Origin of the sequence: Mesorhizobium sp. WSM3224 (assembly GCF_000427725.1) — a bacterium.
Lineage (GTDB): Bacteria > Pseudomonadota > Alphaproteobacteria > Rhizobiales > Rhizobiaceae > Mesorhizobium.
Genome location: NZ_ATYO01000001.1, coordinates 284,108 through 339,034 on the forward strand (window position 1 = coordinate 284,108; position 54,927 = coordinate 339,034).

The 54,927-nt window shown below is 64.4% G+C and carries 58 protein-coding genes (2 of these 58 only partly in view); 31 read left to right on the forward strand and 27 right to left on the reverse strand.

Annotation, left to right across the window (positions count from 1 at the left end; translation table 11 throughout):
- The 4 genes from YU3_RS0101335 to YU3_RS0101350 all read right to left on the reverse strand — a co-directional run.
- Window positions 1-90 carry the beginning of a mandelate racemase/muconate lactonizing enzyme family protein gene (locus tag YU3_RS0101335; protein WP_027164538.1) on the reverse strand. The gene continues 1,095 nt to the left of window position 1, outside the view, so only the first 90 of its 1,185 coding nucleotides appear in the window; its start codon is at window positions 88-90; its stop codon lies off the left edge, out of view.
- Entirely contained in the window at window positions 87-1,196 is a 1,110-nt protein-coding gene (locus tag YU3_RS0101340; RefSeq protein ID WP_027164539.1) for a mandelate racemase/muconate lactonizing enzyme family protein, read from the reverse strand. Before YU3_RS0101340 ends, YU3_RS0101335 begins: the two co-directional genes overlap by 4 nt.
- Before the next feature lie 24 nt (window positions 1,197-1,220).
- Window positions 1,221-1,910, reverse strand: a complete 690-nt coding sequence (locus YU3_RS0101345) for a GntR family transcriptional regulator (protein ID WP_027164540.1) — start codon at window positions 1,908-1,910, stop codon at window positions 1,221-1,223.
- Between the two features lie 209 nt (window positions 1,911-2,119).
- Window positions 2,120-2,911, reverse strand: coding sequence for a 2OG-Fe(II) oxygenase (locus tag YU3_RS0101350; RefSeq protein WP_245273391.1), 792 nt, complete (start codon window positions 2,909-2,911; stop codon window positions 2,120-2,122).
- A 101-nt stretch (window positions 2,912-3,012) separates the two neighbouring features.
- Here YU3_RS0101350 and YU3_RS35815 point away from each other — a divergent pair, with 101 nt between their 5' ends.
- The gene (locus tag YU3_RS35815) at window positions 3,013-3,948 is read left to right on the forward strand and encodes a LysR substrate-binding domain-containing protein (RefSeq protein WP_051333810.1); all 936 of its coding nucleotides are present in this window, start codon (window positions 3,013-3,015) and stop codon (window positions 3,946-3,948) included.
- A 72-nt stretch (window positions 3,949-4,020) separates the two neighbouring features.
- On the opposite strand, the gene YU3_RS0101360 is transcribed toward YU3_RS35815, so the two are convergent.
- Genes YU3_RS0101360 through YU3_RS0101370 form a run of 3 tightly spaced genes read right to left on the reverse strand, consistent with a single transcriptional unit; the run spans window position 4,021 to window position 8,617 of the window.
- Window positions 4,021-5,169 carry an efflux RND transporter periplasmic adaptor subunit gene (locus YU3_RS0101360; protein WP_027164542.1) on the reverse strand — a complete coding sequence of 383 codons (1,149 nt, stop codon included), beginning with the start codon at window positions 5,167-5,169 and terminating at the stop codon, window positions 4,021-4,023.
- A gap of 14 nt (window positions 5,170-5,183) precedes the next feature.
- Complete coding sequence (locus YU3_RS0101365; RefSeq protein WP_027164543.1) at window positions 5,184-8,384, reverse strand: multidrug efflux RND transporter permease subunit; 3,201 nt, start codon at window positions 8,382-8,384, stop codon at window positions 5,184-5,186.
- A complete protein-coding gene (locus YU3_RS0101370; protein WP_027164544.1) occupies window positions 8,378-8,617 on the reverse strand; it encodes a hypothetical protein in 240 nt (79 codons plus the stop codon). Before YU3_RS0101370 ends, YU3_RS0101365 begins: the two co-directional genes overlap by 7 nt.
- Before the next feature lie 247 nt (window positions 8,618-8,864).
- Here YU3_RS0101370 and YU3_RS0101375 point away from each other — a divergent pair, with 247 nt between their 5' ends.
- Window positions 8,865-9,446, forward strand: coding sequence for a TetR/AcrR family transcriptional regulator (locus YU3_RS0101375; protein ID WP_027164545.1), 582 nt, complete (start codon window positions 8,865-8,867; stop codon window positions 9,444-9,446).
- Between the two features lie 315 nt (window positions 9,447-9,761).
- Here YU3_RS0101375 and YU3_RS0101380 read toward each other — a convergent pair whose 3' ends face one another.
- The 5 genes from YU3_RS0101380 to YU3_RS0101400 form a co-directional block, all read right to left on the reverse strand.
- A complete protein-coding gene (locus tag YU3_RS0101380) occupies window positions 9,762-10,784 on the reverse strand; it encodes a LacI family DNA-binding transcriptional regulator (protein ID WP_027164546.1) in 1,023 nt (340 codons plus the stop codon).
- A 59-nt stretch (window positions 10,785-10,843) separates the two neighbouring features.
- Entirely contained in the window at window positions 10,844-11,638 is a 795-nt protein-coding gene (locus tag YU3_RS0101385; RefSeq protein WP_027164547.1) for an ATP-binding cassette domain-containing protein, read from the reverse strand.
- Between the two features lie 4 nt (window positions 11,639-11,642).
- Window positions 11,643-12,629, reverse strand: a complete 987-nt coding sequence (locus YU3_RS0101390; protein WP_027164548.1) for an ABC transporter permease — start codon at window positions 12,627-12,629, stop codon at window positions 11,643-11,645.
- 103 nt (window positions 12,630-12,732) lie between these two features.
- On the reverse strand, window positions 12,733-13,665 hold the full coding sequence (locus YU3_RS0101395; protein ID WP_027164549.1) for a substrate-binding domain-containing protein: 933 nt from the start codon (window positions 13,663-13,665) through the stop codon (window positions 12,733-12,735).
- Between the two features lie 298 nt (window positions 13,666-13,963).
- Entirely contained in the window at window positions 13,964-15,121 is a 1,158-nt protein-coding gene (locus tag YU3_RS0101400; RefSeq protein ID WP_027164550.1) for a fumarylacetoacetate hydrolase family protein, read from the reverse strand.
- A gap of 202 nt (window positions 15,122-15,323) precedes the next feature.
- Here YU3_RS0101400 and YU3_RS0101405 point away from each other — a divergent pair, with 202 nt between their 5' ends.
- The 6 genes from YU3_RS0101405 (at window position 15,324) to YU3_RS0101430 (ending at window position 21,411) form a co-directional block, all read left to right on the forward strand.
- Entirely contained in the window at window positions 15,324-16,607 is a 1,284-nt protein-coding gene (locus YU3_RS0101405) for an FAD-dependent oxidoreductase (protein ID WP_027164551.1), read from the forward strand.
- Between the two features lie 109 nt (window positions 16,608-16,716).
- Entirely contained in the window at window positions 16,717-17,604 is an 888-nt protein-coding gene (locus YU3_RS0101410) for an ABC transporter permease (protein ID WP_027164552.1), read from the forward strand.
- Window positions 17,601-18,422, forward strand: coding sequence for an ABC transporter permease (locus tag YU3_RS0101415; protein WP_027164553.1), 822 nt, complete (start codon window positions 17,601-17,603; stop codon window positions 18,420-18,422). Before YU3_RS0101410 ends, YU3_RS0101415 begins: the two co-directional genes overlap by 4 nt.
- A 29-nt stretch (window positions 18,423-18,451) precedes the next feature.
- Complete coding sequence (locus tag YU3_RS0101420) at window positions 18,452-19,522, forward strand: ABC transporter substrate-binding protein (RefSeq protein ID WP_027164554.1); 1,071 nt, start codon at window positions 18,452-18,454, stop codon at window positions 19,520-19,522.
- A gap of 205 nt (window positions 19,523-19,727) precedes the next feature.
- Window positions 19,728-20,336: a cupin domain-containing protein gene (locus YU3_RS0101425; protein ID WP_027164555.1), complete on the forward strand. Its 609-nt coding sequence runs from the start codon at window positions 19,728-19,730 to the stop codon at window positions 20,334-20,336.
- Complete coding sequence (locus YU3_RS0101430; RefSeq protein ID WP_027164556.1) at window positions 20,326-21,411, forward strand: ABC transporter ATP-binding protein; 1,086 nt, start codon at window positions 20,326-20,328, stop codon at window positions 21,409-21,411. The genes YU3_RS0101425 and YU3_RS0101430 overlap by 11 nt, the downstream gene beginning before the upstream one ends.
- Window positions 21,412-21,430: 19 nt before the next feature.
- Here the strand turns inward: YU3_RS0101430 and YU3_RS0101435 are convergent, their stop codons facing one another.
- Window positions 21,431-22,132 (reverse strand): GntR family transcriptional regulator, encoded by a 702-nt coding sequence (locus YU3_RS0101435; protein ID WP_027164557.1) that lies wholly within the window; start codon window positions 22,130-22,132, stop codon window positions 21,431-21,433.
- 232 nt (window positions 22,133-22,364) lie between these two features.
- On the opposite strand from YU3_RS0101435, the gene YU3_RS0101440 reads away from it, so the two are divergent.
- The 9 genes from YU3_RS0101440 (at window position 22,365) to YU3_RS0101480 (ending at window position 31,618) form a co-directional block, all read left to right on the forward strand.
- Window positions 22,365-23,405 (forward strand): ABC transporter substrate-binding protein, encoded by a 1,041-nt coding sequence (locus tag YU3_RS0101440; RefSeq protein WP_027164558.1) that lies wholly within the window; start codon window positions 22,365-22,367, stop codon window positions 23,403-23,405.
- 80 nt (window positions 23,406-23,485) lie between these two features.
- On the forward strand, window positions 23,486-24,568 hold the full coding sequence (locus YU3_RS0101445; RefSeq protein ID WP_027164559.1) for an ABC transporter ATP-binding protein: 1,083 nt from the start codon (window positions 23,486-23,488) through the stop codon (window positions 24,566-24,568).
- Window positions 24,565-25,488 (forward strand): ABC transporter permease, encoded by a 924-nt coding sequence (locus tag YU3_RS0101450; protein WP_027164560.1) that lies wholly within the window; start codon window positions 24,565-24,567, stop codon window positions 25,486-25,488. The genes YU3_RS0101445 and YU3_RS0101450 overlap by 4 nt, the downstream gene beginning before the upstream one ends.
- A complete protein-coding gene (locus YU3_RS0101455; RefSeq protein WP_027164561.1) occupies window positions 25,485-26,285 on the forward strand; it encodes an ABC transporter permease in 801 nt (266 codons plus the stop codon). Before YU3_RS0101450 ends, YU3_RS0101455 begins: the two co-directional genes overlap by 4 nt.
- 22 nt (window positions 26,286-26,307) lie before the next feature.
- Complete coding sequence (ggt, locus tag YU3_RS0101460) at window positions 26,308-27,894, forward strand: gamma-glutamyltransferase (protein ID WP_027164562.1); 1,587 nt, start codon at window positions 26,308-26,310, stop codon at window positions 27,892-27,894.
- A 45-nt stretch (window positions 27,895-27,939) separates the two neighbouring features.
- Window positions 27,940-29,469, forward strand: a complete 1,530-nt coding sequence (locus YU3_RS0101465; protein WP_027164563.1) for an acyl--CoA ligase — start codon at window positions 27,940-27,942, stop codon at window positions 29,467-29,469.
- Window positions 29,469-30,446, forward strand: a complete 978-nt coding sequence (locus YU3_RS0101470; RefSeq protein ID WP_027164564.1) for a 2-dehydropantoate 2-reductase — start codon at window positions 29,469-29,471, stop codon at window positions 30,444-30,446. Before YU3_RS0101465 ends, YU3_RS0101470 begins: the two co-directional genes overlap by 1 nt.
- 102 nt (window positions 30,447-30,548) lie before the next feature.
- A complete protein-coding gene (locus tag YU3_RS38995) occupies window positions 30,549-31,178 on the forward strand; it encodes a 2'-5' RNA ligase (protein ID WP_245273392.1) in 630 nt (209 codons plus the stop codon).
- Window positions 31,179-31,264: 86 nt separating this feature from the next.
- Window positions 31,265-31,618 carry a nuclear transport factor 2 family protein gene (locus tag YU3_RS0101480; protein WP_027164565.1) on the forward strand — a complete coding sequence of 118 codons (354 nt, stop codon included), beginning with the start codon at window positions 31,265-31,267 and terminating at the stop codon, window positions 31,616-31,618.
- 96 nt (window positions 31,619-31,714) lie between these two features.
- On the opposite strand, the gene YU3_RS0101485 is transcribed toward YU3_RS0101480, so the two are convergent.
- Window positions 31,715-32,194 carry an SRPBCC family protein gene (locus YU3_RS0101485; RefSeq protein ID WP_027164566.1) on the reverse strand — a complete coding sequence of 160 codons (480 nt, stop codon included), beginning with the start codon at window positions 32,192-32,194 and terminating at the stop codon, window positions 31,715-31,717.
- The gene (locus YU3_RS0101490) at window positions 32,191-32,544 is read right to left on the reverse strand and encodes a metalloregulator ArsR/SmtB family transcription factor (RefSeq protein ID WP_027164567.1); all 354 of its coding nucleotides are present in this window, start codon (window positions 32,542-32,544) and stop codon (window positions 32,191-32,193) included. The genes YU3_RS0101485 and YU3_RS0101490 overlap by 4 nt, the downstream gene beginning before the upstream one ends.
- A 155-nt stretch (window positions 32,545-32,699) precedes the next feature.
- On the opposite strand from YU3_RS0101490, the gene YU3_RS0101495 reads away from it, so the two are divergent.
- A complete protein-coding gene (locus tag YU3_RS0101495) occupies window positions 32,700-33,053 on the forward strand; it encodes an ArsC family reductase (protein WP_027164568.1) in 354 nt (117 codons plus the stop codon).
- Window positions 33,054-33,070: 17 nt separating this feature from the next.
- Here YU3_RS0101495 and YU3_RS0101500 read toward each other — a convergent pair whose 3' ends face one another.
- The 3 genes from YU3_RS0101500 to YU3_RS0101510 form a co-directional block, all read right to left on the reverse strand.
- Window positions 33,071-33,427 carry a DUF488 domain-containing protein gene (locus YU3_RS0101500; protein ID WP_027164569.1) on the reverse strand — a complete coding sequence of 119 codons (357 nt, stop codon included), beginning with the start codon at window positions 33,425-33,427 and terminating at the stop codon, window positions 33,071-33,073.
- A gap of 98 nt (window positions 33,428-33,525) precedes the next feature.
- Entirely contained in the window at window positions 33,526-34,782 is a 1,257-nt protein-coding gene (locus YU3_RS0101505) for an aminopeptidase (protein ID WP_027164570.1), read from the reverse strand.
- A 140-nt stretch (window positions 34,783-34,922) separates the two neighbouring features.
- Window positions 34,923-35,837, reverse strand: a complete 915-nt coding sequence (locus YU3_RS0101510) for a LysR substrate-binding domain-containing protein (protein WP_027164571.1) — start codon at window positions 35,835-35,837, stop codon at window positions 34,923-34,925.
- 97 nt (window positions 35,838-35,934) lie between these two features.
- On the opposite strand from YU3_RS0101510, the gene YU3_RS35825 reads away from it, so the two are divergent.
- The 3 genes from YU3_RS35825 (at window position 35,935) to sbmA (ending at window position 38,775) form a co-directional block, all read left to right on the forward strand.
- Window positions 35,935-36,135, forward strand: coding sequence for a hypothetical protein (locus YU3_RS35825; RefSeq protein ID WP_036257650.1), 201 nt, complete (start codon window positions 35,935-35,937; stop codon window positions 36,133-36,135).
- Window positions 36,136-36,217: 82 nt separating this feature from the next.
- The gene (locus YU3_RS0101520; protein WP_245273393.1) at window positions 36,218-37,375 is read left to right on the forward strand and encodes a YbfB/YjiJ family MFS transporter; all 1,158 of its coding nucleotides are present in this window, start codon (window positions 36,218-36,220) and stop codon (window positions 37,373-37,375) included.
- A 122-nt stretch (window positions 37,376-37,497) separates the two neighbouring features.
- Entirely contained in the window at window positions 37,498-38,775 is a 1,278-nt protein-coding gene (gene sbmA, locus YU3_RS0101525; RefSeq protein WP_027164573.1) for a peptide antibiotic transporter SbmA, read from the forward strand.
- A gap of 110 nt (window positions 38,776-38,885) precedes the next feature.
- On the opposite strand, the gene YU3_RS0101530 is transcribed toward sbmA, so the two are convergent.
- Window positions 38,886-39,896 (reverse strand): polysaccharide deacetylase family protein, encoded by a 1,011-nt coding sequence (locus YU3_RS0101530; RefSeq protein WP_156913280.1) that lies wholly within the window; start codon window positions 39,894-39,896, stop codon window positions 38,886-38,888.
- Between the two features lie 199 nt (window positions 39,897-40,095).
- Between YU3_RS0101530 and YU3_RS0101535 the strand changes: the two genes are divergently transcribed.
- A complete protein-coding gene (locus YU3_RS0101535) occupies window positions 40,096-40,761 on the forward strand; it encodes a tetratricopeptide repeat protein (protein WP_027164575.1) in 666 nt (221 codons plus the stop codon).
- Between the two features lie 6 nt (window positions 40,762-40,767).
- Window positions 40,768-42,198 (forward strand): ribosome biogenesis GTPase Der, encoded by a 1,431-nt coding sequence (der, locus tag YU3_RS0101540; RefSeq protein WP_027164576.1) that lies wholly within the window; start codon window positions 40,768-40,770, stop codon window positions 42,196-42,198.
- A 259-nt stretch (window positions 42,199-42,457) separates the two neighbouring features.
- Here the strand turns inward: der and YU3_RS0101545 are convergent, their stop codons facing one another.
- Entirely contained in the window at window positions 42,458-43,378 is a 921-nt protein-coding gene (locus YU3_RS0101545) for a LysR substrate-binding domain-containing protein (protein WP_027164577.1), read from the reverse strand.
- 115 nt (window positions 43,379-43,493) lie between these two features.
- On the opposite strand from YU3_RS0101545, the gene YU3_RS0101550 reads away from it, so the two are divergent.
- The 7 genes from YU3_RS0101550 (at window position 43,494) to YU3_RS0101580 (ending at window position 49,157) form a co-directional block, all read left to right on the forward strand.
- A complete protein-coding gene (locus YU3_RS0101550; RefSeq protein WP_027164578.1) occupies window positions 43,494-44,771 on the forward strand; it encodes an MFS transporter in 1,278 nt (425 codons plus the stop codon).
- A 246-nt stretch (window positions 44,772-45,017) separates the two neighbouring features.
- On the forward strand, window positions 45,018-46,202 hold the full coding sequence (locus tag YU3_RS0101555; RefSeq protein ID WP_027164579.1) for a cell wall hydrolase: 1,185 nt from the start codon (window positions 45,018-45,020) through the stop codon (window positions 46,200-46,202).
- A 288-nt stretch (window positions 46,203-46,490) separates the two neighbouring features.
- Window positions 46,491-46,883, forward strand: a complete 393-nt coding sequence (locus tag YU3_RS0101560; protein WP_027164580.1) for an AtpZ/AtpI family protein — start codon at window positions 46,491-46,493, stop codon at window positions 46,881-46,883.
- Between the two features lie 66 nt (window positions 46,884-46,949).
- Window positions 46,950-47,708, forward strand: a complete 759-nt coding sequence (locus YU3_RS0101565; protein WP_027164581.1) for a F0F1 ATP synthase subunit A — start codon at window positions 46,950-46,952, stop codon at window positions 47,706-47,708.
- A 78-nt stretch (window positions 47,709-47,786) separates the two neighbouring features.
- Window positions 47,787-48,011 carry a F0F1 ATP synthase subunit C gene (locus tag YU3_RS0101570; RefSeq protein WP_027164582.1) on the forward strand — a complete coding sequence of 75 codons (225 nt, stop codon included), beginning with the start codon at window positions 47,787-47,789 and terminating at the stop codon, window positions 48,009-48,011.
- Between the two features lie 61 nt (window positions 48,012-48,072).
- Window positions 48,073-48,654, forward strand: a complete 582-nt coding sequence (locus YU3_RS0101575) for a F0F1 ATP synthase subunit B (RefSeq protein ID WP_027164583.1) — start codon at window positions 48,073-48,075, stop codon at window positions 48,652-48,654.
- A gap of 11 nt (window positions 48,655-48,665) precedes the next feature.
- Window positions 48,666-49,157 carry a F0F1 ATP synthase subunit B gene (locus tag YU3_RS0101580; protein WP_027164584.1) on the forward strand — a complete coding sequence of 164 codons (492 nt, stop codon included), beginning with the start codon at window positions 48,666-48,668 and terminating at the stop codon, window positions 49,155-49,157.
- 125 nt (window positions 49,158-49,282) lie between these two features.
- Here the strand turns inward: YU3_RS0101580 and YU3_RS0101585 are convergent, their stop codons facing one another.
- Both YU3_RS0101585 and YU3_RS0101590 read right to left on the reverse strand, forming a co-directional pair.
- The gene (locus YU3_RS0101585) at window positions 49,283-49,981 is read right to left on the reverse strand and encodes a ribonuclease HII (protein WP_027164585.1); all 699 of its coding nucleotides are present in this window, start codon (window positions 49,979-49,981) and stop codon (window positions 49,283-49,285) included.
- 186 nt (window positions 49,982-50,167) lie between these two features.
- Window positions 50,168-51,322, reverse strand: a complete 1,155-nt coding sequence (locus YU3_RS0101590) for a PA0069 family radical SAM protein (RefSeq protein ID WP_027164586.1) — start codon at window positions 51,320-51,322, stop codon at window positions 50,168-50,170.
- Window positions 51,323-51,473: 151 nt separating this feature from the next.
- On the opposite strand from YU3_RS0101590, the gene YU3_RS0101595 reads away from it, so the two are divergent.
- Window positions 51,474-51,977: a glycosyltransferase gene (locus tag YU3_RS0101595; protein WP_027164587.1), complete on the forward strand. Its 504-nt coding sequence runs from the start codon at window positions 51,474-51,476 to the stop codon at window positions 51,975-51,977.
- Window positions 51,978-52,035: 58 nt separating this feature from the next.
- On the opposite strand, the gene YU3_RS0101600 is transcribed toward YU3_RS0101595, so the two are convergent.
- From YU3_RS0101600 to YU3_RS0101620, 5 genes are all read right to left on the reverse strand, one after another.
- The gene (locus YU3_RS0101600) at window positions 52,036-52,461 is read right to left on the reverse strand and encodes a hypothetical protein (RefSeq protein WP_036257653.1); all 426 of its coding nucleotides are present in this window, start codon (window positions 52,459-52,461) and stop codon (window positions 52,036-52,038) included.
- 127 nt (window positions 52,462-52,588) lie between these two features.
- Window positions 52,589-53,146 (reverse strand): molybdenum cofactor biosynthesis protein B, encoded by a 558-nt coding sequence (moaB, locus tag YU3_RS0101605; RefSeq protein WP_027164589.1) that lies wholly within the window; start codon window positions 53,144-53,146, stop codon window positions 52,589-52,591.
- Complete coding sequence (locus tag YU3_RS0101610) at window positions 53,133-54,032, reverse strand: 4-(cytidine 5'-diphospho)-2-C-methyl-D-erythritol kinase (RefSeq protein WP_027164590.1); 900 nt, start codon at window positions 54,030-54,032, stop codon at window positions 53,133-53,135. Before YU3_RS0101610 ends, moaB begins: the two co-directional genes overlap by 14 nt.
- 22 nt (window positions 54,033-54,054) lie before the next feature.
- Window positions 54,055-54,240, reverse strand: coding sequence for a membrane protein (locus YU3_RS0101615; RefSeq protein ID WP_027164591.1), 186 nt, complete (start codon window positions 54,238-54,240; stop codon window positions 54,055-54,057).
- A gap of 84 nt (window positions 54,241-54,324) precedes the next feature.
- Window positions 54,325-54,927, reverse strand: the 3' portion of a protein-coding gene (locus tag YU3_RS0101620; protein WP_027164592.1) for a S49 family peptidase. The gene runs 255 nt beyond the window's last position; 603 of the gene's 858 nt are visible here — the last part of the coding sequence; the start codon falls outside the window, past its right edge — the gene reads right to left on this strand; the stop codon is at window positions 54,325-54,327.

The following is a 54,927-nucleotide window of genomic DNA, read 5'->3' on the forward strand; positions in this document are numbered from 1 at the left end:
CGAGAAGCCGTCGAGCTCGCCGAAGACCCACACATAAGGAGCCTCCAGCCTGTAGTTGATCGGGGTTGCCTTGACGCGCCTGATCTTCATCTTGAGCCGATCTCGAAGAAGGGCTTGCCGAGCAGGCTCGGGTCCACGTCGATGCCGAGGCCCGGGCCGTCAGGAATGCCCAAGCGGCTGCCGGTCACCGGAGGCTTGTTGGTGGCCGTGCGCACCGTGACCCACTCGTGGAAGGCGATGGCATGCAGCCGGCGCTCCTCCGGCGTCGACAGCGACAGATGCGCCATGGCGGCGGTATCGATCTCGGCGCCGCCGGTGTCTTCCACCGTGATCATGAAGCCGAGATCGACGGCGACGTCGCGGATCAGCCGCGTCTGCGTCACGCCGCCGAGCCGCGAGATCTTCAGCGTCAGCCCGTCGGCGGCGCCGCGGCGGTGGATTTCCAGCATCTCGCCCAGCGAGGTGACGGATTCGTCCAGCACCATCGGCTTGTCGAGCATGCGGCGCACCGACATGTTCTCCTCGATCGTCGTGCAGGGCTGCTCGAACGTGTAGTCGATGCCGCGGGTGGCATCGGCGAACTGGCGCGCCTGGTAAGGTGTCCAGCCGGCATTGGCGTCGCAGAAGATCACCGTGTCTTTCGGCACGGCCGAGGCTACCGCCGTGACCCGCTCGATGTCTTCTCGCACATTGCCGCCGACCTTGACCTGCAGCCGGTGGTAGCCTTCGGCGACGATACGTTTGGCAAGTGCGGCCATCTGGTCGATGGTGCCATGGGTGACGACCCGGTAAAGCTCCGCAGTCTCGCTTTCGCGGCCGCCGAGCATGGTCACCAGCGGCGCGTCGGCCGCGCGCGCGGCGAGATCCCAGCACGCCATGTCGAGCGCGGCCTTGATATAGGGATGGCCCTTGAACACGGTGTCCATCAGCCTGCAGATGCCGGCAAGGCCGCGCGGGTCGTGGCCGATGAGATGCGGCGCGATTTCCGGCACGCCCGCGCGTGTTCCCGCCGGAAACGCGGCCGAGTAGAAATTGCCGAGCGGCGCCATCTCGCCCCAGCCGGTCACGCCGCTGTCGGACGTGATGGCGACGATCACCGCGTCGAAGCAGTCGGCAACCCGCCCCTTGGACATGCGGTAGGGCCCATCCGCGAAGGGCTGCACGACATGATAGGCCTTTATGCTCTTGATCTTCACTTTGCTGTCCGTCGTCCGCTTGTGTCAGTTCTTCGACGTGCGCTTTTCGAGGCTGCGCGCATAGGCGAGAAGCTCTTCGAAATCGAGGTCGATATGCTCGCGCGCATGGCGCTGGGCGGCGCCCATGTCCGAGCCCTTCATCAGGGCGACATAGGTCTCGTGCACATCTTCGGCCGGCACCGGTTCGTTCCGCGCCCGCTGATGCAGGGCGAAATACATCTGCAGCCGGCTGGTCAGCCGCTGCCAGGTTTCGAGCAGGACCGAATTGTCGGCCCACTCGTAGATCAGCCCATGCAATTGCAGCGCCGTCTCGATCTGGCGAGTGGTGTCCATTGCCCGTGTCGCCTGCTTCACCGCCTCGTGGCGGCGGTCCAGCTCGTTGAAGAAGCGCTGGTCGCGCTGCGGCCAGGTCTGCTCGATGGCGAATTCGTCGAGCACCTTGTTGAGGGAATAGGCGTCGATGATGTCCTTGGCGGTGACCTCGATGACGAAGGTCCCGGCATAGGGAATGCTGGTCAGGATGCCTTCCTGCACCAGCTCGCGCATGGCCTCGCGCAGCGGCGCGCGGCTCACCCGCATCTGCTCGGAAATTCTGAGCTCGTTGAGCTTTTGGCCCGGCTCCAGCTGTCCGGTCAGTGTGGCTCGCCTGAGCAGGGCGACGATCTCCGCCCTGCGCGTCGTATCCGCGATCGGACTGAAATCCAGCTTTGCCATAGGTCGAGTCCCGAGGAGGAAGTTCTGCAAGACAAACAGATTGTCGACAATCTAACAAGCGCCTTTTTTCCAGATCGTGCAGATACCGTCTGGCGAGTCATATGGCAGTGGTTTCGAGTACCGGAGCGCAGCGGACGTTTAGGTCCATGAGCACCGGAAGCGCAGAAAACGCCGGCAGATGGCCGCCAGAGTAGAATTTCCAAATAGTCTCAAGCCGCGCGGCCGTAGAAGCCGATCCGCTCCTCATCGGTGAACATCACGCCTGGCCGCTCGTAGTAGGAGAACACCGCGATCATGCGTTCGCGATTGCCCTCGACGGTGGTGACGCGGTGCGCGGTGTTCTTGCCGCGGAAGACGTTCAGCGTGCCGGCCTTCATGCGCAGGATTCTTGCGTCGGGATCGCGCCCTTCCAGCAACTGGGCCACGCCGTCATAGTTCGGATCATCGTCCGAACGCAGGTCGGTGCGGTATTCGAAGTCGCCGCCGATCTCGGGGGCCTGCAAAAGCAGGGTCGTGGTGAATTCCGAGCGGTCGAAATGCCAGTTGAGCGCTTCGCCGGCGCGGTAGCCCATGACATTGGCACGGGCGAGGGGATCCTGCATGACATGCAACTGCGGCTTGCCCATCGCCGCCGCCAGGAACCGCAGCAGCGGCGCGTATTCGTAGATCGAAAGCACGGTGCTGCCCGCAATCTGGTCGGCGCACACCGTATGGCTGATCGTCTCGACCTTGCGCAACGCCGGATGATCCGGCGAAAGCTCCGGGATCGACGGCTTGAAGTAGATGTTGTGCATGCGCTTGTGGACATGCGAGTTCGTGTCCATCACCGGCCGGATCTCGGCGACAACCCGTTCGGCAATGCCGGGGCGCAGGAAACCTTCCAAGTTGAACATGCCGTTCGCCGTGAGCGCGGCCTTGGACTCGTCTACCAGCCGCTGCCATTCAGGACTGCCTTCGCGGTTCAGTGGATAGCGGTCGAGGTCGAGAATGGTTTCGATCATAGCGTCCTCCGAAAATCTGAGACCACTACACGGCAAGGAAATCTTTGCCGCAACGCCGAAAATTGTTAGGCTCCCCTAAGAAAATCTTTCGAGGATAGAGCGTGGAAAAGCTTCCGCCGTTGAATGCGATGCGGGTCTTCGAGGTCGCGGCCCGCGCCGGCTCCTTCACGGTCGCTGCAGGCGAGCTCGGTGTCTCGTCGGCCGCGGTCAGCCAGCAGATCCGCAACCTGGAAGACTGGTTCGGCAAGCAGCTTTTCGTGCGCAACGGCAACCGCATCGCGCTGACCGATGCCGGCCACGCCATCTACCCGCAGACGGCGCATGCGCTGGGCGAGATCGCGGCGGTCGGCCGGCGCATGCTGGAAGGCGGTCTGCGGACGCGCCTTGTCGTCAGCGTGCCGTTCTCCCTGGCGGAGCTTTGGCTGGCGCCCAGGCTTGCGGTGCTGCTCGATGGTTTTCCTCAGATGGCGATCGATGTGCGCGTCGAGGACGATCCTGTTGACGTCGTCCGTCAGAACATCGATCTGCGCATCTCCTATGGCGATTACCATTATCCGGCGCTGAAAATGGTCCGCCTCGTCCATGACGAGGTGCTGCCGGTCGCCGCTCCTGAATTCTGGCAGCGTTACGGCAACGGAAATGCCAGCCTGGCCGATGTGCATGAGAGCCACTTCATCCACACCAACTGGGGTCCCAACTATGCCTCGCATCCGAGCTGGGCGGACTGGTTCGCGGCCGTCGGCGGCAACCGCGCTCCTGACCCCTCGCATGGCCGCCGCGTGGGTCTCTCCAGCTTGGCGATCGGCGCGGCGAGGTTGGGCTTGGGCATAGCGCTCGGCCAGCGGATCATGGCCGGCGCCGATCTCGAAGCAGGCCGGCTGATCGCCCTGTCATCCGTCTCGGTCCGCCTCGGCCAGCCCTATTGCGCCTTCATGCTGCCGGCCAAGGCTGAGCGCGCGGATATTGCCGGCCTGGTTGAACTGCTTGGACGCAATACCGGGAGCCTACGCCGCGAACCGGCGTCCGGAATTGCCTAGATCTGCTTAACAAAACGGCGCCCTCGACGTGGGTGTCGGGGGCGCCGTCGGACCGGAAACTGATGGGGGTTATCAGCTGGCCGGTTTCGGTTGCGGCAAGGGAGAAACCGGCATTCCGGGTCCGATCTTCTGCAAATTGCCCGTGATCACCTGGTCGTTCTCGGAGATGCCGGAGGTCACGGAAATCAGATCGCCGTCGGTCGGGCCGAGCGAGACCAGCTTCTGGTCGACGGTGTTGCCCTTGCCCAGCACGTAGAGGTACTTGCCGAGCTGGCTGGAACCCAGCGCCACCTGCGGCACCATCAGCGTGTTGGGCTGCTCCTTCACATGCAGCCGCACGCGCACATACTGTCCGGGCAGCAGCGTGAACTTGGCGTTGCCGATCGTGGCGCGCGCCGTGATGGTGCCGGTCGAATGGTCGATCGTGTTGTCGATGAAGGTGAGCTGGCCTTTCTGGCTGGGCTGGGTCTCGCCGGGCAGCAGCACGTCGACGGCGATCGGGCCGGCGGCCTTGGCCTGCTCGATCTGCACGAGGTCGGTCTCGCTCGGATTGAAGGTCACGTAGATCGGGTCGAGCTGCACCAAGGTGTTGAGCACCGTGCCGGCGACGCTGACCAGCGTGCCGACCGAGGCCTGGTTGCGGCCGATGCGGCCCGGGAACGGCGCCTTGATCTCGGCGTAACCGAGATTGAGCTCGGCCGTCCGCACCGCCGCCTGGTCGACGGCAAGGGCCGCTTGGGCCGTCCGCAGATTGCTGGTGCGCTGGTCGAAGCTGTCCTTGTCGAGGTAGCCGGCCTTGGCGAGGTCGGTGCCGCGGCCGAGATTGGACTTTGCATAGTCGAGCGTCGCGGCGTCGCGCTGCACCTGCGCCTTCGCCTGGTCGAGCGCGGCCTGGTAGTCCTCAGGCGCGATCCGGTAGAGCAGGTCGCCCTGTTTGACGTTGCTGCCGTCGGCCGCGGTCTGCTCCTGCAAATAGCCCGGCACGCGGGCCTGCAGCGTGATGCTGCGGATCGACTCCACCCGCGCGGCATAGTCGAGATAGATCGGCAGCGTCTTCTTGACGACGTTCACCACCGGCACCGGCATGACGAAGGCCGCCGGCGCGGGCGCGGCGCCCGCCGTGCCTCCGCTGAGGTTGCCCATGTCGAGCAAATGCACGCTTGCCACCGAGATTGCGCCGAGCGCAATGGCCGTTCCCAAAGCGATTTTCCATCTACGCATGTTGGTCTCCAATCCTATTCGGCCGCCTGGGCGAGCGGCTGAAGCGCCGGCTCGGCGGTCGGTTCAATTTCATCTGGCTGAGGGGCGTCATGATGCCCCTTGGCTGTTTCTTTCCCGCCGCGGCGCTCGCGCAACTGCTCGATCACCGCGTAGAAGACAGGCACGAAGACCAGCGACAGGATGGTCGCCGCCACCATGCCTCCGAAGACGGTTGTGCCGATCGACTGCCGGCTGGCCGCACCTGCGCCGGTCGCGAACATCAGCGGCAGCACGCCGAGGATGAAGGCGAAGGCCGTCATCAGGATCGGCCGCAGCCTCAGACGCGCCGCTTCCATCGACGCCTCGACGATGGTCAGGCCTTCCTCGCGCCGGCGTCTTGCGAACTCGACGATCAGGATCGCGTTCTTCGCCGCCAGGCCGATCAGCATGACGAAGCCGATCTGCGAGTAGACGTCGATCTGCATGCCTCGCAGCAGAAGCACCACGAAGGCGCCGAACAAGGCGAGCGGCACGGCGAGCAGCACCATGAAGGGCATCGCCCAGCTTTCATACTGCGCCGCCAGGATCAGGAAGACGAAGACGATCGCCAGCCCGAACACGACCGAGGCGATCGATCCGGCCTTGAGCTCCTGATAGGTGATGCCGGTCCATTCGTAGCCGAAGTCGCGCGGCAGCACGTTCGCCGCCGCCCGCTCCATGGCCGCCACCGCCTGTCCGGACGAGAAACCGGGAGCAGCGCCGCCATTGATCAGGGCCGAGGCATTGTTGTTGTAATGCGGCACGGTCTCGGGGCCGACGATCGGCACCAGCTTGCCCAGCGTGCTCAGCGGCACCATGCCGCCCGACGCGTTGCGCACATAGAGCCTGGAGATGTCGGTCGCGTCGGCGCGCGCGTCCTTGTCGGCCTGGATCGTCACGCGGAAAGTACGGCCGAACAGGTTGAAGTCGTTGACGTAGAGCGAGCCGAGATAGATCTGCAGCGTGTTGAAGACATCAGGCAGGTTGAGCCCGAGCAGCTTCGCCTTGCTGCGGTCGAGGTCGTAGTTGAACTGCGGCGTCGACGTCGAGAAGGACGAGAACAGCTGCTGCGGATTGAGCTCCGGCTGCTTGCGCGCCTCGGCGATCAGCGCCTGCGTGACGTCGTTCAGCGCAGCGCTTCCGCGCCCCGACAGATCCTCCACCTGGAATTCGAAACCACCGGTGGTGCCGATGCCCGGGATCGATGGCGGATCGAAGGAGAGCGCGAACGCGTCCGGCATCTGCATCAGCTTGCCGCGCACCTGCTCGACCAGTTTCGACGCGCTCTGCTCGGGGCCGCGTTCGTCCCAGGGTTTCAGGATGGCGAACTCGACCGCCGAATTCGACTGCGCGGCGCTGGTCAGGAAGTTGAGACCGCTGATCGAGCCGACGATGTCGACGCCGGGCGTGTTTTGCAGGATGTCGCGCGCCCTCTGCGCCACCGCGTCCGTGCGCTCCAGCGAGGCGCCGTCCGGCAGCTGGATGACGACGAAGAAATAGCCCTGGTCCTCCACGGGGAGGAAGGTCGAGGGCAACTTCTGCCAGACGAAGTAGGTGGCGACGAGGCCGGCCGCGAACAGGCCGAGCATCGCCCAGCGCAGCTTGATCAGGATGCGCACGCCATGGGCATAGGCATGCGACAGCCAGTCGAAGCCGGCGTTGAACCAGCGGAAGAGGACGAATTGCGTCTCGCCGCGATGGCGCAGGAAGGCCGCGCTCAGCGCCGGGGAGAGCGTCAGCGAATTGAAGGCGGAGATGCCGACGGAGATCGCGACCGTCAACGCGAACTGGTTATAGAGCCGGCCGGAGACGCCCGGGATGAAAGCGACGGGAACGAACACCGCCATCAGAACCGCGGTGGTGGCGATGATCGGCCCGGTCACTTCGGCCATCGCCGCGCGCGTCGCAGCCAGCGGCTTCAGCCCGGCCTCTAATTGTCGCTCGACATTCTCGACCACGACGATCGCGTCGTCGACGACAAGGCCGATCGCCAGCACCATGCCGAGCAGGGAGAGCATGTTGAGCGAGAAGCCCAGCATGTACATGACCGCCAGCGTCGCGATCAGCGAGACGGGAATGGCGATGGTCGGGATGATCGTGGTGCGCCAGCTCTGCAGGAAGATGAAGACCACCGCCACGACCAGCACCAGCGCTTCGCCGAGCGTGATCAGCACGTCATGCATCGAGGCCGACACGAAGCGCGTCGTGTCGTAATGCATGGCGTAGCTGACGCCCTTCGGGAAGCGTTGCGACAGTTCCTGCATCTTGTCCTTGACCCGCTGCTGCAGGTCGAGCGCATTGGAGCCGGGCATCTGGTAGACGGCGAGCACCACGGTCGGGTCCTTGCCGAAGAAGGCCGACGAGGAATATTGCAGCGCACCGAGTTCGATGCGGGCGACGTCGCGCAGCCTGACCAGCGAGCCATTCTGCGAGTTCGCACGCACGACGATGTCGCCGAATTCCTTCGGGTCGCTCAAGCGGCCGACGGCGTTGACCTGCATTTCGAAGGCGGTGCCGGCAGGCGCCGGCGACTGGCCGATCTTGCCCGCCGCCACCTGAACGTTCTGTTCGGCGATGGCGTTCTGGACGTCGACGGCGGTGATGCCGAGATTGGCGAGCTTGTCCGGGTCGAGCCAGACGCGCATCGAATAGCGGCGCTCGCCGAAGATCTGCACGTCGCCGACGCCGGGCAGGCGCTTCAGCGGATCGACCACCTGAAGATAGGCGAGGTTGCTCAGCGCCACCGGATCGACCGAGCCGTCCGGCGAGGTGAGGTCGACGATCAGCACGAAATTGGGATTCTGCTTCTTGATCGTCACGCCGCCCTGGTTGACGATGGCCGGCAGGGAGGATGCCGCTTGCGAGACGCGATTCTGCACGTCGACGGCCGCCGTGCTCAGCGGATAGCCGACATCGAAGGTGATTGTGATGGTCGAGGAGCCGTCATTCGAGCTCGTCGACGACATGTAGGTCATGCCTTGCACGCCGTTGATCTGCTGCTCGAGCGGCGTGGTGACCGTATCGGCCACGACCTGCGCGCTAGCGCCCGGATAATGGGCGCTGACCACGACCTGCGGCGGCGTGATGTCGGGGAATTGCGAGACCGGCAGCAGGAAATAGGCGATGGCGCCGGCGAGCACCATGATGATGGCGATCGCCGACGCGAAGATCGGGCGGTGGATGAAGAAATTTACCATGACGCGGATGCCTCGCCGAACGGTCTTGCCAAATGGCGCATGCGCCGGGCCCGGCCGGAGCCGGGGTCTTCCAGGAAGGTTAGCGGGATCTCGTCGTCCGGCGCCGGTTCGGCCGCGCGCGAGCGCAGCATCCGTTCGAAGGCCTTGGGATCGACCCCGTCCGCCTTCATCACCAGCCGGATCATCGGATCCCGGATGGCTTCGTCGATGGTCAGGTCTTTGCGCTTTTGCATAGGAGCAGCTCCTTGCTTGCGGCCCGCATCGGTTGATCACGGGCTGCTTTTTCGAATTCACCGGCCGAAGCCGCATGACAGGCAGGTTTTGTCCTATCTCATTCTGGCAGGGCCATCGGTGGGCCTTGTCGTTGACGGGGAATGATATAGGTGTTACCAGTAAGTAACATTCTGGAAGTTACAGACCGGTAACACCCTAGTCAAGAGGTGGCCCGGGTTTTTTTGGAAACGACGAAAGGAGAGCATGATGACTGACGGCGTTGCGGAGCGCTCCCGCCCGCGGGACCGTATCCTGGAGACGGCGCAGGACATGTTCCATAAGCACGGCATCAAGGGTGTAGGCGTCGACGCCATCACCGAGGCCGCCGGCACCAACAAGATGACGCTTTACCGTCATTTCGAGTCCAAGGACGAACTGGTCGTCGAATGCCTGCGCGCCACGGCGGCGAAGGCTTCAAGGATGTGGGACGAGTTCGAAGCCCAGCATCCCGGTGACAAGCTAGCCCAGCTGCATGCCTGGGTCCGCAAGGCCTCGGAACTGCTCAGCGCCGACAGCCGCGGCTGCGACATGGCCAATGCCGCCGTCGAGCTCACCGAGACCGATCATCCGGCCAGGCGCGTCATCAAGGAATTGAAGGAGGCCCAGCGCGAGAAGCTGGTTGCGCTTTGCCACGACGCCGGCATCGGTCAGGCGGAACTTCTCGCCGACACGCTGTCGCTGCTGCTTGAAGGCGCGCGTGTCTCCATGCAGAGCGTCGGCGCGGAAGGCCCGAGCGCGCAGTTCGTGCGCATGGCCGAAAGCCTGATCGCCTCTTTCCGGGCGCGCTGAGGGCGCCTGTCGCCCAAAAGTGCGAAGCGGTTTTGGGAACACGACAGGCGCAAAACAAAGCGCGCTCTCGGGTTTTCGTACCGGCAAAGAAAAAGCCCGCTGCCGGGAGGAGGTGGCAGCGGGCTCGATTTCGAATACGGCACGGGAGGAGGTGTACCGTACTCAGCGTCGGCATCACATCTGGGAGGAGGAGACGGCCGACACCCAGAGAAATACGGGTTGCCTAACGATTCGGCAATTGCGAAACGTGCATAGCTGCTGTGCAGAATCGCGGGATCAATCGTCAGACAAATCCGCGAAGCAGCCGCCCGCGCCTCACTGCACCGGCACATTTTCCTTGAAGATCAGCCGCGGCTCGATGAATTTCTTCGTCAGATAAGGCGCCGACGAGGCGATGGAGCCAAGCAGGCGGATCACCGACTGCTCGGCGATCAGCCGCGCATTTTGGTCGATGACGACGTCGGCGAGATCGTCGACGAGGTAGCGGCGCGTTTCCTTGGTCAGGTCATGGCAGATGAAGACGGGCTTCCTGAGCGGCCTGACCTCGAGCAATGCCTTGGCCACGCCGGAGCGTCCCGCGCCGACGCAGTAGATGCCGAGCAGGTCCGGTTCGTTGTGCAGCGCCTTGACGGTGGCCCTGTAGCTGGCGTCCGGATCGTCGTTGCTTTCGACTGCGCTTGAGACGGTGAGGTTGGGAAACTCTTCGCTGAGCACCGACCGAAAACCCATCTCGCGCTCCTCGTGGCCGCGATAGGAGCGCGAGCCGACCACCATCGCCAGATGTCCGGTGCGGCCGCCGAGGAAGCGGCCCATCAACAGCGCCGCCGTGCGGCCCGCCACCCGGTTGTCGATCCCGACATAGGCCGAGCGGGGCGCCGCGGGCACGTCCGAGATCAGCGTGACCAGCCTTATCCCGGCATCGACCAGCTCGCGCAGGATGTTGCGCGTGCGCGGGTGGTCGACGGCAATGACGCCGACGCCATTGGCCTTGAGCGACAGATTCTCCACCGCGCCCTGCAGCGCGCCCGACGAAATGCCGGCAAGGTTGTGGATGCGGCAGGAAGCGACCAAGGGCAGGCGCTGGGCATAATCCTCGATGTGATGGGCGAGATCGGCCATGAAGGCGTTGGACCCGATCGGCAGGAAGAATTCCAGATGCGCCGGCTTCGACGGCAGCACGACCTGGTCGAGTGTCGGCAGGTAGCCGAGCTGCTTGGCCGCCTCCATCACACGCTGCCGGTTGGCCGCGCTTGCGCCCGGACGGTTGTTGAGCACCCGGTCGACGGTCGCGGTCGACAGGCCGCAGCTCCTGGCGATGTCGGCTACGGTGGCTTTCATGGGTCCAGTCATAGGATGGGATGCGGGCCACTGTCAGGCCAAATCAAGGTCAGGCCAAATCAGCCGTGCTGCTGCCGGCCGTCGGCGATCGCGTCACGGATTTCCTTGTCCGACATGCCGGTGATGACGCGCTCGACCTCGGCGACGGTGGTCTTTTTCGGATCGATGTCGTCGGCCACCACCTTGCCGCGGCGCATCACCACGATGCGGTCGACCACCTGGAAGACGTGATGGATGTTGTGTGCGATGAAGATGCAGGAATGGCCGGAATCGCGGGCGCTGCGCACGAAGCTCAGCACGCCTTGCGTTTCGGCGACGCCGAGATTGTTGGTCGGCTCGTCGAGGATGATCAGATCGCTGTCGAAATGCATGGCGCGCGCGATCGCCACCGCTTGCCGTTCGCCGCCCGACAGCGAGCCGATCGGCGTCGTAGGCGGGATGTTCTTGGTGATGCCGACCTGCCGCAGGAGGTCGCGCGCCACCGAGTTCATCGCGTCCTGGTCCATGCGGTTGAGGAAGCGCGGCGATTTGATCGGCTCGCGCCCGAGGAACAGGTTGCGCGCGATCGAAAGCTGCGTGACCAGCGCCGAGTCCTGGTAGATGGTCTCGATGCCATGCGCGATGGCGTCGCTGGTGTTGCGCAGCGAAACCTTCTTGCCGCGGATGAAGATGTCGCCGCTGGTCAGCGGCACCGCGCCCGACAGCACCTTGATCAACGTCGACTTGCCGGCGCCGTTGTCGCCGAGCAGGCCGACGATCTCCTTTTCGTTGACATGGAAGTTGGCGTCCACCAGCGCCTGCACGCGCCCGTAGGACTTGCGGATATTTTCCATGCGGATCAGCGGTTCGGCCATAGTTTCACGTCCCTGCCTGGTGCCGGCGCTCGAGCCATGAATGCAGCGCCATCATGCCGAGGATGATCGCGCCGATGAAGATGTTGTAGGCAAGGCCCGGCACGCCGATCAGCACGATGCCGTTGCGCATGACGCGCAGGATCAGGATGCCGAGCACCGTGCCGATGATGGTGCCGCGCCCGCCGGTCAGCGCCGTGCCGCCGATCACCACCATGGCGATGACCTCGAGCTCGTAGCCGGTGCCGCTGTTGGGGTTGGCCGCGGACGTGCGCAGCGACGAGATCACGCCGGCCAGCGACGCCATCACCGCCGACAGGATGAACAGGCCGACTTTGACGCGGCTGACGTTGACGCCGCGCGCACGCGCCGCATTCGGATTGCCCCCCGCAGCCTGGATCCAGTTGCCGGTGCGGCTCTGCGTCAGCACGTAGCCCAGCGCGATCGCAGCACCGATGAACCAGAACAGCGAGGCATAGACACGGAATGGCCCGACATAGAAATCGCCGACCAGCATGTTCGCCAGCCAGCTGCCTTCGGCGCTCCAGGTCCGCTGCGGAAAGCCGTCGGTGATGAACAAAGCCGTGCCGCGCACGACCAGCAGCATGCCGAGCGTGACCAGGAAGGACGGGATCTTGAGCTGAGTGACGAACCAGCCATTGACCAGCCCGATGAAGGCAGCAACCACCAGCGCGACCAGCAGGCCCAATTCCAGCGAGGTGACGCCGCTGTTGTAGAGCGTCCACATCAGCACGGGCGAGAAGCCGAACAGCGAGCCGACCGAGAGGTCGAATTCGCCCGATGTCATCAGCAGCGTCATCGCCAGCGCTATCAGGCCGAGCTCGACGGTGAAGGCCAGGATGTTGGAGATGTTCTGCGGCGACAGGAAATCGGGATTGATGCCCCAGAAGACGGCCAGCTCGACAATGAGCAGCACCAGCGGACCGAATTCCGCTCGCGCGATCAGGCGTTGGATGAGGGAACGGTTTTCCATTGAATCCGCGACATGAGGGCCGGCCTGCCTGTGGAGGCAGGCGCGGCGGGACAAGAAAAAGGCGGTCGCGACCGGTGAGGCCGCGACCGTTTGAGTTCAGGGATTACTTGCCGGACAGGATCTTGTCGTAGACGCCGGCGGTATCCTTTTCATAGAGCGCGCCGGTGATGACGTTGAAGCCCGGAGGGATGCCGCTGGCGGCCATGTTGGCCATCGACAGCGCGATATAGCTGGTCGCCTGCGGATCCTGCCACTGGCCGGCATTGACGTAGCCGTTCAGCACTTCCTGCGTGGTGTCGAGCGAGTTGCCCCAGCCGACGACCGGGATTTCGCCCGGCTTGACGCCAGCCTGGTCGAACACCCGCTTGATCGAGCCGGTGACGAGATCGCCGAGGCCGATGATCGCCTTCACCTTGCCCTTGTGCGCGGTGAGGTAGTCGACCATGCGGTTGATCGCTTCGGCCTGGTCGAGCGTCGCCTCGGTCACCTCATAGGTGATGCCGGCCGGCTCGAACACGCTCTTGATGCCTTCCTCTTCCTGCACGCCATAGGTGGCGCCAGGGATCTCGACCGGCATCCAGACGAAGTCGCCCTTCTTCACCAGGCCCTTGTCGACCAGGTACTGCGCCCAATGCTTGCCGAAGGTGACGTTGTCGCCGCCGACATAGGCGTTGAAGTCGGCCTTCGGATCTGGCGTGTTGAAGTTGATGATCGGGATGTTGGCTGCGCGGGCTTCCTTGACGATCTCGACCAGGCTGCCCGGATCGGGGCTGGTGGTGACGATGCCGTCGGCCTTGGCCGAGATGGCGGCGCGAACGGCCTCCTGCTGCGACGCGACATCGCCATTGTGGAACGAGGTGTTGACCTTGCTGCCTGTGTCGGTCGCCCATTGCTTGGCGCCGGCCAGGAAGTAGGTCCAGACCGGATCGGCCGGGCCGCCATGCGAAATCCAGTAGAATGTCTTGGCCTCGGCCATCGCCGGAATGGCAATGGCCGCGATCAAGCCAAGCACGAGTAGTCTTAGCCGCGAAAGCATTCGATTTCCTCCCATGTTGAAACTCTCCTCCTGGATCAAGCGCGACGCGGCCGTGGACCGCATCTCCTGCCAGCGCTGACCGGAACGTCTAGAGCATTCTCTTTTTCGGGCGGTGGCAAGCCTCCATCGCCAATGGACGTTGGCACAGGCGCTCACGCCATCAGCAATCCCATCAGATTGCATCAGTTGGGTTATATATTCGCGAGCGAGTTGTTTCCTCCTCGGTGAGGCGGTTGCGAGACGTGCGGGACAGAGGGGAACGCCAGCGCGCTCGTTCTGTATCGCTGCGTTTTTCCCGCTAGATCAAATCCGCCTTGGCTAGGTCGCGCATGAGGCGGCTGGCGCCGTAGGTCCAGTGCGGACAATCCGGCGACAGCCGCACGCGGTTGGTGAGCGCGCCGAGCTTTTCCGACGAGATGGTGACGATGTCGCCGACCTTATGGGTAAAGCCCTTGCCCTTCTCGCCGCGATCCTTCGAAGGCACGAACATGGTGCCGAGATAGAGCGCCAGCCCGTCCGGATACTGGTGGTGCGGCCCCATCGCCGCCTTGACCAGCTCTTCCGGCGAGCGGCTGATTTCCGCCATCGAGCTCGCGCCCTCCAGCGAGAAGCCATCCTCGCCCTCGACGCTGAGCCGCACCGTGGCGCGCTTTACGTCGGCGATGGAAAAAGTCGCGTCGAACAGCCGGATGAACGGTCCGAGCGCGGCCGAGGCGTTGTTGTCCTTGGCTTTGCCGAGCAGCAGCGCCGAACGTCCCTCGACATCGCGCAGATTGACGTCGTTGCCGAGCGTCGCGCCGACGATGCGGCCCGAGCTGTCGGCGATCATGGCGATCTCCGGCTCCGGATTGTTCCAGGTGGAGACGGGATGCAGGCCGACATCGGCGCCGAAGCCGACCGAGGCCATCGGCTGGCATTTGGTGAAGATCTCGGCGTCCGGGCCGATGCCCACTTCCAGATATTGCGACCAGGCGCCGCGCGAAATCAGCTTGGCCTTGATCTCCATCGCTTCGGGCGAGCCGGGCTTGAGCTTCGACAAATCACGGCCAATCAGCCCGGCGATGTCGGCGCGGATGGCGTCTGCCTTTTCCGCCGAGCCGCGCGCCTGCTCCTCGATGACGCGCTCCAGCAGGCTGACCACGAAGGTGACGCCGGATGCCTTCACCGCCTGCAGGTCGACGGGCGAGAGCAGGATCGGCTTCTTGGCGTCGCGCTTGGCCTCGAAGCTGTTCGCCGCGATGTCGGCGAGCGCGCCGATCGCCTTGCCCTTGGCGGAACGCAGATAGTCGGCCGCATCCGTCAACTCGCAAAGGTCGCGCACGGTGGGCGCCGCGCCCGAGGTGATGTCGATCACCTGGCCATCGCGCACCGTGACCACCAGCGGATGGGAAGCCTCGCTGGTCCTGGCGCGGCCGACGAAAATTCCGTCGGCGGGCAGGCGGGTCGGATCGGTCATGATGTCGTTTCCTCTCGTTTTTCGCGCGCGGCACTTTCCCCGCATTTTGCTCAAACGTCTATCCCGTTGATGACATCTGTCGTGGGGCCAGGGCAGGTGCCGTCTTTCACGCCGTCGCCGTCTGGCCCAAGTGAAACGCTCTTTCAAGTTCATGAAATCGGCAATAGAATTTTCACGAAGCGTCGAACGCCGTAGGTGATCCTTGCCCGCAGCCTTTTCCGATCCTGTCTGGCGGAAGCCCAACGCCGCAGCGGCCTTCCAGTCCGAACTCTCAGCCAGCGGCATGCTCGACGCGGTGATCGTCGGCGGCGGTATCATGGGGCTGTCGACCGCCCTGCATGCGGCGCGCGCCGGTCTTTCCGTTCAGGTGCTTGACACCGGCGCGATCGGGCAGGGCGCTTCGGGCCTCAACGGCGGCCAGGTCATCCCCGGCCTGAAATACGATCCGGAATGGCTGACCGAACATTTCGGCAAGGAGCGCGGCGAGGCGCTGGTCGAGTTCGCCGCCTCGACGGCGGACGCCGTGTTCGATGTCATCCGCGTCGAGAAGCTCGCGGTGCCGTTCACGCGCAACGGCTGGATCCAGGCCGCGCACACCGAGACCGCTTTGACCGCGGCAGCGAACCGGGACCGACAATGGCGCTCGCGCGGCGCCGATGTCGAACTGCTCGACCGGGCCGGCATCGCCGCGATGACCGGCGCCAGGGGCTATCTCGGAGGCTGGCTCGACCGCCGCGCCGGGGTCATCGATCCGCTGTCCTACACGCTCGAGCTCGCCCGCGTCGCCTCGGCCGCCGGCGCCGGCATCGCCGAGCAGCAAAGAGTGGTGAAGCTTCGCAGGGAGACTGGCGTCTGGCGGGTTTCGACCCAAGGCGGCGCCGAATTGCGCGCCAAGTCGGTCGTGCTCGCCACCAATGCCTACACGGACGGCCTGCTGCCCGGTCTCGCGCAGACCATCGTGCCGCTGCATTCCTTCCAGATCGCCACCGCACCGCTGCCGGCTGACCTTGCCGCGAGCATCCTGCCCGGCGGCCAAGCCGTTTCCGATTCGCGCCGCATCCTGGTCTACTACCGCCGGAGTCCCGACGGCCGGATGGTGCTGGGCGGCCGAGGCCGCATGGCGCTGCCGTCAAGCGCCGCGGATTGGGCACATTGCGAACGCGCGCTCATTCGCCTCTATCCGGCACTTGCCGGCGTCGCCATCGAAAAGCGCTGGTTCGGCCGCGTGGCGCTGACGCCGGACCACTTGCCGCATCTGCATGAGCCGGAACAGGGGCTGCTCGCCGCCGTCGGCTGCCAGGGCAGGGGCGTCGGACTGATGAGCGCGCTGGGCAAGCGCATGGCGAGCTACCTCGCGAGCGGCGATGCCAGGCAATTGCCGTTCCCGCTGTCGCCGATCAAGCCGATCCCGTTCCACGCTTTCCGCCAGGTCGGCGTCGCCGCGACCATCGCCTGGTACCGGATGCTCGACGCATTCGAGCGTTGACGCCGAGCGCGTGCAGCGCACAAGCGATTCAGCTTGACAGTTTCATGAATATGAAAAAGCATTAGCCGATTTCAAAAATCGGTGGACAGCCGCCAAACAGGCCATAAATATGTCGACCATCGCTGCAACACGGCCATTGCCGGAAAACCGCACCTCGCCGGCGTTCCGCTTCGCCATGCTGCTGCCGGGCGGGCTGGTCACTTTCTTCCTGATCCTGTTCGCGCTTGGCCTTGTGGTGTTCCTCGCCTTCCGGGGCAATGACAGCTCGCTGCTTGGCGTCGGGCTGACGGCGGAGAATTTCGTCACGGTCGCAACCGACCCGCTCTATTGGACGGTGACGCTGCGCTCGCTGGTCATTGCCGGCCTGGTGACGCTCGCCACCGTCGTCACCGCCTATCCCGTCGCCTACTATCTCGCCTTCCATGCCGGCCACCGGCGCAACCTGCTGCTCTTCCTGGTCACGCTGCCGTTCTGGACCAGCTATCTGCTGCGCGTCTTCGCCTGGAAGATCGTGCTTGCCTACAACGGCGTGCTCAACTCGGCCTTCATCGAGACCGGCCTCTGGTCGCAGCCGACGCTTGCCTTCCTCAACACGCCGGCCGCGGTGGTCGTCACGCTGGCCCACGCCTACGCGCCTTTCGCCATCCTGCCGATCTATGTGGCGCTGGACACGATCCCGAAATCGCTGCTCGAAGCCGCTTCCGATCTCGGGGCGCGGCCCTTCACCAGCTTCCGCCGCGTCGTGCTGCCCAATTCCATGCCGGGCGTGCTGGCGGCGGCGCTGGTCGTGTTCGTGCCGACGGTCGGCGACTATGTCACGCCGGCCATGGTCGGCGGTCCGGCATCCACCATGATCGGCACGCTGATCCAGTCGCAGTTCGGCAAGGCCAATGACTGGCCGTTCGGCGCCGCGCTCTCGGTCTGCGTCATGCTGGTCATCCTGTGCGTCGTCCTGGTCGCGCGCGGCGCCGACCGCAGATTTGGCAGCCGCACATGAGCACGACGCGCACTGATGCCAACGCAGGCGGCCGCTGGCTCGGCTTCTATGTGCTTGGCTATCTCGTCTTCCTCTATCTGCCGGTGCTGCTGATCCCGCTGTTTTCCTTCAACAACTCCATCCAGGCGGCGTTTCCGCTGCAGGGTTTCACGCTTGAATGGTACCGGACGCTTTATGGCAATCCGGCGCTCTCCGGCGCTTTGGCCAACAGCCTCGTCATCGGCGCCGTCGCCGCCTCCGGCGCGACGCTCTGCGGCATCACCGTCTCCTATATGGACCTTTACGGCCGCTCGCCGCTGGCGGCCACGATCAGCGCCATCGCCCGGCTGCCGATCCTGATCCCCGGCGTCATCGTCGGCATTTCGCTGTTGATCCTGGTCAACCTCATCGGCCTCGGCCCGTCGCGCGTTTCCATCGTGCTCGGCCATATCCTCGTCGCGCTGCCGACGACGGTCGTGGTGATGCGCAGCCGCTTCGCGGCCATCCCAAAAACCATTCGCGAGGCGGCGCTCGATCTCGGCGCTTCCGACTGGACGACGTTCCGGCGCGTCATGCTGCCGCTCAGCCTTCCGGCCGTGCTGTCGGCCTTCATGCTCTCTTTCCTGATTTCCTTCGACGAGTTCATCGTCGTCTTCTTCCTCGCCGGCACCGAGCCGACGCTGCCGCTCTACATCTGGAGCCAGCTTCGCTTCCCGCGCTCGCTGCCGACGGTGATGGCGCTGGGAACCGTGATCCTGACCGTGTCCTTCGTCATCGCCGCTTCCGCCGAAATCCTGCGCCATCGCGGCCTCGGCGCCGCACGCCGCAATCCAGCCTGAAACCACAACAAGGAAAGAGGAGAACGAAAATGACATTCCGCCTGAAATCGATCACCGGACACAAGGTCCGGGCCGGCCTTGCCGCGCTCGCTCTGGCGCTGTCGTCGACAGTCGCTCTGGCCGCCGACAAGCTGCAATACTTCACCTGGTCGGGCTACGAACTGCCCGACTTCAACAAGAGTTTCCTTACCGCCCATCCCGATGGCGTCGAGGCGACGATCTTCGGCGACGACGACGACGCCTTCACCAAGGTCAAGGCCGGCTTCCGTCCCGATATCGCGCATCCCTGCTACGACAAGCTGGCGCGCTGGAACAAGGAAGGCCTGCTGCAGCCGATCGACACCAAGCGCATCAAGAACTGGGATTCGATCTTCCCGGTGTTCAAGAACCTGCCCGACCTGCAGGCCGGCGACGGCAAGGTGTGGATGGTGCCGTGGGACTGGGGCAACACCTCGATCCTCTACCGCACCGATCTGGTGAAGAACCCAGAGGCGAGCTGGAACCTTCTGTGGGACAAGCAATATGCCGGCCGCATGGCGACCATCGACGCCGTGCACGACACGCCGATCGTCGCGGCGTTGCTGGCAGGTGTGAACCCCTTCGACATGACGCCTGACCAGATGGACAAGGTGGCCGAAAAACTGCGCGAGCAGCGGCCGCTGCTGTCGAGCTACACCACCGACATGACCTCTGTCGAGCAGGCGCTGGCAAGCGGCCAGCTGGTCGCCGCCATGACCTGGAACGCGTCCGCGACCTCGCTCAAGAAGCAGGGCGTGCCGGTCGAGTTCATGAAGCCGAAGGAAGGCATGCTGACCTGGGCCTGCGGTTTCGTCATGCTCAAGGACGCCAAGAACGTCGATCTCGCCTATGACTTCATCAACAGCCGGCTCGACGCCGACTCGGGCAAGTTCCTGATCCAGTCCTACGGCTATGGCAGCTCGCTTGGCACCGCCTTCGCGGGCGTGTCGAAGGAAGAACTGGACAAGCTGCAATTGCCGGCGGATCCGGACGTGATGCTGAAGAGCACCATCTTCACCGGGCCGATGAAGCAGAACGACGATATGGCCAAGATGTTCGAGAAGGTGAAGGCGGGAGGCTGAGCGCTCTTACCTTCTCCCCTTGTGGGAGAAGGTGGATCGGCGCGCAGCGCCGAGACGGATGAGGGGTGTTGGAAGGAATGAGACGTTAGCATTCCCTGGAACACCCCTCATCCGTCGCCTTCGGCAACACCTTCTCCCACAGGGGGAGAAGGGGGAGCCTGGCCGCGCTGCGCCGCGTCGGTGGAAAGACAACGAGGACCAATGCATGGACATACTTGACGAAGCGGCGGCAAAACCGAAGGACGAGGCCGACGTCCGTGTCGGCCGCCGCGTGCGGGCGCTGCGGCTCGAGCGCAAGCTCTCATTGGCCGAGCTTGCGGCCAAGGCCGGCATCTCCATCGGCGCGCTCAGCCAGATCGAGCGCGGCATGTCCTCGCTGCGCGTCAAGGTGATCTGGCCGCTGGCGGCCGCGCTGGACATCGAACCCTCCGCGCTGATTGCCGACGGCAATGAAGCGGTCAACGACCTCTATTGCGTGCGTGCCGACAAGCGGCGCTCGATCCCGGTCAAATCCGAGGGCATCGCCAAGGCGCTGCTGTCGCCGCCTGGGGCGACGCTCACCGGCATGCTGGTGACGGTCGAGGCCGGCGGCGGCACGGCGGAAGCCTACGCCCATGCCGGCCACGAATTCGGCTTGGTGATAACCGGGGAAGTCGAGCTGGTGGTGGACGCCACCACCTATGTGCTGAAGGCCGGTGACAGTTTTGCCTTCAAGAGCACGCTGCTGCATGCCTTCCGCAACCCAGGCGCCGAGCGCTGCCAGATCCTCTGGGTCAACACGACAAAACCGTCCGAGGTGCGCGATGGCGCCTGACGCGCTCGTTCGGTTACAGCAAGTCTCGAAGGTTTTCCCGGGCGGCGTGGTCGGCCTCGATGCCGTTGACCTCGACATCGCTCCCGGCGAATTCCTCACTTTGCTCGGGCCTTCCGGTTGCGGCAAGACGACGAGCCTGCGCGTCATCGCCGGCTTCGAGAGCCCGACCGGCGGCAACGTCCTGCTCGAGGGCCGCGACATCACGGGCCTGAGGCCCTTCGACCGGCCGGTCAACACCGTCTTCCAGGATTATGCGCTGTTCCCGCATATGGACGTCGCCGAGAATGTCGGCTTCGGCCTGTCGTTGCGAAAGCTGTCCGGCACCGATCAGGCCAAGCGCGTCGGCGAGGCGCTTGAGATGGTCGGGCTCGCCGACAAGATCGGCGCCCGCATCCTGGAACTCTCCGGCGGCCAGCGCCAGCGCGTCGCGCTCGCCCGCGCCATCGTCTGCGAGCCGCGCGTGCTTCTTCTCGACGAGCCGCTTTCGGCGCTCGACGCGCATCTGCGCGAGCAGATGCAGGTCGAGCTGAAGCGGCTGCAATCAAGTCTCGGCACCACCTTCGTCATGGTCACCCACGACCAGACCGAGGCGCTGTCGATCTCCGACCGCATCGTCGTCATGAACAAGGGCCGTATCGAGCAGATCGCGCCGCCGGCCATGCTCTATGATCGGCCCGCCACCAAATTCGTTGCCAGCTTCATCGGCACGATGAACCTGTTGCAGTCGCGCTTCCTCGGTCGCGACGGCGAGCGCCTGCGCTTCGCCGCTGGCGAGCTGCCGTTGGAGGCTGTCTCCGAAACAAGCGAAACACCGGCCGCGGGAGAAATACGCACCATCGGCGTGCGGCCGGAGGATCTGCTCGTTGTCACCGAGGCGGCCGACGGCACCGCGCCGGCGCGGGTCAGCGGCATCGTCTTCCATGGCCGAACGCTACGCCTTCACGCTGAGCTCGGGCGGGGGACTTCGATCGTCATCGATGCCCCGCGCCGTGCGGACGGCTTCCAATTCAGCGTCGGCGACGTGGCGCATGTCAGCCTGCGGCGCGGCGCCAACTGCCCTGTGCTCGCGAGCTGACGCGATAGAGAGCCTGGCTCTACGATGCCTTGGCGAAAAATCCCTGATAGTCGGATTTGGCCTGCAGCAGGCGCAGGATGTTCTCGCGCGAGCCGCGCACATGCGCGCGGGCGCGCTCGCCGGCCAAAGCCACATCGCCGGCGCAAATCGCATCGACGATGCCGGTATGCTCCTCGCGGGTGAGCTTCCATTCGTCCAGCCACAGCAGCTCGGTCCAGACATATTGCTGGCATTTGTCGAGGATGCCGCAGAGCATGCCGTGGAGCATCTCGTTGCCGCTGATTTCGGCGATCACCCGGTGCAGGTCGATGCCGACCTGAAGCTCCTCGAATTTTTCTCGCGTGCTGCGGTCGGGGATCGCCGCCAGCCGCTCGCATTCGGCGAGCATTTCGCGCAGCTTCGCCTTGTCGGCGGCGGTCGCGTTGGCCGCCGCCAGCTCGGTCGCGCGCCCATCGAGCAGTTCGCGGATGTCGAAGGCCTCGCGGAACATGGTCAGGTTGAATTCGGCGACTACATAGCCTTGGCGCGGACGGCCGATCACCAGGCCGTCGCGCTCGAGCCGGTTGAAGGCCTCGCGCACCGGCGTGCGGCTGACCTTCAGGCGCTCGGCGATCTCGTTTTCCGTCACGCGGCCGCCGGGCGGGATCTGCCCAGTGATGATCAACGCCTTCAGCGACTCGAAGACAGAGTCGCGCAGCGTATTCTTTCTTTCCTTGCTCAAGCGTCCCGCCTCCAACGGTCAGTCATGGATTCGCCAGTCTAGTGCCTTTCAGCGCCTGCTTGAAACAGGGCCGCTTCGACAGGAACAAACCCTCCGCGCCGCGCTTTCTTCATCGCCGCCGAAAAACGCAAGTCCCATGTTGACATCGGCTTCCGAAAAATTACACTCAAAATTGTATACAAATTCGCATACCAAATCAATGATAACGGGAACACCGGTTGGAGAAGCGAAAATGACGAAGAGACTTTGTATTCAAGGCCTGGCCGCTGCCGGGCTGCTGGCCTCGGTCGCCGTTCCGGCGTCGGCCGCCGACACCATCACCGTCGCCTCATGGGGCGGCACCTATCAGGAGGCGCAGACCAAGGCCTTCTTCGACCCGACGGCCAAGGATCTTGGCATCACCATCAAGCAGGACACCACCAACGGCCTCGACGACGTGCGCCTGCAGGTCAGCGGCAACGCCGTTAAATGGGACATCACCGAGCTCGGCGCCGACGAATGCGCGCGGGGCTCCAAGGAGGGTCTGTTCGAGAAGCTCGACTACAACGTCATCGACAAGAGCGGCATCAATCCGAAGCTCGTGCATGACGACTGGGTCGGCATCTCCTATACCTCCGTCGTGCTGATCTACCGTACCGATGTCTTCGGCGACAAAGGCCCGAAGACCTGGGCCGATTTCTGGGACGTCGAAAAATTCCCGGGACGCCGCGCGCTCTCCGGCAGCCAGGCGACGGAAACGCTGAGCGTCGCGGCGCTCGCCAAGGGCATTCCGATCGACAAGGTCTATCCGGTCGACATCGACGGCGCGCTGCAATCTGTCGACAAGGTCCGTGGTCATATCGACGCCTGGTGGACCTCGGGCGCGCAAGCCATGCAACTCGTCAAGGACGGCGAGGTCGACATGGCGAGCATCTGGAACGGCCGCGCCGGCACGCTGAGGAAGGAAGGCGCTCCCGTGAGCTTCTCCTTCGATCAGGGCGTGCTCACCGCCGACTGCATGGTCATTCCGAAGGGTTCGAAGAACAAGGACGTCGCCATGAAGGCGCTGGCCAGGTTCGTCAGCCCCGACCTCCAGGCCAACCTGCCGCTCTATGTCGACAACGGCCCGGCCAACGAAAAGGCCTTCGAGACCGGCAAGATCCCGCAGGACCGTATCAAGGACATCAACTCCGCGCCCGAGAACGTCAAGAAGCAGGTTCTGCAGGATCCGGCATTCTGGCGCGACACGCTCGTCGAGGCGACCGAGAAGTTCAACAACCTGATCCAGCAGTAACGATCGCATCGGAGCGGTGCCGATGAGGCACTGCTCCGCATCGTCTCGCGAAAAATGATCCGGAGTTGAAGGAGATGCTCTTGTCTCTCGCGCAGTCCGCGCTTCCCATCGGCATCAGCGGTATCGAGAAGCGTTTCGGCGGCGTGTCGGTCCTGCACGATCTCGGCCTCGACGTCGCCGCGGGCGAATTCCTGACGCTGCTCGGACCGTCCGGCTCGGGAAAGACGACGCTGCTGATGATCCTCGCCGGCTTCGTGCGGGCCAATGCCGGCTCCATCAAGGTCGGTGGTGAGGAGATCATCACCATGCCGCCGCACAAGCGCAACATCGGCATGGTGTTCCAGAACTACGCGCTGTTCCCGCATATGAACGTCTTCCACAACATCGCCTTTCCGCTGAAGCAGCGACGCGTGTCAGCCGCCGAAACCGCCGAACGTGTCGAGAGGGCGCTGGACCTGGTGCAGCTCAAAGGCCTCGGCGAGCGCCGCGTCGACCAGCTCTCCGGCGGCCAGCGCCAGCGAGTGGCCTTGGCCCGCGCCATCGTCTTCGAGCCGCGCATCGTGCTGATGGACGAGCCGCTGTCGGCGCTCGACAAAAACCTGCGCGAGCATATGCAGATCGAGCTGCGCAACCTGCATCGAAGGCTCGGCATGACGACGGTCTACGTCACGCACGACCAGCGCGAGGCGATCACCATGTCGGACCGCGTTGCCGTCATGAATGCCGGGCGCATCGAGCAGATCGATCAGCCCGAGGCGCTCTACGCCAGGCCGAAGACGAAGTTCGTTGCCGGTTTCATCGGCGAGTCCAACTTCATTCCTGTTGAGTGCCGCAATGGCGGCGTCTGGCATGAGGGAAGCAACCTGCGCATGAAGGACCCGGCACCGTCCGCCGGCCGGCACTTGATGGTGGTGCGGCCGGAAAAGCTTCGCCTGATCGACGGCGCGGAGCAGACGGGCGACGTCAACGCGCTGCCGGCAATTGTCGGCGACATCATCTACCAGGGCGACAGCTTCGTCTGCTACGCGACGCTCAAGGATGGGCGGCAGGTGACTTTGCGCGACTATTGCCGCCCTGATGTGCTGGCGAAATTGCCGGCGCCGGGCGAGCCGATAACGCTCGGCATCGATGCGCAAGATGTCGTTCTGGTGGCCGATCAATGAGCATCGGATCCGCCAGCCTTGATCCTGCCTGCGGGCCCGATCGTGGGCTCAACGCCGATGCTTTGCGCGCCGACGCGCGGCGGGAATCGCGTGGCCTGCTGGCACTTTTGTCGCCCGGGCTGCTTCTCGTCTTCGCCGTCATCATCGTACCGATCGGCTGGCTGTTCTGGCTCTCGCTGTTCGACGAAACCGGTCAGCTCAGCGCGGCCAATTATGCGCGCTTCTTCGAGCGGGCGTCCTATATCAAGACCTTCGTCACCACCTTCAAGGTGGCCTTCGTCGTCACCGGCGCTTGCGTCCTGTTCGGCTATCCGCTCGCCTATATGCTGTCGCAACTGCCACGCCGCGCGGCCTCGATCTGCCTGATCTTCGTCATCCTGCCGTTCTGGACCTCGGTGCTGGTGCGCACCTATGCCTGGCTGGTCATCCTGCAGCGCAAGGGCCTGGTCAACAGCTGGCTGATCGATCTCGGTGTGATTTCCCAGCCGCTGCCGCTCGCCAACAATTTTGCCGGTGTCGTCATCGGCATGACCCACATCATGCTGCCTTTCCTGGTGCTGCCGCTCTACGCCTCGATGAAGACGATCGACGTCGACTGCCTGCGCGCCGGCATGAATCTCGGCGCCAGCCCGGCCGCCACCTTCCGGCAGATCTTCTTTCCGCTGTCGCTGCCTGGCCTGGCTTCGGGCGTCGTCATCGTCTTCGTGCTTTGCCTCGGCTTCTTCGTCACCCCGGCGCTGATGGGCGGCGGCAAGGTCATCATGTGGGCCATGCGCATGGAGCAGACCACCAGCCTCTACTCCAACTGGGGTGCGGGGGCGGCGCTCGGCGTCGTGCTGCTTGCCGTCACGCTGGCGCTGCTCGGTTTCTTCCAATGGCTGCTCGGCGCCCGCGCCACCGGGGTCTGGAGCCAGCGATGAGCATGGAAAATGCCCTGCCCATCTCGCATCGGCAACGCCTCTGGCTCTACGCGCTCGGCGGGCTCGTCATGCTGTTCCTGATCGCCCCGTCGGTGATCATCGTCATCATGTCCTTCTCCGGCTCGACACTCCTGCAGTTCCCGCCGCAGGAATGGTCGCTGCGCTGGTATGAAAGCTATTTCGGCTCGGTGGAATGGCGCGACGCCACCATCGTGTCGGTCAAGGTGGCGGTGATGACGGCGGTCGCGGCAACGCTGCTCGGCACCGCCGCCGCCTACGCCATCAACGCCCGCACGCTGTGGCTGACCGGCGCCATCAACGCGCTGCTCACCGCCTCGCTGATCATCCCGGTCATCCTGATCGGCATCGGCACCTTTTTCCTCTACGCCCGCATCGACCTCAACAACACGCTGACCGGCCTCGTCATCGCGCATACCGTGCAGGCCCTGCCGCTGGTCGTGCTCACTGTCCTGTCGGGGCTGAGGTCTTATGACATGAACCAGGAGAAGGTCGCGCGCAGCCTCGGCGCCGGCCGCTTCTCCGCCTTCTTCCAGGTGACGATGCCGCAGATACGCTTCTCGATCGTCTCGGGTGCGCTATTTGCCTTCATCACCTCCTTCGACGAGGTGGTGGTGTCGCTGTTCATCTCCGGCGGCGAGACCACGACGCTGACGCGCCGCATGTTCAATGCGCTGCGCGACCAGATCGATCCGACGATCGCCGCCATTTCGACTTGCCTGATCGTGCTATCGATCGTCTTGTTGTCCCCCGCCCAGCTTTTCGGCCGCGGACGTTGAACACAGGGATACCGACAACCGCATGCGTGACTTCCAGTTTCCAGGCCGCTCGCCGGTCCGTGCCACCGAGGCGATGGCCGCGACCTCGCATCCGCTCGCCACGCTTGCCGCCATCGACATGCTTCGCTTCGGCGGCAACGCCATGGACGGCGCCGTTTGCGCGGCCGCCGTGCAAGCGGTGGTCGAGCCGCAGTCGACAGGCATCGGCGGAGACTGCTTTGTCCTCTATTGCCCGAAGGGTGAAGGGAACGTGCTTGCCTTCAACGGCTCCGGCCGCGCGCCCGGGGCCGCGACGGTCGACTGGTATCGCGAGCATGACTTCAGCGAATTGCCGAAGCAGGGCCCGCATGCAGTGACCATTCCCGGTGCGGTCGACGCCTGGTGCCGTCTTCTGGACGACCATGGCCGCAAGGGCATAACCGACGCTCTCGCCCCGGCCATTCATTATGCCGAGAACGGCTATGTCGTGCACGACCGCGTCGCTTTCGACTGGGCGGATCCGGAAACCGATCTGTCGGCCGATGAGGTGGCGGCGCGCATCTTCCTGCCCGGCGGCAAGCCGCCAAGGGCTGGGGACGTGCACCGCCAGCCGGAACTGGCGGAGACGCTGCGCACCATCGCCAAAAAGGGCCGCGCCGGTTTCTACGAAGGCGCGGTGGCCGAGGATATTGTCGGACGGCTTCGTCAGCTCGGCGGCTTGCACACGCTCGACGACTTCGCCGCGACCAAGGGCGATTACAGGACCGCGATCAGCACCTCCTATCGTGGCCACGACATCCACCAGATGCCGCCTAACAACCAGGGGCTGACCGCGCTTCTGATGCTCAACGTGCTCTCCGGCTTTGATCTCGGCAAGCTCGATCCCGACGGCGCCGAGCGTCTGCACCTCGAGATCGAGGCCGGCCGCCTGGCTTACCAAGATCGCGACGCATTTTTCGCCGATCAGGATCATGTCGACGTGCCGGTCAACGCGCTGCTTTCCAGCACCTATGCCGACCGGCTGCGCGCGGCGGTCGACCCCGAGCGCGCCATGACCGATCTGCCGCGCCTCGACCTGCCGGGCAGCGACACGGTCTATATCAGCGTCGTCGACCGCGACCGTAACGCGGTGAGCTTCATCAACTCGACCTATTATTCCTTCGGCAGCGGTGTCGTCGGCCCGAAGACCGGCGTGATCCTGCAAAACCGTGGTTCCAGCTTCCGTCTCGACCCGAAGCATCCGAACGCAATAGCGCCAGGCAAGCGGCCGATGCACACCATCATGCCGGGCATGATGACCAGGAACGGCCGCGCCGTGATGCCTTTCGGCGTCATGGGCGGCGGCTACCAGCCTTTCGGCCATGTGCATCTTTTGACCAACATGATCGACTTCGGCATGGACCCGCAGCAGGCGCTGGATGCAGCGCGCGTCTTCTACAACCACGATGTCGTCGAGGCCGAGCGAAGCGTGCGCGCCGAGACGATCGAGTGCCTGCGCCGGCGAGGCCACAAGGTGGTGGAACCGGATCATCCGCTGGGCGGCGGGCAGGCGGTGCTGATCGACTGGGAAAAGGGCACGCTGACCGGCGCCTCCGATCCGCGCAAGGACGGCCTGGCGCTCGGATATTGAGCAGCGCTGGACATCGGCCGATCGTTCGAAACATAGTCTGGAACCATGACAAACAGCGAAAACGCCACCGATCTTGCCCTTCGCCTCGCACCCGGAGCCGAGGATGCGCCGGCCATCGCCGCGCCCGAGCGGGCAGCCCTTTCGCATGGCGGGCTGCGCCGCCTGATCCGCGATACCGCGGCGCGGCTCAACGCACTCGGCATCGGCCGTGGCGACCGCGTCGCCATCGTGCTGCCGAACGGCCCGGAAATGGCGACGGCGTTCATCGCCGTGGCCGCGGCTGCCTCCACCGCGCCGCTCAATCCGGCCTATCGCGCCGACGAACTCGATTTCTATCTGAGCGATATCGGCGTCAAGGCGATCCTCGTCGGCAAGGGCGAACAGGGCCCTTCGGTCGAAGTCGCCAGGCGCCTCGGTATTCCGGTGCTGCGGCTGGTGGTGCCTAGCGGCGCCTCGGCAGGTGTCTTCACGATCGAGGGCGACCCGGTCGGACCGCCGGTCGCATCCGGACTGGCCGGGGATGGCGACATTGCGCTCCTTCTGCACACCTCCGGCACAACCTCGCGTCCAAAACTGGTGCCGCTCAGCCACGCCAATCTCGCTGCGTCGGCGGCGCATATCGGCGCGACGCTCGGCCTGACGACGTCGGACCGCTGCCTCAACATCATGCCGTTGTTCCACATCCACGGCTTGATCGCGGCAGTGCTGTCCTCGCTTGCGGCCGGCGGCAGCGTGTTTTGCACGCCGGGCTTCAACGCGCTGCGTTTCTTCCAGTGGCTCTCCGAGGCCACGCCGAGTTGGTACACGGCGGTGCCAACCATGCATCAGGCGATCCTGCCGCGTGCCGCGCGCAATCCCGAGCAACTCGCCGAAGCGAAGCTGCGCTTCATCCGCTCCTCCTCGGCGTCGCTGCCGGCGCAGGTGATGGCTGAATTGGAGGCGACGTTCGGCTGCCCGGTGATCGAATCCTACGGCATGACCGAGGCCGCGCATCAGATGGCGTCCAACCGCTTGCCGCCTGGCCAGCGCAAGCCGGGCAGCGTCGGCGCATCGGCCGGACCGGAGGTAGCCGTCATGGCGCCTGACGGGCGGTTGCTCAACGCCGGCGAGATCGGTGAGATCGTCATCCGCGGCCCGAACGTCACGGTCGGCTATGAGAAGAACCCGGACGCCAATGCCAGCGCCTTCGCGCATGGCTGGTTCCACACCGGCGACCAGGGCGTGCTCGACGAGGACAGCTATCTGCGCGTCACCGGCCGGCTGAAGGAGATCATCAATCGCGGCGGCGAAAAGATATCGCCGCTCGAGGTCGACGGCGTGTTGATGGATCATCCGGCGGTGGCGCAGGTCGTCACCTTCGCCATGCCGCATGACAAGCTGGGCGAAGAGGTCGCGGCCGCCGTCGTGCTGCGCGAAGGCCAGAGCGCCAGCGAGGCCGACATCCGTGGTTTTGCCGCGACCCGGCTCGCCGATTTCAAGGTGCCGCGCAAGGTGCTGATCCTCGACGAGATCCCCAAGGGCGCCACCGGCAAGCTGCAGCGCATCGGGCTGGCGGCCAAGCTCGGGCTCGGCTGATGCGCATCACTGTCTTCGGCGCCGGCGCCATTGGCGGCTATCTCGCCGCCAAGCTGGCGATCGCCGGCTCTGTCGATCTGTCGGTCGTGGCGCGCGGCGCGCATCTGGAAGCCATCAAGGCCGATGGCCTTCGCCTGATCGAGGGCGGCAAGGAAACGGTGGCGCCGGTGAAGGCGGCGGCGCGCGCCGAGGAACTCGGCGTGCAGGACTATGTCGTGCTGGCGTTGAAGGCGCATTCGCTGGCGCCGGCGCTTGAGCAAATCGCGCCGCTGCTGGCTGCGGGGACAGCCGTCGTCACCATGCAGAACGGCGTGCCCTGGTGGTATTTCCATAAGGCGGGCGGCGCGCTCGAAGGCACGCGCCTCGATGCGGTCGATCCTGGTGGTGCGATCTGGGAGCGTATCGGGCCGGAGCGCGTCATCGGCTCCGTCGTCTATCCGGCCGTCGAGGTCGATGCGCCCGGCGTGATCCGTCATGTCGAGGGCACGCGCTTTTCGCTGGGAGAGCCGTCGGGCGAGAAGAGCGAGCGAACCACCGCGCTGGCGCGCGAAATGGTCAAGGCAGGGCTGCAGGCGCCCGTCCGCGAGGACATCCGCTCGGAGATCTGGGTAAAGCTCTGGGGCAACCTCTCCTTCAACCCGATCTCGGCGCTCACCGGCAGCACGCTTGCGGCGATCGTCGCCGACGAAGGAACCCGCGCCGTTGCGCGCGCGATGATGCTGGAGGCGCAGGCGATCGGCGAGAGCCTCGGTGTGCGCTTCCTCATCCCGGTCGACCGCCGCATCAAGGGCGCCGGCGACATCGGCGAGCACAAGACCTCGATGCTGCAGGACCTCGAACGCGGCCGTCCGATGGAGATCGATGCATTGGTCACCGCGGTGCAGGAGCTCGGGCGGTTGACCGGCCAGCCGACGCCGACCATCGACACGGTGCTGGCGCTGGTGCGGCGGCTGGCGATCGAACGCGGGTGCTATTGACGTCACGGAGTGGGCATGCCCGCTCTTGACTCTTGTCTATGTTCCTGTTTTGTTCTTCTTAAGAAAGTTTAACAGGAGCGTTCCTCGGCCGAACGAGTTCGGATGTATCGGCAGCAAGAGTTTGATTTTGGCATGCCCATCCCTCCCTGGCAGCCCAAGCTGCCAGATCGCGTGTTCTTCGCGTTGTTTTTGGAAGCCAAGGATTATGCCGCGTTTTGGTCGTTGCAGAGACGCCTCTGCGATCTCAATGGGATAACTGGATCGCTGCTGCTGAAGGAGCGGTTTCACGTCAGCCTTCAACATGTCGGCGACTACAAAAGACTACGGTCGAAAATCGAATTCGCGGCAAGACGGTCCGGTCGGTTGGTCGAGATGCCGTCGTTCGAAATCAGGTTTGGGCATGCAGTAAGTTTCCCCGGCCGGCCAGCGGCAAGAGGCAGGCCGGCTTCGCGTCCATTCGTGCTTCTGGCCGACAATGGGCCGGTGTGCGAACTCAGTCGATTCATCGGAGTTGCGATGAAGGCGAATGGTCTCAAATCGGCGGATCATTTTGCTCCGCATATGACCTTTGCCTATGACGAGAAATTCGTCGCCAGGCAGCCCAATCGATCCAATCAGTTTTGTAGCCCGGGAGTTCCGTCTCATTCACAGCCTGCGCGGCCGCACAATATACAACGATCTGGGCTGTTGGCCGCTGATCGCCGCGTCGTAACGGCCGAGCCATTCTGCTGACACGAATTGTCACCTGTGGAGCGGCCCGCCAGTGGCAGGCGATCAATCGCTCCCCTACTTGCAACTCGTCTGAACAGGAGGAAATCATGACCACTGCCGACACTGCCAAGGATTTCACCGAACTCCTCAAGCAGGGCGACAGCCACGGCGCTGCCGCGAAATACAATGCCGACGACATCGTCAGCTACGAGGCGATGGACGGGCCGATGGCCGTCTGCAACGGCAAGGAAGCCGTGAAGCAGAAGAGCGAATGGTGGGAAGCAAACCATGAGGTCCACGGCGGTTCGATCGAGGGGCCCTATGTCAATGGCGACCAGTTTGCCTTGCGCTTCACCTTCGACATAACGCCCAAGTCGACCGGCAAACGCGTCACAATGGACGAGGTAGGCCTCTACACGGTCAAGAACGGCAAGATCAGCGAAGAGCGCTTCTACTATTGAGGCCGATTTAGCTCGCGGCGTCCCGCGTCCTTTCGCTGCATGATTTGAAGACAGACACGACGGCCAGGATGATAGTCCGGCCGCCGTGCCGTTCTCTCAAATTCTCTTCACATAGTCCGCAAGCTGGTCTGCCACTGTGCCCCAGCCGTCGAAGAAACCCATCCGTTCGTGATTGTTGCGCGTCGCCTCGTCGCGGTGGATGGCGGTGGCGGTATAACGCGTGCCATTGCCCTCGGGCGTCAAGGCGATGACCGCGGTGATGAAGGGCTCGCCGGACGGCCGGTAGCCGGGCAGCAGCGCATCGGTCCACACCAGCCGCTCGTTCGGCACGATCTCGAGATAGCAGCAATGGCGGTCGCTCACCTCCTTGCCGTCGGGCGACTGCATACGCGTGCGGAACAGGCCGCCCGGCCTGAGGTCGATCTCGCAGTCGGTGATGATCCAAGGCTTTGGCGTGAACCACTGCTTGACATGTTCCGGCGTCGTCCAGGCGCGCCATAAGAGTTCGCGCGGCGCGTCGAGGAAACGCTCCAGCGTCAGGTCCAGCTTCGGGTTCGGCTTGAACGGATAGCTCACTTTTCACTCTCCTTGAGGTTCATCACATAGGCGTCGAACTGGTCGAGGCGGCGCTCCCACAGCACGCGCTGTTCGGCGAGCCAGTTTTCCGCAAGCTTCAGCGGTTCGGGCGAGAGACTGTAGGTCCTGACGCGGCCGGCCTTTTTCGACTGCACCAGCCCGCAGCCTTCCAGCACCTTGAGGTGCTCGACGAAGGAGGGCAGGGCCATGCCGAAGGGCTCCGCCAACTCGCTCACCGAAGCGGGGCTTCTGTTCAACCGCTCCACGACACGCCGGCGCGTCGGGTCGGCAAGCGCGCGAAAAATGCCGTCGATGGGCGGCACGCTTTGGCCGACGGTCTCAAGGCCCATGGCTATTCCTTTCGCCCTAGCGTACGTTTTTGAAAGATACTTAGGAAAAAACCTTAGTGTTGGCAAGAGCCAAAACCGGGCCATCGCGAAGCGCTGGCAAAGCCGTTCCGGCGGGCTTAGGCTTCGCTCAGATTCGCAACCGCCCGAGGGCTGCCTTGACTATCACCATGTACGGCATCACCACCTGCGACACGATCAAGAAGGCGCGCGTCTGGCTGGAGAGCCATGACGTGCCGTATCGTTTTCATGACTACCGGGCCGAGGGCATCGAGGCGGAGAAGCTGAACGGCTGGGTCGGCAAGGTCGGCTGGGAAAAGCTGCTCAACAAGGGCAGCACTACGTTTCGCGAACTGCCGGACGCAGACAAGCAATCGCTCGACGAAAAGAAGGCCAAGAAGCTGATGCTCGCCAGGCCGACGATGATCAAGCGCCCGGTGCTGGAGATGGGTGAGCGGGTATTGGTGGGGTTCAAGCCGGAGGTTTACGAAGAGGCGGTGGGCGGGAAATAGGCTCGACGTCGCAATAATTATGCTTGGGCTTCCAAATATTCCGCCAGCGCTACCGCATTGTTGTGCGCCTCGTCATGCGCGCCGAAGAGCAGCGTCACCTTGCCTTCACGCAAAAGGCCATGCAGTTGCGCCACCGCATCCTTGTTTGCGTCAAGTTCGGCCCGGTACCGCTTCCGAAACTCCGGCCAGCGTTCCGGCTCGTGCCCGAACCATTTGCGCAGCTCGTCGCTCGGCGCGATTTCCTTCAGCCAAACCGTCAGCGCGGCATCCTTCTTGCTGACGCCGCGCGGCCAGATTCGGTCGACCAGCACGCGCCGGCCGTCCGCCTTCTCGGGCGGCTCGTAGACGCGCTTCGCCGCAATGTCGAAGGCCATTTTGCCTCCTTACAAGCAATTCCAGGAAAACTATGCAGCTGTTGGGCTCGGTGACTTCGCCGTAGCCTTCTGTCCGGAATTGCGCAAAATAGAGTTCCTCAGGCCCATTCGCCCTTGCGCATTACCGGCACGCGGCTGCCGTCCTTGGCCACGCCGTCGATGTCGATCTTGTCGGAGCCGATCATCCAGTCGATGTGGATGAAACTCTTGTTGCCGCCGCGCTCGGCGATCTCGGCCTGGCTGAGCGAAGCGCCGTTGACGAAGCATTTCGAATAGCACTGCCCGAGCGCGATGTGGCAGGCAGCGTTCTCGTCGAACAGCGTGTTGAAGAACAAGAGCCCGCTTTTCGAGATTGGCGAGGAATGCGGCACCAGCGCCACTTCGCCAAGGCGGCGCGCACCCTCGTCGGTGTCGAGCACCTTCTTCAGCACGTCCTCGCCCTTCGAGGCCTTGGCCTCGACGATCCGCCCGCCCTCGAAGCGCACCGAGATATCGTCGATCAGCGTGCCCTGGTAGGACAGCGGCTTGGTCGAGGAGACATGGCCTTCGACGCGCCTTGCGTGCGGCGTGGTGAACACTTCCTCGGTCGGGATGTTCGGATTGCAGGTGATGCCGTTCTTCGCCGTCGAGGCGCCGCCCATCCACTCATGGCCATCCGCCAGACCGACGGTCAGGTCGGTGCCCGGTCCGGTGAAATGCAGCGCATGGAAATTATGCTCGTTCAGCCATTTCGTGCGCTCGGCCAAGGCTGCATTGTGTGCCTTCCAGTTGCCGATCGGGTCTTCGACGTCGACCCGTGAGGCCGAGAAGATGGCATCGGCGAGCTTGACCACCGCGACGTCGTCGGGCTCGCCCGGAAACACCTGCTTGGCCCAGGCTAGATCGGGATAGGCGACGATGTTCCAGTTGATGTCGAAGCCGGTGATCTTCTCCAGCGCCGGCTGGTAGGCCATCGAATTCGCCTTGTTGGCGCGCGCCACTTTGGCCGGATCCTGCGCCGACAGCAGTGACGGGTCCTCGCCGCGCACCGCAAGCCGCGCGGCATTGTTGGCGAAGGCCTTCGCCATGCCTTCATAGAGCCAGCCGGCGGCGTGGTCGAAACCGGCATCGGTGCCGTGGCGGAAGCGCGCCAGCGTGATCTCGTCGTCGTTGAAGATCGGCGTCACCAGCCCGGCGCCCGCCTTGTAGGCATGCTCGACGATACGGCGGGTCAGCGGCAGCGCCGCGATCGAAGAGGTCAGCACCAAATCCTGTCCGGGCTGCAGCTGCAGCCCGACCTTGATGGCGACTTCCGCCAGCCGGTCGAGCTTCACCGGGTCGATGCTTGCCGAGACGCCGCGCGAATGTGTGGTCATGATCCTGCCTGCCGTGATGTTGGGGTCCAGTTCTTACATAGACCGGTGCGCTTGGCCTTTCCACCGCGATCGACTGGCCTGCTTTCAGGCATGGTCTTGAAAAGTGCGCGGCGGTTCTCGGAAGATCATGCTCAACAAGTTTATGCGGCGCTATCGAGCGCCCGGAACTGCGCCATGGTCGCCTCGATCTCCTCGCGGATCCAGGCCTTGAAATCGCGCACTTTGCGGCTTTCGCTTTTGGTCGCCGAGGTCACCAGCCAGTAGCCCAGCCCGCTCTCGGCCCTTATGCCAAAGGGCGCGACCAACCGGCCGTCGGCCAGCGCGTCGGCGGTGAGCAACTGCCAGGCAAGCATCACGCCGTGGCCGGCGATCGCCGACTCCAGGCAAAGCATCGGATCGGTGAAGCGCGCGCCCTTGAGGAAGGTGACCGGCTCGACGCCGGCCGCCTCGAACCAGCCGTCCCAACTGAACATCGCCCGCTCGTCGGTGATCGCGCAGGTCTGGGCCAGATCGCCGATCGACTTCAGCCTGGCTGCGATCGACGGCGCGCAGACCGGAAACACTTCCTGGGCAAGCAGAAGCTCGGCCCGCCCGCCCGGCCATTTCCCGTCGCCGAGCCGGATGGCGATATCGATATCGGAGCGGTCGAGATCGGCGACCCTGGCCGAGGCGTCGATGCGCAGCAGCACATTCGGATGGCGGGCGAAGTGCCGCGACAACCTGGGCAGCAGCCATTTCGAGGCGAAGGCCGGCGCCACGGAAACGACCAGCGTGCACTCGTTGGCCTCGTCGGCCAGCGCCACCGCTTGCGCGAGCTCGCGAAAGCCGGCGCTGAGCCGCATCGTGAAGGCGGCGCCGAATTCCGTCGGCACGAGCCCGCCTGGCGTCCGTTCGAACAGCGCCTGGCCAAGCTGGCTTTCAGTGCGTTTGACCTGCTGGCTGACGGCGCTGACCGAGACATTCAGTTCGGCCGCCGCTGCGGCAAGCGATCCCAGCCGGGCGACGGTTTCCACGGCGCGCAGGCCGTTGAGATGGACGCGGTTCAGCATAGCCATTCAGTTTTTCTAAAGCGAACAGAGCGAAATCTCAATTGAAACTCGACAGCAAAAGGCAGAATTTAGCGGGAATAGCCTTGAGCCAGAAGGTTGTCCCATGAAGATTTTATCTTTTCTGAAAGGGCTTTCCGGCGCCGAGGCGAAGCCACGCGATGACGGCGAGATCGCCCGCTGGGTCACCGATCCTCTGTCGCATCCAGTGCTCGACACCATGTCGGAGCGTGAGCTCGGCGATATGCCGTTCCGGCTGACCGCCGGCCGCACCGCATATGAGACCATGGGCCCGACCCGTCTCTGAGGTCATTCGCTCCGATGGCGGGCCGCGCTGGCCCAACGCAAGCACATTGTTTCGCTCGCGCACAAATTTATTGTGCGCCGCAATGAACGCCTCGCCATCTCCCTTGCGTCTCGCCCTTGCCGGCATGGTCGCTCTCGCCGTCGCCCAGGGCATTGGCCGATTCGTCTATACGCCGATCCTGCCTGGCATGATGGAGGGATTGCATCTGACGCCGGCCGATGCCGGCTGGATCGCTTCGGCCAATTATCTCGGCTACCTCATCGGCGCGCTTGCCGCGGCCGGCGGCTGGGCGCATGGCCGCGAGCGCATGCTGATGTTCGCCGGCCTCGCCGCCAGCGCCGTGCTCGCGGGGCTCATGGGGCTCAACGAGACGATGGCCTCCTTCCTCGTCATCCGCTTCCTCGCCGGCCTCGCCAGCGCCTTCGTCATGGTGTTCATGGCCTCGATCGTCTTCAGCCACCTGGCAGCGGCCGGCCGCGGCGATCTGCAGGCGCTGCATTTCGGCGGCGTAGGCTTTGGCATAGCCGCGTCCTCCGCGCTCCTGGCGATCCTCGTCTCCGAACATGCCGGCTGGGCCGCCGGCTGGCTCTGGTCGGGAGTGCTCTCGGCGGTTGGCCTGTTCGTCGTCATGCTGCTTGCTGGCTCGACCACGCCGGCCAATGGCGTTGACGGGCCAGAGCCGGCGTTGCCGAAGAACCGGTCCCTGGCCAAGATGATCCTCGCCTACGGGCTGTTCGGCTTCGGCTATGTGGTGACGGCCACTTTCCTGGTCGCCATCGTTCGCCAGGGCGGCGGCGGGCGCGTCTTCGAGGCCACCGTCTGGATGGTCGCCGGCCTTGCCGGCTTCCCCTCGACCTGGTTCTGGCAGAAGCTTGCCGGCCGGATCGGGCTCTATGCCGCTTATGCGGTTACCTGCCTGATCGAGGTGGTCGGCGTCACCGCCAGCGTCGTCGTCAAAGGCGCCGCCGGACCGCTGATCGCCGGCGTCCTGCTCGGCGGCACCTTCATCGCCATCACGGCGTTGGGGATACAGATGGGCAGACAGCTCGCACCGCAGGCGCCGCGCCGCATCTTCGCGGTGATGACGGCAGCCTTCGGTCTCGGTCAGATTATCGGCCCGGTCGCCGCCGGCCTGCTCGCCCAGGCTTCGGGCAATTATGTGCTTGCCTCGGTCATTGCGGCGGCGGCATTGCTGGCCTCCGGCGTCATTGCCTGGTCGGCTGCGCCAAAATCGCCATGATTGGTGGTCTTGCTTGGTGCCGGGCATCGGGCAGGGCATTTTCTTTCCCACTAATGTGTGACTTTATGCCCGCCGAACAGCAACGCCGCTGATTTGCGGTCAGACCGAGGAAACCAGCCACAGTGTTCGTATCTTTCTTCCCGCAGCCGAAGCTCTTCTTCACCTCGGCCGCCGCCTGGAGCCTTGCCGCAATCCTGTTCTGGTTTTTCGGGGGAGAACAACTGGGCTCGGTCGTCGGCCTCCCGCCGGCCGCGGCGGACGTCCCGACCATCATCGGCATCGCGGTCCTGTGGTCGAAGCCGTTCCTGTGGTTCTATATCTACTTCGTGGCCTGCGTGGCGGTCTTCTATGCATTCTGGAGCTGGTACGCCCCGCATCCATGGCAGAACTGGTCGATCCTGATGACCGCTGTCATCCTGTTCTTCATCTATTTCAACGTTCAGGTCAGCGTCGCCATCAACAATTGGTATGGTCCGTTCTTCGACTACGTGCAGGGCCTGATGTCGGGCACGGGGAAATCGACCGACTCGGAATTTTACATAGGATTGGCCGATTTCTCCTGGCTGGCGCTGGTCGGCATGAACGTGCAGGTGATCAACGCCTTCATCGTCAGCCACTGGATCTTCCGCTGGCGCACCGCGATGAACGATTACTTCGTGACGAATTGGGGCCGGCTGCGCCACATCGAAGGCGCCTCGCAGCGTATCCAGGAAGACACGATGCGCTTTTCGCAGATTATGGAGGACCTTGGCTCGACCTTCGTTCAGTCGATCATGACCCTCATCGCCTTTCTGCCGGTTCTGATTCAATTGCAGGCCCATATTACCGAGCTGCCGATCATCGGCGCGGTCCCGCAGCCTTTGGTCGTTGCCGCATTGGGCTGGTGTTTGTTCGGGACGATCTCCGTCATGGTGGCGGGTCTCAAGCTGCCGGGCCTGCAGTTCCGCAACCAGCGTGTCGAGGCAGCCTATCGCAAGGAACTCGTCTACGGTGAAGATCATGCCGACCGGGCTCAGCCGGCGACGACCACACAATTGTTCGCCAATGTCCGACAAAATTATTTCAAGCTATATTTCCACTATATCTATTTCAATGTTGTTCGTTACACCTACCTGCAGGCGGACGGCATCTTCTCGTTGCTCATCCTGGGGCCCTCGCTGGTTGCGCATAAGATCACGTTCGGCGCCCTGAACCAGATATCGAACGCGTTCGGCAAGGTGACGAATTCGCTGCAATTCCTACTGAATTCCTGGTCGACGATCGTCGAATTGCAGTCGGTGCACAAACGTTTGCGTGCCTTCGAGGCGACGCTGCAAGGCGAGCAACTGCCGGTTGTCGATCAGCATTATCTAGAACGCGAGCAAGCTGGCATGCGTCCGGAAGATCAGCCGGCAAGTTAGAGCAATTCCAGGAAAAGTGTGAGCGGTTTTCCGTCCGGAATTGCGTCAAAACAAAGCGATAAAGCGGTTCGCCGTTTCGGTGAAACGCTTTGGAGCGCGGCTATGTCCAGTCAGCCGCCCACGGTCGCCAGCGTCTCGCCGCCACGCTGCCCCGCGATATAATCGCGAAAACTGATGCACTCGACTTGCGACATCACGCAGACCTCGCCGGCGAAGCGCTCCAGCGCGTTCCAGTAGGCGCCGTTGTTCATCAGCGTGAAGTGGAAGCCGAGCTCCAGTGGCAGGCGCTTGCCGTTGTACTCAGCTTCGAAAGCGGCGTGGAATGCCTGATAGGCGCGTTCGGTGAATTCGTCCGCCATCGCCGGCTTCTCGGTGCCGCCCGAGTGGCGGACATAGAGATTGTAGTCCATGGCGACCACCGGCTTCGCCTTCGGTCCTTCCGGGACAAGCGGCAGGGCGAAATGGGCTATGCCGTTCCTGGTTGGCGGCAGGTCGGGGCCGTTCGAGACGCCGCTTGCGTCATATTGGAAGCCGGCTTCGGGCAGCGCCTCGTAAAGTGCGGCGTCGGTTGAAAGATAGGGCGCGCGAAACCCGACCAGGGCATGATGCGCGAAATCGTGCCAGTCGGCCGGCTCCGGGATGCCGTTGATCGCATAGGCGTTTTCGAAGATGCGCCGGACGGAGGCGAATTCGGCCAGCCAGTCGGCCTTGCTCCACGCCTTGCCGTCGAAATGGCCGCAGGCATGGCTGCCGATGTCGTGGCCCTCGGCAGCCGCAAGCCTGATCTGTTCCAGCCGCTCGGCGACGTCCTGTTTCGAGGCGCCGAAGCCGACATTGGATTTGCCGGCGGCCTTGCCGGGGCCGGCATAGTACTGCCGTGTTTCCGGCGAGAGCAGAAAGACGCAGGACAGGAAATAGGTGAAATGCGCGCCCGTGCGCTTTGCCAGCGCCCGGCTGCGCTCCCATTGCGAGATATCGCGCGCGGCGTCGAACGAGATCAGCACGACCTGCTTGGGCCTGGCAGGCGAAACGGCTGGCGATTTCGGCGGATCGGCGAAAGCGGAGCTGGCGCAGGCAAGCGCGGCGAGACCGAACGCAAGGACGCGGTACGAATGAAGCATTGGCAAATTTCTGGCAGGAGCCCCTCGGCTGATCTGAAGCCGGCTATCGCGCAAATGTGGCGCGGGTGCGTTCAGGCGAGCCTCGTGGGCGCCGGCACTCTGCACCGATTTTCCGGCCGGCCCCCTTCCATGCCGGCGAAATTTCGCTAAAACGCGGGCTCAAGAAGCGCCCCAACCGGGGCCGCAATGGTTTTGATTGATGTCGGACGACAGTTTTATCCGCGAAGTCAACGAAGAGATTCGTCGCGAGCAGGCGCATGCGCTGTGGGATCGTTTTGGCCCGGCCATTCTCGGCATCGCCATCCTGATCGTGCTGGGTACTGCCGCCGTCGTTGGCTACCGCTATTGGGACGAGACCCGCGCCAACCGTTCGGGCGACGCCTTCTCGGCGGCGTTGAAGCTCGCCAATGACGGCAAGAACGACGAGGCGATCGCCGCGCTCGACCAGCTGGAGAAGGACGGCTACGGCGCCTATCCGCTGCTCGCCCGCATGCGCGCCGCGACCGTCAAGGCCGATAAGGGCGACGTCGACGGCGCGGTCAAGGATTTCGACGAGGTCGCGGCCGACAACGCCATTCCCGCCGGCATCCGCGACATGGCGAGGCTCAGGGCAGCGCTGCTGCTCGTCGACCACGGCTCCTACGCCGATGTTTCCAGCCGGGTCGAGTCGCTTACCGCCGACACCAATCCGCTACGCCATTCGGCGCGCGAAGCGCTCGGCCTTGCCGCCTGGAAGGACGGCAAGTCCGCGGATGCTCTCAAACTGTTCGACCAGATCTCTTCGGATGACGGCGCCCCGCGCAATGTGCGCCAGCGGGCGCAACTGATGTCCGAGCTGATCCGCGGGTCGGGCAACGTGTCGTGACCTTAGATGGGTTTCAAAGTCGCCATCATCGGCCGGCCTAACGTCGGCAAATCGACTCTTTTCAATCGGCTGGTCGGAAGGAAGCTGGCGCTTGTCGACGACACGCCGGGCGTGACGCGCGACCGGCGCGTGCATGCCGCCAAGCTCTACGATCTCTATTTCGACGTCATCGACACCGCCGGCTTCGAGGATGCGGCGGCTTCGACGCTGCCCGGCCGCATGCGCCAGCAGACCGAAATCGCCATCCGCGAAGCTGACCTCATCTTCTTCACCGTCGACGCCAAATCCGGCCTGATGCCGGACGACCGCACTTTCGCCGACGTGGTGCGCAAATCCGGCAAGCCAGTGGTGCTGGTCGCCAACAAGGCCGAGGCGCGCGGCGCTCAAGGGGGGATGCTGGAGGCCTGGGAACTCGGCCTCGGCGAGCCGATCCCCGTCTCGGCCGAGCACGGCCAAGGCCTGCCCGACCTGCGCGACGCGGTGATCGCCGCGCTCGGCGAGGAACGCGCCTTCGGCGAGGACGAGGACGAGGCGGGCGACGAGATCGCCGCCAGCGAGGTGCTGATCGGCGAGGACGTCGCCGATCCGGATGCCGAACCCGCCTATGACGACACCAAGCCGCTGCGCATCGCCGTCATTGGCCGCCCCAATGCCGGCAAGTCGACACTGATCAATGCGCTGATCGGCGAAGAGCGGCTGCTCACCGGTCCGGAAGCCGGCATCACGCGCGATTCGATCTCGGTCGACTGGGACTGGCGCGGTCGCCACATAAAACTGTTCGACACCGCCGGCATGCGCCGCAAGGCCAGGATCCACGAAAAGCTGGAAGTGATGTCGGTGCAGGACGGCCTGCGCGCCATCCGCTTTGCCGAGATCGTCATCATCGTGCTCGACGCCACCATTCCCTTCGAGAAGCAGGACCTGCAGCTCGCCGACCTCATCATCCGCGAGGGTCGCGCGCCGGTGATCGCCTTCAACAAGTGGGACCTGATCGACAATCCGCAGGAGCTTCTTGCCGAGCTGCGTGAGAAGACCGAGCGGCTGCTGCCGCAGGTGCGCGGCATCCAGGCGGTGACGGTTTCGGCCGAGACCGGGCGCGGCCTCGACCGGCTGATGGAAAGCGTCATCAAGACACACAAGGTCTGGAACAGCCGTGTCTCCACCGGCAAGCTCAACCGCTGGCTGGAAGGCATCTTGGCGCATCATCCGCCGCCCGCCGTCGCCGGCCGCCGGCTGAAGGTCAAATATGTCACCCAGGCCAAGACCCGCCCGCCGGGCTTCGTCGTCTCCTGCTCGCGGCCGGACGCGATGCCGCAATCCTACGTCCGCTATCTGACCAACAGCCTGCGCGAGGCCTTCGACATACCCGGTGTGCCGATCCGCATGGCGCTGCGCACCTCGGACAATCCGTTCGCGGGTAGGGCGAAGAAGCGCTGAGGCTTATCCTCCTTCGCGGGGTAAAATCCTCGCCACGCTGGCGGGACAGCACCCCCCTCTGCCCTGCCGGGCATCTCCCCCGCAAGGGGGGAGATCAGCAGCTCCGCTGACGGCGCTCGTCCTGCAACGTCGGCGATTGGCGAAAGCGGTGGCGACATCCAATCTCCCCCCTTGCGGGGGAGATGTCCGGCAGGACAGAGGGGGGTGTGACGGAACGCGACGCCGGATGCTTCGGTCCGCGACGCTGCGTGTCCGAAGACTAAGCAACCTTAGGCAGCCTCTCTTTCATCTCCGCCCCCTCCGGCAGCGTCTCCACCACCGCCTGCAGCAGTATCTCCGCCAGCCGCGCCGCCACCGGATCGAGCTCGGCGTCCTTCTGGTGCAGATGCAACGCCATCGTCGGCAAGGCCGGCAAATCGAGGACTCCCGGCGCGAGCGCCCTGACATTGGCGGGCAGGCCGATATCGGTGCGGATCGTCAGGCCGAGGCCTGCCGCCACCGCCGCCCAGATGCCGCCGAGGCTGGGGCTCGAAAAGGCCATGCGCCAGGCGAGACCGGCGCGGTCGAGCGTTTCGGTCGCCACCGTGCGCAGCAGGCAGGGCGCCTCGAACACCACCAGCGGCAGCGGCTCGCCATTGCGTGGGCTTGCCTCGATCGGCTTCGCCGGGCCGATCCAGCGCGCCTGCACGTCGGCGACATGCCGGCTGTAGGGCAGGGTCATGCCGTCATGCCACGCGAGCGCGATGTCGAGATTGCCGGAAAGGACACGCTCGGCAAGTTCGTGGCTGCGTCCGATCCGCGCCTCGATGCGAACCTTGGCATGCGCGCGGGCGAAGCGGCCGAGCACGCTGGGCAGCACGGCCTCGCCAAAATCCTCCTGCAGGCCAAGCCGCACCCAGCCTTGCAGCTCGACGTCGCGAATGGCGGCAGCCGCCTCGTCGTTGAGCTCGATCAGCCGCCGCGCATAGCCGAGCATGCTCTCGCCGGCTTCGGTGAGCGCCAGGCCGCGCCCCGCCTTGCGGAAGACCGGCGTTGCCGCCTGTTCTTCCAGCTTCTTCAATTGCGCGCTGACGGCGGAAGTCGATCGTCCCAGCCGTTCGGCCGCCTTGGCGAAGCTGCCCAATTCCATGCCGGTGACGAAGGTTCTGAGGACATCGAGGTCGAATGTGACGCGGCGCATCGGGATTGTCCTGATTTTTAGGATTGTCGATCAAAAACTTCCTGATTTTATGAATGAAGCTATGGCGCTACATCCCGTCCGTCAAGCCGTCAGCGGCCGTCACGGGAATGGAACCATGTCCGCCATCGTCACACGAAACGACTGCCAGCCGGCCGCGGGGAACATTGCCGCCAACCCTGCTCGCCGTACCTTCGGACCAAATCATCGCTGGAAAGTGCTGGGCATCGGCGTCGCTGCCAATGCCGGCTTCTCCGCCACCTTCTCCGGCATTCCGGCCACCGCGGTGGTGATGCGCCAGGGTTATCATCTCGGCAATGCCGAACTCGGCCTCGCGCTCGGGCTACTCGGTCTCGGCGTGGCGCTGAGCGAACTGCCTTGGGGCGTGCTCACCGACCGCTGGGGCGACCGCCGCGTGCTGTTGACCGGGCTCGGCGCGACGGCGGCATGGCTTCTCCTCATGGCAATGCTCGTCGTCCCGACGAAGACTGTGATCCCAGGCGTCGCGCTGCTGTCGGCGAGCCTGCTCGTCGCCGGCCTGCTCGGCGGCAGCGTCAACGGCTCTAGCGGCCGCGCCATCATGGGTTGGTTCGGCGAGGGCGAACGCGGCTTTGCCATGAGCATCCGGCAGACGGCGGTGCCGCTCGGCGGCGGGCTGGGCGCGCTCGTCCTGCCATCGCTGGCGCTCGGCTTCGGCTTCACCGCTGTCTTCGGCCTGCTGGCGGTCGTGTCCGCTCTCTCGGCCTATTTTGCCTGGCGCTGGCTGCACGAACCGCCGGTCGAAGGCGGCGGTCGCGCCGCCGCCGCGACGAGCGGTCCGGCGCCCTTGCGCAATATCGAGGTCTGGCGCATCTCGATAGCCATCGGCCTGCTCTGCTTTCCGCAGGTCGCGGTGCTGACTTTTGCCTCGGTCTTCCTGCACGACTTTGCCGGCATGGGCACCTGGGTGACCAGCGCCAGCCTCGGTGCCGTGCAGACCGGCGCCATGGTGATGCGCGTCTGGAGCGGGCGCTTCACCGACCGTCACGGCAACCGCCGTCCGTTCCTGAAATTCTGCAGCGCATTGAGCGCGCTGGCCTTCCTGGTGCTCTGGCTGCTGGTGATCGGCGCCGCTGGACTCCCGGCGCTGGTGCCGTTGCTTCCACTGATGGTGGTCGTCGCCGGCATATCCGTCTCCGCCTGGCACGGCGTCGCCTATACCGAGCTTGCCACACTTGCCGGCGCCGGCCATGTCGGCACCGCGCTCAGCCTTGCCAACAGCTTCGTCTTCATCGGCTTCTGCCTTGTGCCGATCGCCATTCCGTGGCTGCTGGTGTTCTTCGCATGGCCGGGCGTCTGGCTGGCGGCGGCGATCTGCGCGGCGGTCGCCTGGCCGATCTTCCTGCGCCAGGCCTGATTCTTCGCCGGCCGGAGCAATTCCAGGAAAGCCGGCGCAATTCCAGGAAAAGTGTGAGGCGGTTGGGGCTCGGCGACGTCGCCGTAGCCTCCGCCCGCAATCGCGTCAAACAAGAACTCTTGCCGCGAAAACGGCAAGCCGACCTTGCCTCAAACATGAAAAGAACATGATCAATGTCGTTAACCCCGCATCAAGGTTAATGCTTCATTTTGGCTCTCCGGGGTCAGTAGCGTTCTGGAGAGTTCAGTGCATCGACGCGTTTCAATGCGGCTTGCCGCCGCCGCCGCCGTTGCGAAAAGACGTTGCTTCCTTTCTCCTTTGGTGCTCGGGCTCGGCATTTGGATCGGCTTTCCGTCGGTCGTCGCCTATCAGGACATGACAAGCCTGATTTCCGGCCTGGAAGCGCCCAACGCCCGCTGGAACGCCTATATCGAGAAATCCGCCGCCGGCTCGGTGCATGCCGCTGAAATGCCCTTCGTCGATACCACCGCCACCGGCTCGATCTCCGGCTCCGGCGTGAACCTGCCGGGCGTGGGCACCGTCGCCTTCCGCGGCAAGGGCAGCGCCACGGGCGCGACGCCCGACGAGGACCGCGTCATGCGCGCCGACAAGAAAGGCCGCATCGTCCAGGTCTCGCCGGTAACGCCGCCCAAGAATTTCAGCGCCGGCTCGATTTTCGAGCGTACGTCCTCGCTGCTTCGCCGCAGCATGGACAGCGGGCTGAAGCTCACCTTCGCCAAGCCCGGGATCAAGGGCAAGGAAGTTCAGATCGCCCAGGCCTTCCATCTGCGCGAGGATAAGAAACTCGACCCCGATCTGCCGGCCGCACTTGTCGCCCTCGTCAACAACGACAAGCCCGATATTCTTGCCACCGCCTATGCCCAGTCGGCGCCCGACTACGCCAAGGCCTCGCCCTTCGAGGCGCTGCTGCAGGACGATCCGAACGATGGCCGCTTCATCCCGCCAATGGGCGAGGGCGACCACGCATGGCTGCAGAATCCGCTGCCGGCCAGCGTCTTTTCCCAACCTGAGCAGGTCTGCCTTGCCAAGGGCATCTATTTCGAGGCGCGCAGCGAGCCTGTCCGCGGCCAGGCGGCGGTCGCGCAGGTGATCTTGAACCGGGTCCGCAATCCGGCCTATCCGAAGACCATCTGCGGCGTCGTCTACCAGAACGACAACTGGTTCAACCGCTGCCAGTTCTCCTTCGCCTGCGACGGCAGGAAGAAGAGCATCACCGACCAGGCTTCCTACAAGACCGCGCAGGAGGTCGCCATGGCGGTGACCGCCGGCAAGATCTTCATTCCCGAGGTTGGTTCCTCGACGCATTATTACGCCAACTATGTCCATCCGGGCTGGGCGCGCGCCATGCACAAGATGACCAGGATCGGCCTGCATATCTTCTATCGCACCTATGGTGGCGGCTGGAGCTGAGCCGTTAGGCGGCTCGAACCGAACCGCTTGTTCGACGGCTCCGGCTATGCTTCGTCCGGCCCCCGGCGCGTCCCGGCGGACGCGCCTTGTCGCGCGGATTCGCGCCGAGTCCTCACGCGGGCGTGAAGGGCACGATGTCGCACCTCGATAAACCGTTGATTTAACTACTGAAAATACATCACTTCGAAGTTCCGCCCGTGGCTTGACGGGCGCGGACCCGCTAACTATGTTGCCGGCGACTTTAGAAGCGGACGGACGGCAATCGTCTGCCCGGGCAGGGGGGTTGCGATGGCCGACAAAACCGGGCCAGACGGAACCGGAGAAACCGGCCGCGGCAGGCAGCCAGAAGCCACCATCCGCGACGACGAACTTGAGCGCCGCCGGCGCGATCTCGAAGCATCGCTTGCAACGAGACGCACGGACCGGCTCGAGGGGAAAGACGAAGCGAGAGCTGTGGCCGGTTACGGTCAGGCGCTGAAACTGTCCAGCGAGTTCATCGCCGGAGTGGTGGTTGGTGTCGGCTTGGGCTGGATCATCGACCGCCTGGCGGGAACAGCGCCCTGGGGTCTGATCGTCGGCCTTCTGCTGGGCTTTGGCGCCGGTATACTCAATGTCCTGCGTTCGGCGGGACTGACATCGGAATTCGGCCAGGGCGGCAAGCCGCGTGAGCCGAGGCAATGAAGTGAGGCGCCGCAAGGCGCTAAAGTGAACTTAAGAAGCCGGTTGTGGCTTTGACGGGGATTTAAAGTGGCTGCTGACAAGGTCGATCCGATCCACCAGTTCCAGATCCATCCGATCATCCCGATTCACATCGGCGGCTACGACGTTTCCTTCACCAACTCCTCCCTGTTCATGGTCGCGACGATCCTCGTCGCTTCGGCCTTCCTTTATATGAGCACCGCCAGCCGGGCCCTCATTCCGGGTCGCCTGCAGTCGGTGTCCGAGATGGCCTACGAGTTCGTCGGCAACATGCTGCGCGATGCCGCCGGCAAGCAGGGCATGCAGTTCTTCCCGCTGGTGTTTTCGCTGTTCATGTTCGTGCTGGTCGCCAACCTGATCGGCCTCTTCCCTTATTTCTTCACCGTCACCAGCCACATCATCGTCACCTTCACGCTGGCGATCTTGGTCATCGGCACGGTCGTCGTCTACGGCTTCGCCAAGCATGGCTTCGGCTTCCTCAAGCTGTTCGTGCCGCAGGGCGTGCCTGGCTATCTTCTGCCGCTGGTGGTGGCGATCGAAATCATCTCTTTCGTTTCGCGGCCCGTCAGCCTGTCGGTTCGTCTTTTCGCCAACATGCTGGCCGGCCACATCACGCTGAAAGTATTCTCGGGCTTCGTCGTCAGCCTCAGCGCGTTCGGCGCCCTGGGCATCGCCGGCTCGGTGCTGCCGCTTGCCATGGCGGTTGCGCTCTCCGCGCTCGAATTGCTGGTCGCCTTCCTGCAGGCCTATGTGTTCGCTGTGCTGACCTGCATGTACCTGAACGACGCTCTGCATCCGAGCCACTGATCGATTTTACCGGCGCCCCGGCGCCAGCATACCCAACGTACCAACTGCAACGAACAAGCTAAACACAGGAGTTTTGAAATGGACGCAACTGCAGCAGCTGCTATCGGCGCTGGTATCGCCTGCATCGGCATGGGCGGCGCGGGCATCGGCCTCGGCAACATCTTCGGCAGCTACCTCTCGGGCGCCCTGCGCAACCCGTCGGCTGCTGACGGCCAGTTCGGCCGCCTGATCTTCGGCTTTGCCGTGACCGAAGCTCTGGGCATCTTCTCGCTCCTGATCGCCCTGCTCCTGGTCTTCAAGTAAGAGCCAGAGCTGACGAAAGGGGCCGCATGGTGCGGCCCCGTTCCATGGACAGGGGAATGAGATGTTCGTGACATCTGCCTATGCGCAAGAAACAGCGCCGGCCGCGGCCGAGGGCGATACGCATGCGGGCACCGCTGTGCCTGCGGCGGAGCATGAAACGTTCCCGCCGTTCGATGCCAAGACCTTCCCGTCGCAGATCCTGTGGCTGGTCATCACCTTCGGGCTCTTCTACCTGTTCCTGAAGCGGGTTGTGATGCCGCGTCTTGGCGCCATCATCGATGTCCGCAACGACCGCATCACCCAGGATCTAGACCATGCCGCGAGGCTGAAGGGCGAGGCCGATGCCGCCGTTGCTGCCTATGAGCAGGAACTGGCGGAAGCCAAGGCCAACGCCAACAAGATCGGCCAGCAAGCGAACGACGCAGCCAAGGCTGACGCCGAGGGCACGCGCAAGAAGCTCGAGGCCGAGCTTGAGAAGAAGCTTGGCGAGGCCGAGGCGAGCATCGCCTCGATCAAGGCCAAGGCGATGAAGGAAGTCGGCACCATCGCCGAGGACACCACGTCGGCCATTGTCGAGGCGCTTGTCGGCGGTAAGACCGACAAGTCCGAGATCGCGGCCGCGGTTAAATCCGCGAGCCGGTGAGGAGCGGGATCATGGACGCCACATCACTTGCCACGCTCTGGGCCGCCATCGCCCTGTTCATCTTCCTCGGCGCCATCATCTATCTGAAGGTGCCGGGCATGCTCACCAAGTCGCTCGATGCCCGCGCGGCCAAGATCAGCGGCGAGCTCGAAGAGGCCCGCCGCCTGCGCGAAGAGGCCCAGCAGCTGCTTGGCCAATACCAGCAGAAGCGCAAGGAAGCCGAGAAGGAGGCCGCCGACATTGTCGCGGCCGCCAAGCGCGAAGCTGAGCTGCTAGCTTCCGAGGCAGCCAAGAAGACCGAGGACTATGTCGCCCGGCGCACCGCGCTTGCCGAGCAGAAGATCAGCCAGGCCGAGCGCGAAGCGGTCAGCGAAGTGCGCGCCAGCGCCGTCGACATCGCCGTCGAGGCCGCCCGCGCGCTGCTCGCTGCCAAGGTCGATGCCAAGGCAGGAGCCGATCTGTTCAAGTCGGCGCTGCAAGACGTGAAGTCCAAGCTGAACTGAGCGTTTCTGCCATCGCTAACATGAAGCCGCCTGGGCAACCCCGGCGGCTTTTTTGTTGGGGAAGGACGCGAGGCGCCGGAGCTGCCAATCTTCCCCACACGGGGGAGATCGGCTGTCGCCGTCGCCTACTCCAGCCCGGCGAGGCTCTCTTCTTCTTCCGCCACCTCGGCCCCGCCTAGCCGGAACGGCGCGAACGAGGCACGGTGCAGCCTTACCACCGGCCCATGCGCCTCGATCGCTGCCCGGTGCCGGACCGTCGCATAGCCCATATGCACTTCGAAGCCGTAGCGCTCATGATGCCCGCCGCAGCCGCACATCATGCGGTCGCGCATCACCTTGGCGACGATCGACGCGGCGGCGATCGACTGCGAGCGCTGGTCGCCCTTGATGAGCGCCCGGCCTTCACAGGCGAGACCAGGCGGGATGTCGCGGCCGTCGGCCAAGGCGAGTTTCGGCTGCAGCGAGAGGCAGGCGGCGGCGCGGCGCATCGCTTCCAGGCTGGCTTTCAGGATGTTGCTGTTGTCGATGCCTTCGGCGCTGATCGAGGCCATCGAGACACTCAGCGCCGAGCCGAGAATTTTCAGGAACAGCGCCTCGCGCTGCAAATGGGTGAGACGTTTGGAATCGTCGAGGCCTTCGGGAATATTGGCGGGGTTGAGCACCACGGCTGCGGCCACCACCGGCCCGGCGAGCGGGCCGCGGCCTGCCTCGTCCATGCCGGCGACCGGCCACAACCCATCGGCCATCGCCTTCGTCTCGATAGAGAAGTCGGGCTTCTCGACCATTTCAAAGAGAAGCGGAGAATGGGAACGCGTGCGAGCCATGGTGCGGCAAGGTTCGCATCGGCTCCGATTCTCCGCAAGTCCTTCCGGGTCGGATGGGGCGTCGGACCGGGAAGGCACCGTCTCACGGCCGGGGGACAAGGGCCGGACGGAATTCTTTCGCAATTCCAGGAAAATCGCTTTGCCTGGAATTGTTTAGCGGGCCGGCCGTCATGGCCGGCGTGGTGTTCAAAGCAGCATCAATTGCTCGCCGGCACCGGAGCCTGCGACGAATTGGTCGGTACGGAGATGCCGCCGCTCGACATTGAGGCCGAGCCGCTTGGCGGCGATCTCGAAGCGTCGGCCGATCTGCCAGGCATAGGGACCGGCGCCCTTCATGCGCTTGCCCCATTCGGAATCGTAATCCTTGCCGTCGCGCATCGAGCGGATCAGCGACATCACATGCCGGTAGCGGTCCGGATAATGGCGCAACAGCCAGTCCTTGAAGATCGGCGCCACCTCGAGCGGCAGGCGCAGGATGACGTACCCGGCTTCCCGAGCGCCCGCGGCACGCGCCGAATCGAGGATGCGCTCCATCTCCGGATCGTTGAGGCCGGGGATAATCGGCGCCACCATCACCGATGCCGGAATGCCGGCATCCGAAAGCTGCCTGATCGCCTCCAGTCGCTTCGTCGGCGTCGATGCGCGCGGCTCCATGGTGCGCGCCAGCATGCGGTCGAGCGTCGTAACCGACAGCGCCACCTTGGCAAGGCCGCGCTCGGCCATGCGCGACAGGATGTCGATGTCGCGCGTCACCAACGCCGACTTGGTGACGATGCCGACCGGATGGCCGCGCGCCTCCAGCACCTCGAGGATCTCGCGCATGATGCGGTATTGCTTCTCGATCGGCTGGTAGGGATCGGTGTTGGTGCCGATGGCGATCGTGCGCGGCTGGTAGCCGGGCTTCGACAACTCCCGATCCAGCATGCGCGCCGCATCCGGCTTGGCGAAAAGCTTCGATTCGAAATCGAGCCCCGGCGACAGGCCCATGAAAGAATGCGTCGGCCTGGCGAAGCAGTAGACGCAGCCATGCTCGCAGCCGCGATAGGGATTGATCGAACGGTCGAAGGAAATGTCCGGCGATTCGTTGCGGGTGATGATGGTGCGGGGCTTTTCGACCTGCACCTCCGTCTTGAAGGGCGGCAGCTCTTCCAGCGAGTTCCAGCCGTCGTCGAACACATGCCGGCTGACCGGCTCGAACCGGCCGGACGGGTTGATGCCGGCCGAGCGGCCGCGATTGCGGTCGGGCCGTACGCGCATGCCGCTCTGCTCTATCATCGCGTTTGCCATTTCGGCTCTGCCTGCTCCGAAAGCGGCAATGTCGGCGCGCACGATCTGTTCCATTTTCGCCCTCTCCCAGGGACTGTCGGCAGGCTGTCGAATCGCTCTGTTCATGAAACTATTCCTATTTTGTTGATGAGAACAAATCAAGAACTTTTTCGACCCGAAGGAGCGTAACTGGCGCGAGGCGTGGCTTTCCGCTATTCGGCTAGGAATGCTCAGCGTCCTCATCGAAACCCGCAATGACGAAGAAGGTCTTGCCCGTACGCTGGCCTCGCTGGTCGGCGGCGCTGTCGAAGGCGTCGTGCGGGACGTGATCGTCTGCGATGCCGGCTCGACCGACCAGACGCATCGGGTGGCCGAACATGCCGGCTGTCACTATGTGGCGGGCGGGCTCGGCGCCGGTATCGGCCAGGCTAAGGGCGACTGGCTGCTGCTTCTGGAACCCGGCGCCAGGCTCGTGGAAGGTTGGATCGACGAGGTCGTTGCCCACACGGCGAAGCAGACCATGCCGGCGCGTTTTTCACGCGCGCGAGCCAATCGCGCGCCTTTCCTGGCCCGCGTCTTTTCGAGCAAGCGGGCATTGGCCGAAGGGCTTGTCATCAGCAAGCGCCAGGCCTCGGCTCTGGCAAAGGGCGGGCGCAGCGCCGAAGCCCTGGCGCGGGGACTGGCGACCAGAAAGCTGAACGCCGAAATCTGGGTCGCGCCGCCGAAGTGATGCCAGCTCACCTTCTCCCCTTGTGGGGCCCACAGGGGGAGAAGGAGGGCAGTGCCAGTCACGTCCCCCGAATTTCAACCGGCATCCAGGCGGCGCGGCGTCTGGCCAGGCGCTGCTCGCGCGTCTCGGCGTCGTAGCGGACAGGGACGGGCTCGCGCGAGAACCGCTCGCGATCGTCGAGCGCGTTGACGATGACGATCGCCCTCGCGTCGTCGCCCTCGCCGGAAATGGCGGCGACATAGACGCCGCATTCGCGGCAGACAAGATAGTCGGCGGTGCGCAGGCCAAACCGGTAGACCTGCAGGCGCTCCTTGTCCTCGACCGAGACGACCAGCCTGCCGTTCGGGTCGGCGGCCGCGCGCGAGCCGTGCCGGGTGCAGAACGAGCACTGGCAGGCGCGGATTTCCAGTCCGGCCGGATCGAGCGCGGTCGAGAAACTGAGGCGGATATTGCCGCAATGGCAGCCGCCGCTGTGAACGGTCATGGCGGATTGTCCCTTGTTCGCTAACACAAGGTATCTTGGCCGCACCGGCTTCGGAATGTCGCTTAGAAGGCTGAAAGCGCCGTTCCGCCTGCAAACCGGATGCTGATCGGGACGCTTTACCTGTGCTTTACGAGGTGGGCTTGCCGCGGCGCCGAAGATGCTCGTCAAGCCGCGGCATGATCTCGACGAAGTTGCAGGGCATGTGCCGGTAGTCGAGCTGCGCCTTGATGATCCCGTCCCAGGCGTCCTTGCAGGCGCCGGGCGACCCCGGCAGCACGAAGACGAAAGTGGCGTTGACGACGCCGCCGGTCGCCCGGCTCTGGATCGTCGAGGTGCCGATCTTGTCGTAGGAGATGCGATGGAAGACCTCCGAAAAGCCGTCCATGCGCTTTTCGAAGATCGGCTCCAGCGCCTCCGGCGTCACGTCGCGGCCGGTGAAGCCGGTGCCGCCGGTGGTGATCACGACATCGATGTTTTCGTCCTTTGACCAGCCGAGAACCTTGTCGCGGATCTTTTCGCGGTCGTCGGTCACGATATCGCGCGCGGCAAGGCTATGGCCGGCTTCGGTGATGCGGTCGGCCAGCGTCTGGCCGGACTTGTCGTCGGCAAGGCTGCGGGTATCGGACACGGTAAGCACCGCGATGCGCACGGGGATGAAGGGCCGGCTCTCGTCAAGCTTCGCCATCGGCGTCTGCCTCCATGCTGCGCGTCGCGGCGACGAACCAGTCGGGGTGGCGGGCGCGGATCTCGATCGCCGCGCGCTTGGCGACATTGCCGGTCTCGAACAGGCCGAAGCATGTGGCGCCGGAGCCGGACATGCGCGCGAACGCGGCGTCGGCACGCTTGAGCGCCTTGAGCGCCTCGCCGATCGCCGGCTCGATCGAACGGGCGGCAGCCTCGAGATCGTTGCGTGTCGTCTCCAGCCAATTGCGGATGGCGTGGAAATCGAGGCGCTTCGGCAGCGGCGGCAGCGCCTCGTTGTCGCGCCTGGACAGCGCGTTGAACACGTCCGGCGTCGAGATGGCGACGCCCGGATTGACCAGAACCAGGCCGAGCGCCGGAAACGCGGGCAAAGGCGACACTTCATCGCCTATGCCGCGCGCGACCAGTGGTTTGCCCTTGAGGCACATCGGCAGGTCGGCGCCGAGCGTGAGGCCGATCCGGGCCAGCGAATTGCCGTCGATATCGAGCTTCCAGAGCCGCGCCAGGCCATTGAGCGCGGCCGCCGCGTCGCTGGAACCGCCACCGACACCTGACGAGATCGGCAGGTTCTTCTCCAGCCTGATGGCAACCGGCGGCGTGTGCTGCGCGCCGACCTCTCGGCGCAGGGCGTCGCGCGCCTTGACCACCAGATTGCCGCTGTCGAGCGGCAGGCCAGCCGCATAGCGGCCGGACACCGAGAATTCGTCATGCTCCGCCGGCTCGATCTCGAGCCGGTCGCCGAAGCGGGTGAAGACGGCAAGGCTGTCGAGCAGGTGATAACCGTCGGCGCGCTGCCCGGTGACATGCAGCGCCAGGTTGATCTTGGCGGGCGCAAGCCACGTCCGGACGTCGGTGCCGGGCTCCGCAATGTCGGCTGCTGGCGAGATGGCTTCAGTCCTTGGCGAGACGATATTCGCCGGTCTTGGGATCCTTGACCAGCGTACCCATCGTGCCGTTCGCCGCCTGTTTCTCGGTGCGCCGGATCTTGGCCGTCACCCGTTCGGCCTCGCGCACGAAAGCGCGGTAGCCAAAGTAGGCGGCGGCGCCGACAACGGCGAAGAAAATGATCTGCGGCATCTCACAACTCCTCCCGCGCTTCTCGCGGCAAGGCCGGCCGAATGGGTCGGTCAAGCCCTCATGCTAGCCGCATTCATGGCTTTTTCAAAGCCCGAAGCGCGCCCACAGCGCGCGCTCTTCCGCCGCATCGAGGACGCCGCTGGCCGCGGCCGCAGCGATATCGGTCGCCGAAGCGCGCGAGCCGAACAGGCCGAAACGGCCAAACAGACCGCGCGGCGCGGTGATCAGCTTGAGCTGCGTCTTGTCGCCGAAACGGGTTCTGAGCACGCTGCGCATATCGCCCAGCGCATCGACAAGGCCGAGTTCGAGGCCTCGCTTGGCAGTCCAGAACAGGCCGGTGAACAAGTCCGGGTCGTCCTTCAGCTTGGCGCCGCGCCGTTCCTTGACGAGGTCGATGAAGGTCTCGTGCACTTCGAGCTGCAGCGTCTTGAGCCGCTCGACGTCTTCCTTCTTCTCCGGCTTGAACGGATCGAGCACGGCCTTGTTCTGGCCGGCGGTATGGACGCGGCGCTCGACGCCGATCTTCTTCATCAGCTCAGGGAAGCCGAAGGAGGCGGAGACCACGCCGATCGAGCCGACGATCGAAGACGGATCGGCGAAAATCTCGTCGCCGGCGACCGCGATCATGTAGCCGCCCGAGGCCGCCACGTCCTCGACGAAAACCAGCACCTTCTTGTTCTTTTCCGC

What these genes read in the sequence shown, in the direction of transcription:
- YU3_RS0101345 (WP_027164540.1), bottom strand. Translation starts at nt 1,910, where the DNA reads ATGGCAAAGCTGGATTTCAGTCCGATCGCGGATACGACGCGCAGGGCG.
- YU3_RS0101350 (WP_245273391.1), bottom strand. Translation starts at nt 2,911, where the DNA reads ATGATCGAAACCATTCTCGACCTCGACCGCTATCCACTGAACCGCGAA.
- YU3_RS0101360 (WP_027164542.1), bottom strand. Translation starts at nt 5,169, where the DNA reads ATGCGTAGATGGAAAATCGCTTTGGGAACGGCCATTGCGCTCGGCGCA.
- YU3_RS0101365 (WP_027164543.1), bottom strand. Translation starts at nt 8,384, where the DNA reads ATGGTAAATTTCTTCATCCACCGCCCGATCTTCGCGTCGGCGATCGCC.
- YU3_RS0101370 (WP_027164544.1), bottom strand. Translation starts at nt 8,617, where the DNA reads ATGCAAAAGCGCAAAGACCTGACCATCGACGAAGCCATCCGGGATCCG.
- YU3_RS0101375 (WP_027164545.1), top strand. Translation starts at nt 8,865, where the DNA reads ATGACTGACGGCGTTGCGGAGCGCTCCCGCCCGCGGGACCGTATCCTG.
- YU3_RS0101380 (WP_027164546.1), bottom strand. Translation starts at nt 10,784, where the DNA reads ATGAAAGCCACCGTAGCCGACATCGCCAGGAGCTGCGGCCTGTCGACC.
- YU3_RS0101385 (WP_027164547.1), bottom strand. Translation starts at nt 11,638, where the DNA reads ATGGCCGAACCGCTGATCCGCATGGAAAATATCCGCAAGTCCTACGGG.
- YU3_RS0101390 (WP_027164548.1), bottom strand. Translation starts at nt 12,629, where the DNA reads ATGGAAAACCGTTCCCTCATCCAACGCCTGATCGCGCGAGCGGAATTC.
- YU3_RS0101395 (WP_027164549.1), bottom strand. Translation starts at nt 13,665, where the DNA reads ATGCTTTCGCGGCTAAGACTACTCGTGCTTGGCTTGATCGCGGCCATT.
- YU3_RS0101400 (WP_027164550.1), bottom strand. Translation starts at nt 15,121, where the DNA reads ATGACCGATCCGACCCGCCTGCCCGCCGACGGAATTTTCGTCGGCCGC.
- YU3_RS0101410 (WP_027164552.1), top strand. Translation starts at nt 16,717, where the DNA reads ATGTCGACCATCGCTGCAACACGGCCATTGCCGGAAAACCGCACCTCG.
- YU3_RS0101415 (WP_027164553.1), top strand. Translation starts at nt 17,601, where the DNA reads ATGAGCACGACGCGCACTGATGCCAACGCAGGCGGCCGCTGGCTCGGC.
- YU3_RS0101420 (WP_027164554.1), top strand. Translation starts at nt 18,452, where the DNA reads ATGACATTCCGCCTGAAATCGATCACCGGACACAAGGTCCGGGCCGGC.
- YU3_RS0101425 (WP_027164555.1), top strand. Translation starts at nt 19,728, where the DNA reads ATGGACATACTTGACGAAGCGGCGGCAAAACCGAAGGACGAGGCCGAC.
- YU3_RS0101430 (WP_027164556.1), top strand. Translation starts at nt 20,326, where the DNA reads ATGGCGCCTGACGCGCTCGTTCGGTTACAGCAAGTCTCGAAGGTTTTC.
- YU3_RS0101440 (WP_027164558.1), top strand. Translation starts at nt 22,365, where the DNA reads ATGACGAAGAGACTTTGTATTCAAGGCCTGGCCGCTGCCGGGCTGCTG.
- YU3_RS0101450 (WP_027164560.1), top strand. Translation starts at nt 24,565, where the DNA reads ATGAGCATCGGATCCGCCAGCCTTGATCCTGCCTGCGGGCCCGATCGT.
- YU3_RS0101455 (WP_027164561.1), top strand. Translation starts at nt 25,485, where the DNA reads ATGAGCATGGAAAATGCCCTGCCCATCTCGCATCGGCAACGCCTCTGG.
- ggt (WP_027164562.1), top strand. Translation starts at nt 26,308, where the DNA reads ATGCGTGACTTCCAGTTTCCAGGCCGCTCGCCGGTCCGTGCCACCGAG.
- YU3_RS0101465 (WP_027164563.1), top strand. Translation starts at nt 27,940, where the DNA reads ATGACAAACAGCGAAAACGCCACCGATCTTGCCCTTCGCCTCGCACCC.
- YU3_RS0101470 (WP_027164564.1), top strand. Translation starts at nt 29,469, where the DNA reads ATGCGCATCACTGTCTTCGGCGCCGGCGCCATTGGCGGCTATCTCGCC.
- YU3_RS38995 (WP_245273392.1), top strand. Translation starts at nt 30,549, where the DNA reads ATGTATCGGCAGCAAGAGTTTGATTTTGGCATGCCCATCCCTCCCTGG.
- YU3_RS0101480 (WP_027164565.1), top strand. Translation starts at nt 31,265, where the DNA reads ATGACCACTGCCGACACTGCCAAGGATTTCACCGAACTCCTCAAGCAG.
- YU3_RS0101490 (WP_027164567.1), bottom strand. Translation starts at nt 32,544, where the DNA reads ATGGGCCTTGAGACCGTCGGCCAAAGCGTGCCGCCCATCGACGGCATT.
- YU3_RS0101500 (WP_027164569.1), bottom strand. Translation starts at nt 33,427, where the DNA reads ATGGCCTTCGACATTGCGGCGAAGCGCGTCTACGAGCCGCCCGAGAAG.
- YU3_RS0101505 (WP_027164570.1), bottom strand. Translation starts at nt 34,782, where the DNA reads ATGACCACACATTCGCGCGGCGTCTCGGCAAGCATCGACCCGGTGAAG.
- YU3_RS0101510 (WP_027164571.1), bottom strand. Translation starts at nt 35,837, where the DNA reads ATGGCTATGCTGAACCGCGTCCATCTCAACGGCCTGCGCGCCGTGGAA.
- YU3_RS35825 (WP_036257650.1), top strand. Translation starts at nt 35,935, where the DNA reads ATGAAGATTTTATCTTTTCTGAAAGGGCTTTCCGGCGCCGAGGCGAAG.
- YU3_RS0101520 (WP_245273393.1), top strand. Translation starts at nt 36,218, where the DNA reads ATGAACGCCTCGCCATCTCCCTTGCGTCTCGCCCTTGCCGGCATGGTC.
- YU3_RS0101530 (WP_156913280.1), bottom strand. Translation starts at nt 39,896, where the DNA reads ATGCTTCATTCGTACCGCGTCCTTGCGTTCGGTCTCGCCGCGCTTGCC.
- YU3_RS0101535 (WP_027164575.1), top strand. Translation starts at nt 40,096, where the DNA reads ATGTCGGACGACAGTTTTATCCGCGAAGTCAACGAAGAGATTCGTCGC.
- der (WP_027164576.1), top strand. Translation starts at nt 40,768, where the DNA reads ATGGGTTTCAAAGTCGCCATCATCGGCCGGCCTAACGTCGGCAAATCG.
- YU3_RS0101545 (WP_027164577.1), bottom strand. Translation starts at nt 43,378, where the DNA reads ATGCGCCGCGTCACATTCGACCTCGATGTCCTCAGAACCTTCGTCACC.
- YU3_RS0101550 (WP_027164578.1), top strand. Translation starts at nt 43,494, where the DNA reads ATGTCCGCCATCGTCACACGAAACGACTGCCAGCCGGCCGCGGGGAAC.
- YU3_RS0101560 (WP_027164580.1), top strand. Translation starts at nt 46,491, where the DNA reads ATGGCCGACAAAACCGGGCCAGACGGAACCGGAGAAACCGGCCGCGGC.
- YU3_RS0101570 (WP_027164582.1), top strand. Translation starts at nt 47,787, where the DNA reads ATGGACGCAACTGCAGCAGCTGCTATCGGCGCTGGTATCGCCTGCATC.
- YU3_RS0101575 (WP_027164583.1), top strand. Translation starts at nt 48,073, where the DNA reads ATGTTCGTGACATCTGCCTATGCGCAAGAAACAGCGCCGGCCGCGGCC.
- YU3_RS0101580 (WP_027164584.1), top strand. Translation starts at nt 48,666, where the DNA reads ATGGACGCCACATCACTTGCCACGCTCTGGGCCGCCATCGCCCTGTTC.
- YU3_RS0101585 (WP_027164585.1), bottom strand. Translation starts at nt 49,981, where the DNA reads ATGGCTCGCACGCGTTCCCATTCTCCGCTTCTCTTTGAAATGGTCGAG.
- YU3_RS0101590 (WP_027164586.1), bottom strand. Translation starts at nt 51,322, where the DNA reads ATGGAACAGATCGTGCGCGCCGACATTGCCGCTTTCGGAGCAGGCAGA.
- YU3_RS0101595 (WP_027164587.1), top strand. Translation starts at nt 51,474, where the DNA reads ATGCTCAGCGTCCTCATCGAAACCCGCAATGACGAAGAAGGTCTTGCC.
- YU3_RS0101600 (WP_036257653.1), bottom strand. Translation starts at nt 52,461, where the DNA reads ATGACCGTTCACAGCGGCGGCTGCCATTGCGGCAATATCCGCCTCAGT.
- moaB (WP_027164589.1), bottom strand. Translation starts at nt 53,146, where the DNA reads ATGGCGAAGCTTGACGAGAGCCGGCCCTTCATCCCCGTGCGCATCGCG.
- YU3_RS0101615 (WP_027164591.1), bottom strand. Translation starts at nt 54,240, where the DNA reads ATGCCGCAGATCATTTTCTTCGCCGTTGTCGGCGCCGCCGCCTACTTT.